The 55,772-nt window shown below is 73.8% G+C and carries 51 protein-coding genes, 3 tRNA genes and 1 riboswitch (1 of these 55 cut by a window edge); of the genes, 21 read left to right on the forward strand and 33 right to left on the reverse strand.

The features are described 5' to 3' along the window. The 3 genes in view from ABLM29_RS07495 to ABLM29_RS07505 are tightly spaced (at most 27 nt apart) and all read right to left on the reverse strand, a layout consistent with a single transcriptional unit that may run on beyond the window. Positions 1-1,154, reverse strand: partial view of an ABC transporter substrate-binding protein gene (locus tag ABLM29_RS07495; protein ID WP_349713425.1) — the 5' portion only. 430 nt of this gene lie to the left of the window's left edge; the window shows 1,154 of its 1,584 coding nt (coding positions 1-1,154); the start codon lies at positions 1,152-1,154; its stop codon lies beyond the left edge, outside the window. A 27-nt stretch (positions 1,155-1,181) separates the two neighbouring features. After that, positions 1,182-2,801, reverse strand: a complete 1,620-nt coding sequence (locus tag ABLM29_RS07500) for a hydantoinase/oxoprolinase N-terminal domain-containing protein (protein WP_349713427.1) — start codon at positions 2,799-2,801, stop codon at positions 1,182-1,184. Beyond that, positions 2,794-3,903 (reverse strand): S-methyl thiohydantoin desulfurase family protein, encoded by a 1,110-nt coding sequence (locus ABLM29_RS07505; RefSeq protein ID WP_349713428.1) that lies wholly within the window; start codon positions 3,901-3,903, stop codon positions 2,794-2,796. The genes ABLM29_RS07500 and ABLM29_RS07505 overlap by 8 nt, the downstream gene beginning before the upstream one ends. A gap of 90 nt (positions 3,904-3,993) precedes the next feature. Between ABLM29_RS07505 and ABLM29_RS07510 the strand changes: the two genes are divergently transcribed. The 4 genes from ABLM29_RS07510 to ABLM29_RS07525 all read left to right on the forward strand — a co-directional run bounded on the left by ABLM29_RS07510 (position 3,994) and on the right by ABLM29_RS07525 (position 9,793). Then, a complete protein-coding gene (locus tag ABLM29_RS07510; protein WP_349713429.1) occupies positions 3,994-5,556 on the forward strand; it encodes a helix-turn-helix domain-containing protein in 1,563 nt (520 codons plus the stop codon). 277 nt (positions 5,557-5,833) lie between these two features. Beyond that, positions 5,834-7,489, forward strand: coding sequence for a hypothetical protein (locus ABLM29_RS07515; RefSeq protein ID WP_349713431.1), 1,656 nt, complete (start codon positions 5,834-5,836; stop codon positions 7,487-7,489). A 121-nt stretch (positions 7,490-7,610) separates the two neighbouring features. Further along, the gene (locus ABLM29_RS07520; RefSeq protein WP_349713432.1) at positions 7,611-8,636 is read left to right on the forward strand and encodes a WxL protein peptidoglycan domain-containing protein; all 1,026 of its coding nucleotides are present in this window, start codon (positions 7,611-7,613) and stop codon (positions 8,634-8,636) included. An 8-nt stretch (positions 8,637-8,644) separates the two neighbouring features. Next, a complete protein-coding gene (locus ABLM29_RS07525) occupies positions 8,645-9,793 on the forward strand; it encodes a hypothetical protein (protein WP_349713433.1) in 1,149 nt (382 codons plus the stop codon). Between the two features lie 41 nt (positions 9,794-9,834). On the opposite strand, the gene ABLM29_RS07530 is transcribed toward ABLM29_RS07525, so the two are convergent. From ABLM29_RS07530 to ABLM29_RS07550, 5 genes are read right to left on the reverse strand one after another with little or no spacing between them, the layout of a single operon-like run. Beyond that, entirely contained in the window at positions 9,835-10,395 is a 561-nt protein-coding gene (locus ABLM29_RS07530) for a hypothetical protein (protein WP_349713435.1), read from the reverse strand. A 4-nt stretch (positions 10,396-10,399) separates the two neighbouring features. Further along, a complete protein-coding gene (locus ABLM29_RS07535) occupies positions 10,400-12,070 on the reverse strand; it encodes a sulfatase family protein (protein ID WP_349713436.1) in 1,671 nt (556 codons plus the stop codon). A 47-nt stretch (positions 12,071-12,117) separates the two neighbouring features. Next, the gene (locus tag ABLM29_RS07540; protein ID WP_349713486.1) at positions 12,118-12,996 is read right to left on the reverse strand and encodes an SDR family NAD(P)-dependent oxidoreductase; all 879 of its coding nucleotides are present in this window, start codon (positions 12,994-12,996) and stop codon (positions 12,118-12,120) included. Between the two features lie 23 nt (positions 12,997-13,019). Next, positions 13,020-13,757, reverse strand: coding sequence for a glucose 1-dehydrogenase (locus ABLM29_RS07545; RefSeq protein WP_349713437.1), 738 nt, complete (start codon positions 13,755-13,757; stop codon positions 13,020-13,022). Positions 13,758-13,776: 19 nt separating this feature from the next. Continuing rightward, positions 13,777-14,862 carry an NAD(P)H-dependent amine dehydrogenase family protein gene (locus ABLM29_RS07550; RefSeq protein WP_349713438.1) on the reverse strand — a complete coding sequence of 362 codons (1,086 nt, stop codon included), beginning with the start codon at positions 14,860-14,862 and terminating at the stop codon, positions 13,777-13,779. Between the two features lie 172 nt (positions 14,863-15,034). Here ABLM29_RS07550 and ABLM29_RS07555 point away from each other — a divergent pair, with 172 nt between their 5' ends. Continuing rightward, the gene (locus ABLM29_RS07555; protein WP_349713439.1) at positions 15,035-16,039 is read left to right on the forward strand and encodes a DUF1214 domain-containing protein; all 1,005 of its coding nucleotides are present in this window, start codon (positions 15,035-15,037) and stop codon (positions 16,037-16,039) included. Positions 16,040-16,220: 181 nt separating this feature from the next. Continuing rightward, positions 16,221-17,063 carry a hypothetical protein gene (locus ABLM29_RS07560; protein WP_349713440.1) on the forward strand — a complete coding sequence of 281 codons (843 nt, stop codon included), beginning with the start codon at positions 16,221-16,223 and terminating at the stop codon, positions 17,061-17,063. Between the two features lie 75 nt (positions 17,064-17,138). Here the strand turns inward: ABLM29_RS07560 and ABLM29_RS07565 are convergent, their stop codons facing one another. The 3 genes from ABLM29_RS07565 to ABLM29_RS07575 all read right to left on the reverse strand — a co-directional run bounded on the left by ABLM29_RS07565 (position 17,139) and on the right by ABLM29_RS07575 (position 19,936). Continuing rightward, positions 17,139-18,377, reverse strand: coding sequence for an acyl-CoA dehydrogenase family protein (locus ABLM29_RS07565; RefSeq protein WP_349713441.1), 1,239 nt, complete (start codon positions 18,375-18,377; stop codon positions 17,139-17,141). A 61-nt stretch (positions 18,378-18,438) separates the two neighbouring features. Next, positions 18,439-19,212, reverse strand: a complete 774-nt coding sequence (locus ABLM29_RS07570; RefSeq protein ID WP_349713442.1) for an SDR family oxidoreductase — start codon at positions 19,210-19,212, stop codon at positions 18,439-18,441. An 88-nt stretch (positions 19,213-19,300) separates the two neighbouring features. Next, the gene (locus tag ABLM29_RS07575) at positions 19,301-19,936 is read right to left on the reverse strand and encodes a TetR/AcrR family transcriptional regulator (RefSeq protein ID WP_349713443.1); all 636 of its coding nucleotides are present in this window, start codon (positions 19,934-19,936) and stop codon (positions 19,301-19,303) included. Positions 19,937-20,098: 162 nt separating this feature from the next. Between ABLM29_RS07575 and ABLM29_RS07580 the strand changes: the two genes are divergently transcribed. From ABLM29_RS07580 to ABLM29_RS07590, 3 genes are all read left to right on the forward strand, one after another. After that, entirely contained in the window at positions 20,099-21,301 is a 1,203-nt protein-coding gene (locus ABLM29_RS07580) for an NAD(P)/FAD-dependent oxidoreductase (RefSeq protein ID WP_349713445.1), read from the forward strand. Positions 21,302-21,463: 162 nt separating this feature from the next. After that, positions 21,464-22,126 (forward strand): hypothetical protein, encoded by a 663-nt coding sequence (locus ABLM29_RS07585; protein ID WP_349713446.1) that lies wholly within the window; start codon positions 21,464-21,466, stop codon positions 22,124-22,126. A gap of 221 nt (positions 22,127-22,347) precedes the next feature. Beyond that, positions 22,348-23,541: an HNH endonuclease signature motif containing protein gene (locus ABLM29_RS07590; RefSeq protein WP_349713447.1), complete on the forward strand. Its 1,194-nt coding sequence runs from the start codon at positions 22,348-22,350 to the stop codon at positions 23,539-23,541. An 18-nt stretch (positions 23,542-23,559) separates the two neighbouring features. Here ABLM29_RS07590 and ABLM29_RS07595 read toward each other — a convergent pair whose 3' ends face one another. From ABLM29_RS07595 to ABLM29_RS07640, 10 genes are all read right to left on the reverse strand, one after another. Then, a complete protein-coding gene (locus tag ABLM29_RS07595; protein ID WP_349713448.1) occupies positions 23,560-24,135 on the reverse strand; it encodes a hypothetical protein in 576 nt (191 codons plus the stop codon). Between the two features lie 69 nt (positions 24,136-24,204). Further along, positions 24,205-25,296 (reverse strand): MSMEG_0565 family glycosyltransferase, encoded by a 1,092-nt coding sequence (locus ABLM29_RS07600; RefSeq protein ID WP_349713449.1) that lies wholly within the window; start codon positions 25,294-25,296, stop codon positions 24,205-24,207. Continuing rightward, the gene (locus ABLM29_RS07605) at positions 25,293-26,216 is read right to left on the reverse strand and encodes a carbon-nitrogen hydrolase family protein (RefSeq protein ID WP_349713451.1); all 924 of its coding nucleotides are present in this window, start codon (positions 26,214-26,216) and stop codon (positions 25,293-25,295) included. Before ABLM29_RS07605 ends, ABLM29_RS07600 begins: the two co-directional genes overlap by 4 nt. Positions 26,217-26,231: 15 nt before the next feature. After that, positions 26,232-27,590, reverse strand: coding sequence for an MSMEG_0569 family flavin-dependent oxidoreductase (locus ABLM29_RS07610; RefSeq protein ID WP_349713453.1), 1,359 nt, complete (start codon positions 27,588-27,590; stop codon positions 26,232-26,234). Position 27,591: 1 nt separating this feature from the next. Then, complete coding sequence (locus ABLM29_RS07615; RefSeq protein WP_349713487.1) at positions 27,592-27,885, reverse strand: MSMEG_0570 family nitrogen starvation response protein; 294 nt, start codon at positions 27,883-27,885, stop codon at positions 27,592-27,594. A 1-nt stretch (position 27,886) separates the two neighbouring features. Continuing rightward, positions 27,887-28,828: a carbon-nitrogen hydrolase family protein gene (locus ABLM29_RS07620; protein ID WP_349713454.1), complete on the reverse strand. Its 942-nt coding sequence runs from the start codon at positions 28,826-28,828 to the stop codon at positions 27,887-27,889. After that, complete coding sequence (locus tag ABLM29_RS07625; RefSeq protein WP_349713455.1) at positions 28,825-30,273, reverse strand: MSMEG_0567/sll0787 family protein; 1,449 nt, start codon at positions 30,271-30,273, stop codon at positions 28,825-28,827. Before ABLM29_RS07625 ends, ABLM29_RS07620 begins: the two co-directional genes overlap by 4 nt. Further along, positions 30,270-31,424, reverse strand: a complete 1,155-nt coding sequence (locus tag ABLM29_RS07630; RefSeq protein ID WP_349713457.1) for an MSMEG_0568 family radical SAM protein — start codon at positions 31,422-31,424, stop codon at positions 30,270-30,272. The genes ABLM29_RS07625 and ABLM29_RS07630 overlap by 4 nt, the downstream gene beginning before the upstream one ends. 10 nt (positions 31,425-31,434) lie before the next feature. Then, a complete protein-coding gene (locus tag ABLM29_RS07635; RefSeq protein ID WP_349713459.1) occupies positions 31,435-31,959 on the reverse strand; it encodes an MSMEG_0572/Sll0783 family nitrogen starvation response protein in 525 nt (174 codons plus the stop codon). Positions 31,960-32,048: 89 nt separating this feature from the next. Beyond that, on the reverse strand, positions 32,049-32,876 hold the full coding sequence (locus ABLM29_RS07640; RefSeq protein WP_349713460.1) for an amidohydrolase family protein: 828 nt from the start codon (positions 32,874-32,876) through the stop codon (positions 32,049-32,051). 225 nt (positions 32,877-33,101) lie between these two features. On the opposite strand from ABLM29_RS07640, the gene ABLM29_RS07645 reads away from it, so the two are divergent. Beyond that, the gene (locus tag ABLM29_RS07645) at positions 33,102-33,449 is read left to right on the forward strand and encodes a hypothetical protein (protein ID WP_349713461.1); all 348 of its coding nucleotides are present in this window, start codon (positions 33,102-33,104) and stop codon (positions 33,447-33,449) included. Positions 33,450-33,526: 77 nt separating this feature from the next. Here the strand turns inward: ABLM29_RS07645 and ABLM29_RS07650 are convergent, their stop codons facing one another. From ABLM29_RS07650 to ABLM29_RS07670, 5 genes are all read right to left on the reverse strand, one after another. After that, positions 33,527-34,531 (reverse strand): ribonucleotide-diphosphate reductase subunit beta, encoded by a 1,005-nt coding sequence (locus ABLM29_RS07650; RefSeq protein ID WP_349713462.1) that lies wholly within the window; start codon positions 34,529-34,531, stop codon positions 33,527-33,529. Then, positions 34,528-36,975, reverse strand: coding sequence for a ribonucleoside-diphosphate reductase subunit alpha (locus ABLM29_RS07655; RefSeq protein WP_349713463.1), 2,448 nt, complete (start codon positions 36,973-36,975; stop codon positions 34,528-34,530). The genes ABLM29_RS07650 and ABLM29_RS07655 overlap by 4 nt, the downstream gene beginning before the upstream one ends. 120 nt (positions 36,976-37,095) lie before the next feature. Further along, positions 37,096-37,324, reverse strand: a riboswitch (cobalamin riboswitch). 86 nt (positions 37,325-37,410) lie between these two features. Continuing rightward, positions 37,411-37,920 carry a hypothetical protein gene (locus ABLM29_RS07660; RefSeq protein ID WP_349713464.1) on the reverse strand — a complete coding sequence of 170 codons (510 nt, stop codon included), beginning with the start codon at positions 37,918-37,920 and terminating at the stop codon, positions 37,411-37,413. A gap of 2 nt (positions 37,921-37,922) precedes the next feature. After that, positions 37,923-39,914, reverse strand: a complete 1,992-nt coding sequence (locus tag ABLM29_RS07665) for a primary-amine oxidase (protein WP_349713465.1) — start codon at positions 39,912-39,914, stop codon at positions 37,923-37,925. Between the two features lie 157 nt (positions 39,915-40,071). Next, positions 40,072-41,163 carry a hypothetical protein gene (locus ABLM29_RS07670; RefSeq protein WP_349713466.1) on the reverse strand — a complete coding sequence of 364 codons (1,092 nt, stop codon included), beginning with the start codon at positions 41,161-41,163 and terminating at the stop codon, positions 40,072-40,074. Positions 41,164-41,303: 140 nt separating this feature from the next. Here ABLM29_RS07670 and ABLM29_RS07675 point away from each other — a divergent pair, with 140 nt between their 5' ends. The 3 genes from ABLM29_RS07675 (at position 41,304) to ABLM29_RS07685 (ending at position 45,562) form a co-directional block, all read left to right on the forward strand. Beyond that, positions 41,304-42,587 (forward strand): chloride channel protein, encoded by a 1,284-nt coding sequence (locus ABLM29_RS07675; protein WP_349713467.1) that lies wholly within the window; start codon positions 41,304-41,306, stop codon positions 42,585-42,587. After that, a complete protein-coding gene (locus tag ABLM29_RS07680; protein WP_349713468.1) occupies positions 42,584-43,951 on the forward strand; it encodes an FAD-binding oxidoreductase in 1,368 nt (455 codons plus the stop codon). Before ABLM29_RS07675 ends, ABLM29_RS07680 begins: the two co-directional genes overlap by 4 nt. Positions 43,952-44,065: 114 nt before the next feature. Further along, positions 44,066-45,562, forward strand: coding sequence for a hypothetical protein (locus ABLM29_RS07685; RefSeq protein ID WP_349713469.1), 1,497 nt, complete (start codon positions 44,066-44,068; stop codon positions 45,560-45,562). A gap of 10 nt (positions 45,563-45,572) precedes the next feature. Here ABLM29_RS07685 and ABLM29_RS07690 read toward each other — a convergent pair whose 3' ends face one another. Then, positions 45,573-47,189, reverse strand: coding sequence for a phospholipase D-like domain-containing protein (locus ABLM29_RS07690; protein WP_349713470.1), 1,617 nt, complete (start codon positions 47,187-47,189; stop codon positions 45,573-45,575). Between the two features lie 70 nt (positions 47,190-47,259). On the opposite strand from ABLM29_RS07690, the gene ABLM29_RS07695 reads away from it, so the two are divergent. Both ABLM29_RS07695 and ABLM29_RS07700 read left to right on the forward strand, forming a co-directional pair. After that, entirely contained in the window at positions 47,260-47,706 is a 447-nt protein-coding gene (locus tag ABLM29_RS07695) for a hypothetical protein (protein WP_349713472.1), read from the forward strand. Between the two features lie 48 nt (positions 47,707-47,754). Further along, on the forward strand, positions 47,755-48,159 hold the full coding sequence (locus ABLM29_RS07700; RefSeq protein WP_349713474.1) for a pyridoxamine 5'-phosphate oxidase family protein: 405 nt from the start codon (positions 47,755-47,757) through the stop codon (positions 48,157-48,159). 229 nt (positions 48,160-48,388) lie between these two features. Here ABLM29_RS07700 and ABLM29_RS07705 read toward each other — a convergent pair. Beyond that, a tRNA-Arg gene (locus tag ABLM29_RS07705) sits at positions 48,389-48,461 on the reverse strand. Between the two features lie 136 nt (positions 48,462-48,597). On the opposite strand from ABLM29_RS07705, the gene ABLM29_RS07710 reads away from it, so the two are divergent. Then, positions 48,598-49,632 (forward strand): LuxR family transcriptional regulator, encoded by a 1,035-nt coding sequence (locus ABLM29_RS07710; RefSeq protein WP_349713476.1) that lies wholly within the window; start codon positions 48,598-48,600, stop codon positions 49,630-49,632. 32 nt (positions 49,633-49,664) lie between these two features. Here the strand turns inward: ABLM29_RS07710 and ABLM29_RS07715 are convergent, their stop codons facing one another. From ABLM29_RS07715 to ABLM29_RS07725, 3 genes are all read right to left on the reverse strand, one after another. Further along, positions 49,665-49,802, reverse strand: coding sequence for a hypothetical protein (locus tag ABLM29_RS07715; protein ID WP_349713477.1), 138 nt, complete (start codon positions 49,800-49,802; stop codon positions 49,665-49,667). A gap of 267 nt (positions 49,803-50,069) precedes the next feature. Then, positions 50,070-50,159: transfer RNA gene (locus ABLM29_RS07720), tRNA-Ser, on the reverse strand. A 115-nt stretch (positions 50,160-50,274) separates the two neighbouring features. Further along, a complete protein-coding gene (locus tag ABLM29_RS07725) occupies positions 50,275-50,730 on the reverse strand; it encodes a hypothetical protein (RefSeq protein ID WP_349713478.1) in 456 nt (151 codons plus the stop codon). 198 nt (positions 50,731-50,928) lie between these two features. Between ABLM29_RS07725 and ABLM29_RS07730 the strand changes: the two genes are divergently transcribed. After that, positions 50,929-51,016 (forward strand) — tRNA-Ser (locus ABLM29_RS07730). Positions 51,017-51,079: 63 nt separating this feature from the next. Next, positions 51,080-51,508 carry a YccF domain-containing protein gene (locus ABLM29_RS07735; protein WP_349713479.1) on the forward strand — a complete coding sequence of 143 codons (429 nt, stop codon included), beginning with the start codon at positions 51,080-51,082 and terminating at the stop codon, positions 51,506-51,508. A gap of 48 nt (positions 51,509-51,556) precedes the next feature. Here ABLM29_RS07735 and ABLM29_RS07740 read toward each other — a convergent pair whose 3' ends face one another. Then, the gene (locus ABLM29_RS07740; protein ID WP_349713480.1) at positions 51,557-52,603 is read right to left on the reverse strand and encodes a hypothetical protein; all 1,047 of its coding nucleotides are present in this window, start codon (positions 52,601-52,603) and stop codon (positions 51,557-51,559) included. A gap of 11 nt (positions 52,604-52,614) precedes the next feature. Further along, positions 52,615-53,415 carry a carbon-nitrogen hydrolase family protein gene (locus ABLM29_RS07745; RefSeq protein WP_349713481.1) on the reverse strand — a complete coding sequence of 267 codons (801 nt, stop codon included), beginning with the start codon at positions 53,413-53,415 and terminating at the stop codon, positions 52,615-52,617. A 143-nt stretch (positions 53,416-53,558) separates the two neighbouring features. On the opposite strand from ABLM29_RS07745, the gene mobA reads away from it, so the two are divergent. From mobA to ABLM29_RS07760, 3 genes are all read left to right on the forward strand, one after another. Next, positions 53,559-54,131 (forward strand): molybdenum cofactor guanylyltransferase, encoded by a 573-nt coding sequence (gene mobA / locus ABLM29_RS07750; protein WP_349713483.1) that lies wholly within the window; start codon positions 53,559-53,561, stop codon positions 54,129-54,131. Positions 54,132-54,211: 80 nt separating this feature from the next. Beyond that, the gene (locus ABLM29_RS07755; RefSeq protein ID WP_349713484.1) at positions 54,212-54,550 is read left to right on the forward strand and encodes a DUF6457 domain-containing protein; all 339 of its coding nucleotides are present in this window, start codon (positions 54,212-54,214) and stop codon (positions 54,548-54,550) included. Between the two features lie 45 nt (positions 54,551-54,595). Then, positions 54,596-55,570 (forward strand): NAD(P)H-quinone oxidoreductase, encoded by a 975-nt coding sequence (locus tag ABLM29_RS07760; protein WP_349713485.1) that lies wholly within the window; start codon positions 54,596-54,598, stop codon positions 55,568-55,570. Positions 55,571-55,772 lie beyond the last annotated feature (202 nt).

Consider the following 55,772-nt stretch of genomic DNA (forward strand, 5'->3'; position numbering starts at 1 on the left):
GCCGAGCCGAGCAGCGTCACGAAGACCTGCTGGTCGTCGTCGCCCTGGGCGTAGGTGAGGCTGAGCTCGAGCGGGTTGCCCTCGTCGTACCCGGCCTCGGCGAGGAGGTCGCGGGCCGCGTCGACGTCGGCCTCGGAGACGTAGCCGGAGCCGGCGCCGAGCAGGCCCGCCGGCACGACGCCGTCGGCCTCGACCACGGCGCCGTCGAGCGCGGCGGTCAGGCCGGGGACGTCGGTGAGCAGCCGGACGGCCTGGCGCACCTTGACGTCGGCCAGCGGCCCGTCGGCGGTGTTGAACAGGGCGAGCAGGTTCTGGAACGACGGGGTCTCGGTGGTCTGGATCCCGTCGGTGGAGCCGGCCTGCTCGAACAGCTGCGGGCTGAGGCGCTCGACGTAGTCGACGTCGCCGGCCTGGAGCAGCTGCCAGGAGGTGGTCACCTCGGGGCTGACGCGGAACTCGACGGCCTCGTACTGGTCGTCCTCCCAGCCGCCCCAGTAGTCCTCGGCGGCCTCGAGCCGGAGCTCGTTCTCGGTGCCGGGGGCCCAGCTGTCGACGGTGTAGGGGCCGGTGCCCGCGTCGTTGCCCTCGTTGAACCACTCGCCGAGGTCGCCCTCGCCGGCCGCGTCCACGTCGTAGATGTAGGCGGCGTAGGCCGAGGAGGCGACCAGGTCCAGCGGCGTCGCGTAGTCGAGCGTGAAGACCAGCGTCCGCGCGTCGGTCGCCTCGATCTTCTTCACCGCGTCCCAGATGTACGCCGGCCCGCCGGCGAGCTCCATGGTGCGCTCGATGGCCTGCTTGGCGGCCTCGGCGTCCAGCGCCCGGCCGGTGTGGAAGGTGACGTCGTCGCGCAGCGTGAAGGTCCAGGTCAGGCCGTCCTCGCTGGTGGACCACTCGGTGGCCAGGCGGGGCTCGACCTCCTCGGTCTCCGCGTTGTAGAACGTCAGCGACTCGTAGAGGTTCTCCATCGCGATGATCTCGTTGGAGTACGACACGGCCGGGTCCCACTCGGTGACCACGTTGAGGTTGAAGGCGTAGACGAAGGTGCTGTCGGCACCCGCGCCACCCCCACCGCCGCCGCGGACCTCACCACCGCCGCAGGCGGTGACCAGGCTGAGCGACGTCAACGCGGCGGTGACGGCAAGGACTCTCTTCACGGTTGCTCCATTCTCGTTGGGCATGCTTCACACCCGACCCAGGGGGCCGGCAGCCTTGACGTGCACCCGGATCGCAGGTTCAGGGAGGTAGGACAGCGGGACCTCGGTCAGCTCGACGACGTCGACCTGGCTGGGCTCCGCGCCGGCCTGGATGGCGCGCTGGCAGGCGATCCGCTTGGCCTCCTCCAGCGCCTCGGCGCGGGCGGGGCCGGCGGGGACGATGGTCTCCCAGCGGCCGCTGGCCATCGCGATCGCGGCGCCGACGGCGTTGGCGACCTGGCCGTAGCGCGGGCGCAGCACGGTGCTCACGCCGGGCACGTCGTCGGGGACCAGGAACGACCCGCCGCCGACCGCGACCAGCGGCTGCGAGCTGCGGCCCAGGCTGACCTGGTCCACGGCCTCGGCGACCGACTCGTCGGTCTGGGCCAGCGCGTCCGACAGCAGCTTCCGTACGCCGTCGGCGCGGGACGCGTCGGTCCCCTCGATGCTCACGCGGCCCTCGACCAGGGCGGCGTCGGTGAGCGTGGCCACCTCGCCGCCGAACGAGAGGCCCTCGGTGCCCAGCGCGTAGCCGACCGAGTCCGGGCCGACGGTGACGTCGCCGGCCTCGCCGCGCACGCGGGTGCCGCCGCCGATGGCCAGGCCCAGGATGTCGGGCATCCGGAAGTTGGTGCGCACCCCGCCGATGTCGACGGCGAGCGCGGACTCCCGCGGGAAGCCGCCGACCAGGACGCCGAGGTCGCTGGACGTGCCGCCGACGTCGACCACGATCGCGTCGCTGACGCCGGAGAGGAACGCGGCGCCGCGCAGCGAGTTCGCGGGGCCCGAGCCGATGGTCAGCACCGGGTAGCGCGCGGCGTAGTCGGGCGCCATCAGGGTGCCGTCGTTCTGCGCGAAGTAGCTGGTGACCTCGAGCCCGTGGCCCTCCAGCACGGCGGCCAGGGCCTCGGTGACGCCCCGCGCGACGCCGTACAGGGCCGCGTTGAGGACGGCGGCGTTCTCGCGCTCGACGAGGCCGAGGCTGCCGATCTCGTGGCTGAGGGAGACCGGGACGTCGGCGCCGAGCCGGTCGGCGACCATCGTGGCCACCTCGAGCTCCTGCTCGCGGAAGGCGGGGCTGAAGACGCCGGTGACGGCGACCGCCTCGGCGCGGCCCTCGACCGAGTCGAGGAAGGCGGCGATGGCGTCGGTGTCCAGCGGGGCGATCGGGTAGCCGTCCACCAGGTGGCCGCCGCCGACGATGACCGAGTCCAGCAGCACGGCCTCGCGCAGGTCCGCGGGCCACGCCAGGAGCGGCGGCACGGCGGTGGTGGCCGGGGCGCCGAGGCGGACCACGGCGACCCGGCCGAGCGCGCGGCGCTCCAGGATCGCGTTGGTGGCGTGGGTGGTGCCGAGCATCACCCGGCCGACGCGGTCGCGCCGCGGGCCGAGCTCCTCGAGGACGGCGGCGACGGCGTTGCCGAGGCCGGTGGTCACGTCCGCGGTGGTCGCCTGCTTGGTCCAGGCGAGCACGGTGTTGGTCTCGTCGAGGACGACGGCGTCGGTGTGGGTGCCGCCGACGTCGATGCCGATCCGCAGGTCCCGCCCGTCCAGGCCCGCGGTGCCCACCGGGCTCGCGGGGTTGGGGGTCGCGTCGAGGTCAGGCACGGGGGGCTCCGATCGTGGTGCTGCCGATCTCCTCGACCGGGACGAAGTCGAGGTCGTAGCCGAAGGCGCGGGGGCCCGCGATCTCCAGGCCGCGGGGGGTGCGCCACAGCGGGTCGCAGGCCCAGGCCAGCACGCTGACCCGCTGGCCGTAGCGCAGTGACTCGGTGGAGATCGCCTGGGCGCTGGCGGTGTCGACGAGGGTGATCAGGTCCGGCACGCTGGCCAGCACCTCGCCCTCGTCGAGGACGACCAGGTTCTCGTTCTGGATCTCGACGCGGACCAGGCGGCCGCGGTCGGCGCCGGTGCCCTCGATGACGACCGAGCCGCGCACGAAGCCGCCGCCGGTGCGGCGCTCGATGTCGATGATCTTGCCGCTGACCAGCGAGCGCGCGTCGAGCGTCTCGACCAGCGCGGCCAGCGGGTCGCCGGCGCCGACGGTGGCCGAGCCGAGGGCGACGGCCTGGCTGACGGTGGCGTCGATGACGGCGCCGCGGCACTCGGCCGCGGTCAGCACGTAGTCGGCCATCAGCGAGTGCGCGCCGCTGGCGACGGCCGCGGCGCGGGCCAGCCGCTCGGACCACTCGCCGTCGACCGGGCGGATCACGCTGACGTTGCCGATCACGTCGGCGAGCACGATGAAGTTCACGGGCAGGCCGGCCACGTTCATGGAGACCATCTGCACCTCGGGGAAGGCGCGGCCCATGCCGTCGCAGTCGACCAGCGGCACGCCGAGCTGGGAGGCCCAGGCGACCGGGTGGACGCCGTTGGAGCCGCCGATCTCCGAGGACATCACCGCGTCGATGGGACGGCCCATGATCCGCTGGATCTCGGCGGCGAGGGCCACCACGTCCTGCTCGCTGGGGAGCATCTCGAGGGAGACGGTCGGGGCGCCGACGCCGGAGAGCGGCACCACGACGGCGTCGTCGGCGAGCTCGTCGAGCGTCACGACGGGCACGGGGCCGGACTTCTCGATCGCGCTGCGCGAGGTCAGGAGCCCGGTGTCGACGCTCCCGCCACCGCCGGTGCCGAGGATGGCGCACCCGCGGGCCAGGGCGTCGAGGTTGTCCGCGTTGATCTCGCGAACACGGGGATATGCGTGCATGTCAGCCATGCTCAGGGGCATTCCGGGGAACCTCAATGTCGTCTCATCACAATGATCGGGGCGCCCTTGTGGCCATGACACAATGCACCGGTGACAACGGTCGCAGACCTCCTGCACAGCGGCGCCCACCGGGGCCTGGTGTCCCTGTCCGGCCGGGACCTGGGTCACAGCCAGGACTCCCCCGAGGTGCGGGACGTCGCCGCGATCGGCGACCTCGCCGACGTCGCGGCGCCCGGCGCCGGCGCGCTGCTCGTGGTGCTGCCCAGCGCGCTGCGCGCCGCCGAGCCCTACGAGCTGGACGTGGCGGTGCGGCACTGCATCGAGCGCGACCACGCGGCCGTCGTCCTCGTCGGCCTGCACCAGCTGCCGGTGACCAGCGCCCGGCTGGCCGCGCGGGGCGGGCTCGCGGTGCTGTCGGTGCCGGCGGAGACCAACGTGGCCGAGCTGATCCTGTGGCTCAACCGGATGGTGCGCGGCGGCGCCGCCGACACCGTGGCGCGCGCCGAGGCCGCGCTGGCCGTGCTGGCGCGGTACGCCGACGCCGACACGGACCCCGACGCCGACCCGGCGGCGGGCAGCGCCGACGAGCTGGTCGCGGATCTCACCGCCGCGCTCGGGCAGGCGTTGGAGCTGCGCACGCCCGCGACCGACCGGGCGTGGGTGCCGCCGGCGCCCGGGTCACCCGGCGCGGTGCTGATCGGCGACCGGGTGGTCGGCGAGCTGGTCTGCCCGCCCGGCGACCACGCCGCGCGCCTGGTGCTGCCCGCGGCCGTGGCGGCGATCGGGACGCGGAAGCGGCGCGAGCTGGAGCGGGCGTTCGCACCGTCCCAGACCCGCGCGGAGCTGCTGGCGCAGATCGTGATGGCGGAGTCGACCCAGCTGACGGCGCTCGACGAGCAGGCGCGGCGGGTCGACTTCCCGGTCGACCTCAACCACGTCGCCGCGGCGCTGCGGTTCCGCCCCGACGGCGACCTCTCGGCCGAGGCGAGCCTGGCCGCGCAGCGGCGGCTGGTCGACCACGCGGAGATGCTCTGCCTGGAGCGGTTCCTGCCCCAGGAGACCTGGTGGCACGTCGCCCGGACCGGCGGCGGCCTGCTGATCGTGGCCAGCGACGACCTCGACGGCCCGTCGCTGACCCGGGTCGCCCGGGCCGGGCTGGAGGAGCTGCTGGCCGACCTCCGGCGCGAGGACGCGGAGGTGTACGTCGGCCTGGGCAGCGACCAGCGCGGCCTCGGCGGCCTGCGCCAGTCCGCGGCGGAGGCGCGCTCCGCGCTCGACCTGGCCCAGCAGACCGGCCGGGAGGGCGCCGTCACCACCCTCGACGTGACCGGGGTGCGCCGGGTGCTGGCGGACCTGTGGTCCTCGCCGCTGAGCCGCCGGATCGTCCGGGACATGCTGGCGCCGCTGGACGCGCTGGGGCCGGAGCGGTCGGCGCGCGCGATCGAGACGCTGTCGGCGTACCTGGACCACCAGTCGTCGCCGAAGCACGCCGCCGCGGCGCTGCACCTGCACCCGAACGCGGTCTCCTACCGGATGCAGAGGATCGAGGCGACGCTCGGCGTCGACCTCACCGACCCGGACGTGCGGTTCGGCCTGCACCTGGCCTGCCGGATGCGCGGCACGGAGCTGCTGGCGCCGGGCGGCGCGGGATGAGCGGCACCGCCGTGGAACGCTTGTAACACGCTGTCGCAGGCAAATAGAGCCGTCAGTCGAGCCGTACCCAATCGTGAGGATATAGAGAATATATGATTGACGATATATCTCCCGCCTCGCGACGGTGATCCGGCTGCGCCACCCGATGGGCGCGGTGCAGAGACAGGTTCTGCGACTCACCTCGCCCCGCTGTCCCCGGGGCGTGATCCCGACAAGGAGATACGGGTAGATGAGAGCAAGGAACAAGGTAGCCGCCGCACTCAGCGGCTCTGTCCTGATGGCGGGCGCCGCCGTCGTCACCACAGCCGTACCGGCCATGGCCGTCACGCCCACCGGTGGTTGCTGGGTGTACTCCGCCGTCGGCGGCTCGGCGGTGGACTCCACCGACACCAGCGCCGGTGAGCTCAGCAGCTCGCTCGCCTCCTGGGGCGCCGGCGCCGACTACGTCCTGACCACCAGCGGTGGCAGCACCGTGGGCGACACCCGCGACATGTCGCTGACGTTCAACACCGGTCCCAACAACGGTGGTCCGGCGGCCAGCGGTACCGCGTACTACTACTTCTCCGTCAACGGCACCAACCTCCCCCCGGTGACCAAGGCGTTCAACGCGCCCGGCTTCGCGGCGATCCCCGGCGACACCATCAACGGATCGTTCACGATCCCGGCCGGTGGCAACAACGACGTGGTCTTCCGCAAGGTCATCTACGACATCCCGTCGTTCACGCTGCGCGTCCAGTGCAACGGCCAGTCCAGCGGCACGACCGGCGCCACCGGCATCAACCCCGCCACGACCCCGATCGACACCAACGTGACCTCGAGCTTCAGCGCGTTCGCGGTGGCCACGGCGACCGTGGACGGCATCACCAACCAGAACGTCACCAACGCCGCCCGCGCCGGTGACGTGATCTCGTTCACCGGCTCGGACTTCACCTCGGACGGCACGGCCTCCGCGGAGCTGTGCGACGTCGGCGGCGGCGCCTGCGACGCGGCGAGCGCCACCACGTTCGCCGTGAGCGGCGGCACCGGCAGCGGTTCGGTCACCGTGCCGGCCGGTCTCACCGGCGCCAAGGTCCTCAAGCTGTCCCTCGGCGGCGAGGCGGGCACCCAGGCGATCACCCTCCTGGGCTCGCCCACCGTCCAGCTGAGCATCGCCGGTGGCGGCGCGGGCACCACGGTCCAGGTCACCGGCAGCAACTGGGACCCGAGCAAGTCGATCACCGTCGGCGGCTACCAGGCACTCGTGGGCGCACCGCCGCCGCCGGCCACCGCCGACACGCCCGTGCTGGCGACCACCTCGGCCACCGGCACGCTCTCCGCGTCCTTCACGGTCCAGGACTCCACCACCGCCTTCATCGGCGCGAGCCAGCGACCCGGCCCCGGAGCGATCTTCTCGGTCGCGGCGTTCACCTTCTCGGGCGACGCCTGCACCGCCAAGGAGGGCCTCGCCACCACCGGGGAGTGCTCGCTGCTCGAGGTGGTCACCCTGACCGTGACCGCGGGCGACCTGAAGATGTCCAAGAACGCCGGTGACGTCGCGATGAGCGGGATCACCCTCGACGGCACCGACCAGGTCTCCACCGGCTCGCTGCAGGACGTCAACGTGATGGACTACCGCGGTGGCGACCTCGGCTGGGCGCTGACGGCGAAGTTCTCCGGCCTCTCCGGCCCGGCGGACATCGCCCCGGACAAGCTGACCATCACCCCGGCCTGCGCCGCTGCCGCCAACAGCGACGACACGGTCACCACCGGGTCGCAGGCGGCGTTCGCGGACGACGCGACCGCGGTCGGCCTCTGCTCGGTGCTGGTGGGCGACCTCGGCGCCGACAACGTCAGCGGCGGCGACGTCGCCGCCGACGCCGACCTGCTGCTCGACCTGCTCATCAACCAGGCCGCCGGCGACTACACCGGCACGCTCACGCTCACGCTGTCGTGACCGTGACGACCCGGTGAGCGAGCAGTGATCACCGGTTGAGGTACCGGCCCGGGTGGGTGCCCACCGCACCCACCCGGGTCACCACCCCCACTTCCCCCACCGCACGAGGAGGACCGAGCAGATGACCGCCCCGCTCCGCACGTTCCGCGTCCTGGCTGCCGCGGTCCTGGCCGCCACCACCCTCCTCGGCACCACCCTCCTCGCGCCGCCCGCCGGCGCCACCGACAACGGAGCCTGGTCCGTCACCCCGACGCCACCGGCCGAGGGCGCGGCCGCGCCTCGCACGTACTTCGTGCTCGAGGGCGACCCGGGCTCGAAGATCAAGGACAAGGTCCGGATCCAGAACTGGACCAAGAAGCCGCTCACCTTCAAGCTCTACGGCGCCGACGGCTACAACACCGAGCGCGACGGCTTCTTCGCCCTCCGTGGCTACGAGGAGGAGATGGTCGACCTCGGCTCCTGGATCAAGCCGCTGACCAGCCAGGTCACCGTCTACGGCAAGACCCAGGTCGACGTGCCGATCACCATCAGGATCCCCCGCAACGCCTCCCCGGGCGACCACGTGGGTGGCGTCGTCGCGATGGACGTGGCGATCTCCTCCTCGGGCGACGAGGGCATCGACGTCGGCATCCAGCGCGCGGTCGGCTCCCGGATGTACGTGCGCGTCAGCGGCCCCGCCGCGCCCTCCCTGGAGGTGAGCGACGTCCGGCTCGACCACGACCGCGGCGCCTGGCCGTGGTCCGGCGAAGGCAGCGGCACCGTCACCTACACCGTGGAGAACACCGGCAACCTGCGGCTCTCCCCGACCGCCCTGATCACCCTCACCGGGCTCGCGGGCGTGGCCGACGAGGTCACCGTCGACCAGCTCGTGGACCTGCTCCCGGGCCAGCGGGCGACCCTCTCCCAGCCGGTCGCGCACGTCCCGTCCGCGGGCCGGGTCACCGCCGAGGTCGCGCTGACCACCGACGAGGGCGCCGGCGCCCGCGCCGACGCCTCCGCCTGGCTGGTCCCCTGGATCCCGCTCGCGCTCCTCGCCGCGATCCTGCTCGGCGCGCTCGGCTGGTGGCTGCACCGCCGCCGCACGGCGCCCGACCCGCTCGCGGGCGCCGAGGGCGCGCCGGTCATCACCGTCTCGGCCGGCCGGTGAGGGATGCCGTGCCCCGAGGACCCCTCCCACCCCGACGACGACCCGGCCGGCGACCCCTCGCCGCGGCGCTGGTCGCGCTCGCCGTGGTCGCGGCGCTCACCGCCCTCGGCGCCCCCGCCTCGGCCGACGACGCGACCCCGGACGGCGACGAGGCCGCCGCGCTGACCGGATCGGTGCTGCCCAACAACGCCGGCATCGGTGACCGGGTCGCGGTCTACAGCGCCGGCTGGGCCCCGGACACCCAGGTCCAGGCGGTGCTCTGCGGCGACCTGGCGATCGGCGGCTCCCAGGCCTGCGACCTGCCCCGCGCCGCCCTCGGCAGCGCGGACGACGAGGGCGTGGTGAGGCTCCAGCTGGCGCTCCAGCGCCCGCCGCGCCCGTGCCCGTGCGTGGTCCACCTGAGCCCCTTCTCCGGCGGGACCGAGGTCGTCGACGTGCCGATCAACGTCGCCGGCGTCCGGATGGGCACGCCGCCGGTGCGCGAGACGCCCGAGCCGGCCGACCTCACCATCGAGGGTGCCGTGGTCGACGGCGGCGGATCGGTGCTGCGCCGCCTGCTCGGCCTCGGCGGCGACGCGCGGGTCGTGATCACGATCAGCAACGACGGCGGGGTGGCCGGAGCGGTACCCGAGCTGCGCTACGGGTTCGGCTCCGGCGCCGTGGAGACCTCGGAGACCATGCTGCCGGGGGTCGTCGTCCCCGCCGGCGAGAGCCGCGAGGTGATGCTCGACGTCGACGTTCCGGTCGCCGCCGTCGGCACCCAGATGGCCGTCGTCGGCTGGGCCGACCGCACCGGGCTGCTGGTCGACGCCGAGTGGTCCACCGTCCCGTGGCTGGCGATCGTCCTGCTCCTGATCCCGCTCCCGGTCGGCCTGCTCTGGCACCGCGCCCGGCGCCGGCCGGCCGACGACGAGGGCCTGCCGCCCGCGCCGCCGGAGCCGACGTACCCGCTGCCCGACGTGGTGTACGTCGACGGCGTCGGCGGGCTGCTGGTCCGGCCCGGGGCGCTGCGCCGCTCGCAGCTGCGGCGGGTGGGCGGCCGGCTCAGCGCCGAGGACCTCGCGCTGCTCGCGGCCGGCGGCCGGGTCGACCCCCAGCCGGTCGGCCGCGGCGCTCCCGGCCCCGTCCCCCATGTCGTGACCGACCTGTCCCCCTGACGGTCGGCACCCCCAGAGCGGCGAGCCTCCCGCGTTACCTGTCAGCGCGGGAGGCTCGCTTCTGCCCCGGCCCGGCCGCCCGGGCCCACCGGGCACAGCACGTCCCCGCGCAGGCGGGTGAGCAGCGCCCAGCCGAGCAGGCCGACCGCCGCGACCTGCAGCAGCGGCTGGAGCGGCTCGAACCAGGTCAGCGCCCCCGACGTGCCGAGCAGCACCAGGACCAGCTTGTTGCAGACCGGGCAGCCCACGGCGAAGAAGGTGAGCGTGCCGCCGATCCAGCCGCGGGTGGCCGAGCGGTCGGGGCCGTCGCCCTCCGCACCGTCCGCGGCGACCGGCTCCCCGGGCACGCGGACGTAGGTGGCCACGACCAGCCCGGCGAGCACCGAGGAGGCCAGCAGCGCCGGCCAGGCCCACCACGTCGGCGGGATCTCGCGGGAGAAGACCGCGGTGTCGATGAGGTCGGTGGGCACCGCGACGGCGAGGGTGAAGCCCGCCGCGACGGCGGCCGCGGTCAGCCAGCGGCGCGCGGGCCAGCCGCGCATCCCCGCCAGCGCCACGCCGACGCCCACCCGCTCGTTCCCAGCACGCGCTCGCTCGTCCACGCCATCACCCTACGGAACCCCCGGTGGGGATCGGGAAGTCGGAGCGCTCGCAGGCGGCCACCCCGGCGCATCCGGCGAGCGCCTCGGCGCGGCCGCGCAGATCGGCGAGCACGTCGGCGACGGCCGGGTCCCCGGCCAGGTTCTGCAGCTCGAACGGGTCGGCGTCGCGGTCGTAGAGCTCCTCGAAGCCCTTCTGGCGCCGCAGGTAGGTGTAGCGCTCGGTGCGCACGCCCCGCCACTCCCACTGCCGGGACTCGCTCAGCCCGGTCTGGATCCGGCCGGCCTGGATCAACGACGTGGAGGAGAGCCGCCCGGTGCCGGCGATCGCCGGGCGCAGGCTCTCGCCGTCGGTGCGACCGAGCGCCCGGACGCCGTCCAGCAGCCCGGCGTAGTCGAGGATCGTCGGCGCGACGTCGACCAGCGTGGCCGGCTCCGTGGAGGCGCTGCCCGGGGCGATGCCCGGCCCGCGCATCAGCAGCGGGATCTGCAACGACTCCTGGTAGGGCTCGTTCTTGCCCTGCATGCGGTGCTCGCCGAGCAGGTAGCCGTTGTCGGAGAGGTAGATGACCACGGTGTTCTCCAGCTGGCCGGTGCGCGCGAGCGCGCGGATCACGCGGGCGTTCGCCTCGTCGACCGCCTGCAGCGTGCGCGCCCGGGCCCGGATCAGCGACCGCAGCTTCCCGGCCGACTGGACCGGTCGGCGCGCGATCACCCGCGGGTTCTTGTCCGACACGTCGCTCTCCCGGTACGACGCCTTGCCGGCCGTCCAGATGCCCAGGTCGCGGTAGCGCTTGCGGTGCCGGTCGGCGGGGCGCGGCGGCAGCCAGCCGGCGCCGTCCTCGGCGGCACCGCTGGCGTGCTTGCCCTTCCGGGTGTGCGGCGCGACGTGCGAGGCCCAGACGAAGAACGGTCGCCCGGCCGCGGAGAACCGCTCGATCCGGTCCACGGCCTGGTCGGCGACCACGTCGACGACGTACCGCTTCCGGTAGCGGCGCGGGTGCCCGTTGTTGAGGAACCGCGAGCCGTAGTAGGCGTAGGTGCCGCCGATGGTGGGCGACCAGTAGTCCCAGCCGTCCATCGCCGGAGCCTTGGCCGAGTAGCCGTTGAGGGTCTTGCCGATGAAGGCGGTGCGGTAGCCGCCCGCCTGCAGCCAGGCCGCCAGGTTGCTGTGCAGGTTCTTCCGGATGAAGGCGCTGTAGCCGCCGTAGGCGCCGGCGTTGGAGAGCACCCCGTTGTTGTGGCCGTACTCGCCGGTGACCAGCTCGGCCCGCGCCGGGCAGCACAGCGGGTGCGGGTTGATGGCGTCGGTGAAGTCGACGCCGGCGCGGCCGAGGAGCCGGCGCGTCCGCGGCATGAACCGCATCTCGGTGTCGGTCTGGTCGTCGGCGGTGATCAGTACGACGTTGGGCTGCTGGGTGGTCCGGCGCCCCGAGACGTCGAGCTCGATCGTGGTCCGCGGGCTGGGTCCGGTGGCGGTGGCGTCGTCACGCTCGGGCTGGCCGGCGGCCAGCGCGACCCCCGCACCGGCGGGTCCGTGGGCCAACGAGCCGATGAGGCCGAGGGCGACGAGGGGCACGAGTGCCCGGCGGGCGCGGCTGGCGATGAGGTGCTCCTGTGCGTGCTGCCGGGCGGGGCCACCGGCGTTCCGAGAAACCGACTCCCCCAGCGTCAGCACGGAGCAATCTACCGGCCCCGGCCCCGGCGGGGTCCGCCGCCTCGCGGTCAGCCGGTGGCGGCGGGGCGGAGCGCCGCGGCCAGCTCCCCCAGCGACCAGGGCGGGTGCCGGGCGTCGTCCCGGTAGGTCAGCATGGTCTCCTCGGGGCGGGAGAACCTGCCGACGTAACCGCCGGCGCCGACCAGCACCTCCCCGCTGATCCCCGCGGCCACGTCGCTGGCCAGGAAGGCGTACAGCTCGGCGACGTGCTCCGGGCCGGGCGGGTGCAGGGCGCCGTGCAGCATCAGGTCGTCCAGCAGCCCGCGCTCGTGGAGCCGTCGCACGCCGGCCTCGTAGTCGGGCCCCTCGGAGAGGCGGGTCCGGGCGCCGGGGCAGACCGCGTTGACCCGGACCCCGTGCTCGGCGAGCTCGGCGGCGAGCGCGTAGGTCAGGCTGTTCACCCCGCCCTTGCCGGCCGCGTAGCCGGTGCCGCCGAAGACGCCGGTGAACGCGTGCGAGCTGGTGGTGACGATCGCGCCGCGGCCGCGCTCGACCATCAGCGGCGCCACGGCCCGGCAGGCGACGAAGGTCGCTGTGAGGTGGCTGTCGACCAGCGCCTGCCAGTCCGCGAGGTCGAGGTCGAGGATCGAGGAGCCGGCCGGCTCGGCGATGCCCGCGCAGGTGACCAGCACGTCGGGCCCGCCGAAGCCGGCCGCGGCCTCGACCATCGCCTCCAGCACCGCGGGGTCGGCCGCGGAGCCCGCGACGCCGGACACGTCCGCGCCGGCCTCGGCCAGGTCCGCGAGCGCCGCGTCCAGGCGAGCCGGGTCGCGGCCGTTGATCACGACCCGGGCGCCGTGGCCCGCGAGCGAGCGCGCCACGGCCAGCCCGACGCCGCTGGTCGACCCCGTCACCAGCGCGACGCGGTCCTCGAGGGCGCGCGGCATCACCGGCGTACCCGCCCGGTCTCTCAGGCCTTGTGCGGGATCTGGTTGACCGTCCCGCCGTCCATCACGAACTCCGAGCCGGTGGCGTACGACGACTCGTCGCTGGCCAGGAAGAGCACGAACGCGGCGACCTCCTCCGGCTGGCCGGGGCGGCCGAGCGGGATCGGGATCATGTCGTCCGGGATGCCCTCGGTGATCGGGGTCTTGATCAGGCCGGGGTGCAGCGAGTTGACCCGGACGCCCTGGGATGCGAGCTCCATCGCGACCGACTTGGTCAGGCCGCGCAGGCCCCACTTGGAGGCGACGTAGCCGTGCGCCCAGGGGGTGCCGCGGAGTCCCTCGATCGAGGAGACGTTGACGATCGAGCCGCCGCCGTCGGCGATCAGCGCGTCGGCGCAGGCGCGCATGCCCAGGAACGGACCGGTCAGGTTCACGTCCAGGATGTGCTGCCACTTCTCTATCTTGAACCGCTGGAGCTGGCTGCCGTTGGCGATGCCGGCGTTGTTGACCAGGACGTCGAGGCGGCCGAACTCACCCGTCGCGACGGCGAGGGCCGCGGCCCAGTCCTCCTCGCTGGTGACGTCGAGGTGCACGTAGCGCGCGGCCTCGCCGAGCTCGTCGGCCAGCGCCTTGCCCTCGGCGTCGAGGATGTCGCCGATCACCACGCTCGCGCCCTCGGCGACCAGCGCCCGCGCGCTCGCGGCGCCGATCCCGCCGGAGCCGCCGGTCACCAGCGCCACCTTCCCTGCGACACGTCCCATGAAGTCTTCTCCTCGTGCTCTAGTTGGTGAGGGTGGTCGCGAAGATGCCCTTCGCGGTGTTGAACGGCAGGTCGAGCACCGTCCGGATGCCGGGCTCGGCGGCGACCACGTCGGGGATCGCGTTGACCACGCGGCCGGCGCCGGCCGCGATCGCCGCGTAGTTGTGGTCGCCCTTCGCGCTGGTCGGGCAGACCTCGACCCGGTACGACGGCTCCCCGGTGATCTCCACCCGGTAGGAGCCGCCCTCCTGGGCCGCCTGCGGCCAGTCGGGCCGCAGGTCAGGCCGCAGCCGCGTGGTGTGGTCGACGACGAGCACCTCGCGGCCGTCCACCACCCCGGCGATGACGAACCGCACCGCGGCCACGCCGCCCTTCGGGATGTGGCCGGCGGCGACGTCGAACGCCTCGGGCGCCGGCTCCTGCTCGAACCACTCGGTGATCCCGTCCAGCTCCAGGCCGAAGCCGGCGGCGAGCTGGCGCAGCGTGACGCCCCAGGCCGAGGAGAGCATGCCGGGCTGGAAGAGCATCGGCAGGTCGCCGGGCTCGCGACCGAAGCCCATCACGTCGAACATCACCGGCCCGCCGTCGTACGTGGCGTAGTCGGCGATCTCGGAGCAGCGGACCTGCTCGACCGACTGGCAGGTGGAGGCGATCGCGAACGGGAGCAGGTCGTTGGCCCAGCCCGGGTCGACGCCGCTGACGAAGAGGCTGACGCCGTGGTCCTGGCAGGCCTGCTCGATCGGCTCGATCATCGAGTCGGGCAGCAGGCCCCAGGGGTGGATCAGCGGCACGGGCGAGGTGGCGACGACGTTCGCCCCGGCCGCGAGGCACTTCTGCAGGTCGCCGAGCGCGTCGAAGAACCGGGTCTCGGCGAGCGCGCAGTAGACGACGCAGCCGGGCTCGAGCGCGAGCGCCGCGTCGAGGTCGTCGGTGGCCAGCACGCCGGTGACGACGTCCTCGCCGGCGAGCTCGCCGGCGTCCCGGCCGACCTTGGCCGGGTCGGAGACGACCAGCCCGACCAGCTCGAAGCGCGGGTCGGCGATCACCTGCCCGAGCGCGATCCGACCGACGTTCCCCGTCGCCACGTGCACGACCCGTACAGCCACCCGATCCTCCTCGACCCGTGGACGCGCGCCACCGGGCGCCGAACTAGACAGGTGTCCAGATTAGAACGTGTTCTATGCCGGATGCAAGGGGTCCCCGGCACGGCCCTTCGACCCTGGCCCCGCGCCGGCGGCCCGCCTAGCGTCGAGGAGACCGACCAACCAGGAGGCGACGATGGAGTCGACCACGGCCACGAGCACCACCGAGACCACCGCCACGACACCGACGGTGACCGTGCACAACTACGTGCGCGCCGAGTCGGACCACCAGATGCGCACCTACGTGGAGAAGTTCTCCTGCTTCGGGAGGCTCGCGCACGCCCGCGCCGCGTACGACGTGCACCACCAGGTGACGGTCCGCGCGCAGCGCGACACCCTCTACTCCTTCGGGGTCTTCGACCTGACCTCCCCGCCGACCGTGACGCTGCCCGACCCCGGGGAGCGCTACCAGTCGCTGATGGTGCTCAGCCAGGAGCACTCGATCACCGTCGAGCACGGCCCCGCGGAGGTCACGCTGACCGCCGAGGAGGTCGGCACCCGCTACGCGCTGCTGCTGGTGCGCACCTTCGTCGACCCGGGCGACCCCGACGACCTGGCCGCCGCCCACCGGCTCCAGGACGCCGTCGTGGTGGCGCAGGACGACCCCGGCCGCCTCGACCTGCCGGACTGGCCGCCCGAGGAGGTGGCGGCGGTCCGCAACACCGTCATGCAGGTCGCCTCGACCGTCGCCGACTCCACCCGCTGCTTCGGCCGCAAGGAGGAGCTCGACCCCGTCTACTGGCTGCTCGGCGCCGCGCTCGGCTGGGGCGGCCTGCCGGCGACCGAGGCGATCTACGAGAACGTCGTGCCCGAGCGCAACGACGGCGTCACGCCGCACACCCTCACGGTCGGCGACGTCCCGGTCGACGGCTTCTGGTCGGTCACCCTGTACGACGGCGAGGGCTGGATGCCGGTCAACGACCGCGACGCCTACTCGTTCAACAACCTCACCGCCCGGCGCGACGATGACGGCACGGTGACGATCCACTTCGGCGGCGACCCGGCTCAGCCCAACCACCTGCCGATCGTCCCCGGGTGGAACTACGTGGTCCGTCTCTACCGGCCGCGCGAGGAGGTCCGCTCCGGTGGCTGGCGGTTCCCGCCTCCGGTGCCCGTCGACGCCGACGCCGAGGCTCTCTAGGGCGCACCACCGGCGCGAGTCGGCAGAAACTTTCTGCCGACTCGCGAGGGTTCGGCGCCGAGTCGGCAGAAACTTTCTGCCGACTCGGCGCCCGACGGGTCGCCCGACCGGACTCCTCCACTCATCCCACCGCCCGCCGATAGGTGAGGCACGACAGGCATGAGGCGGAGGGGGTGCACCGATGGTGATGCACGACGAGCGGCCCGCGACGGACGACACCGCCGGCGCCGGCACGACCCGCGAGGCGGGCGGGCGCCGCTGGCCCGCGCGCATCGGCTGGACAGCGGCCGCGATCGCCACCGGATCGGCGCTCGGGCTCTCGGTGGTGCTCGGCGTCCGGCTCGACGAGCTCGCGGGCCTGCCCGAGTCCGCGCCCGTCGCCCCGGCGCCCGCCCCCGCACCGGCCCCCGTCGCCGCCGATCCCGCGGACTGGGCCGAGCCGGCCGGCGAGGAGCTGGCGCTGGCCGACACCGGGTCGATGGCCATCCCGGCCGACTTCCCGCTCAACCTGGGCCAGACCGCCGTCGACCCGGAGAGCGGCGAGGAGTTCGTCCCCACCCCGGGGCGCGACCTCGACGTGGTGCGCCCGGACCTGCTCTGCGGCATGCCGATCGGCGCGCCCGCGCCCGCCGACCACCTGGTCTCGGTCGGGCGCGACTTCGAGTGGGTCGACGCCCGCGAGCTGGTGCTCTTCGCGGACGCGGCCGAGGCGTCGGCGTACCTGGACGGGTTGCGGTCCGCGGTCGCCGACTGCCGCGTGGACCGGCGCCCCGGCGGCGCCGTCCGGCTGACGGAGCACCAGTACTCGACCGGCTACGACGACCTGTACTTCAGCGAGACCGCCACCGCCGGGGTCGGCGGTGGCGCCTACCAGCTCCTGCGCGTCGGCGCCGCCGTCCTCGTCCGCTACACCGGCGGCGACATGGGGGCGCCCGCGGAGGAGGAGTACCTCGCGTACCTCGCCGAGCAGAACCGGCCCATCGCCCTGCGCATGTGCCTGTTCACCGCGGCGGGGTGCAACTGAACCTGGTTCCGTCCAGGGAGGGAGCCTGGCGGCCGCCCCGTCGGAGGCGGGGCGGCCGCAAGGTCCGCTGAGTCCTCAGGCGTCGCGGCGGGCGGCCTGACGGGCCAGCTCGGTGCGGGCCAGCGCGTTCTTGTGCACCTCGTCGGGGCCGTCGGCGAACCGGAGCGTGCGGACGCCGGCGTACGCCGCCGCCAGGTCGAAGTCCTGGGAGAGCCCGCCGGCGCCGTGGGTCTGGATCGCCTTGTCCAGGATCCACTGCACGGTGGTCGGGGTGGCGATCTTGATCGCCTGGATCTCCGTGTGGGCGCCCTTGTTGCCGACGGTGTCCATCAGCCACGCGGTCTTGAGCACCAGCAGCCGCAGCTGCTCCAGCCGCACGCGCGACTCCGCGATCCAGTCCCGGACCACACCCTGGCGGGCCAGCGGCCTGCCGAACGCGACGCGGGACTCGGCGCGCTCGCACATCGCCTCGATCGCGCGCTCGGCGATGCCGATGGAGCGCATGCAGTGGTGGATCCGGCCCGGGCCGAGGCGCGCCTGGGCGATGGCGAAGCCGGCACCCTCCTCGCCGATCAGGTTGCTGACCGGGACGCGCACGTCGGTGAAGGTCATCTCGGCGTGGCCGCCGTGCTCGTGGTCGTCGTAGCCGAAGACCTCCATGCCGCGGTTGACCTCCAGGCCGGGGGTGTCGCGCGGGACGAGCACCATCGACTGCTGGCGGTGCCGGTCGGCGGTCGGGTCGGTCTTGCCCATCACGATGAAGATCCGGCAGTTCGGGTTCATCGCGCCGGTGATCCACCACTTGCGGCCGTTGATCACGTACTCGTCGCCGTCGCGGACGATCGAGGTGCCGATGTTGGTGGCGTCGGAGGAGGCGACGTCCGGCTCGGTCATCGCGAAGGCCGAGCGGATGGTGCCGTCGAGCAGCGGCTCGAGCCACTGCTCCTGCTGCTCGGCGTTGCCGAACATCTCCAGCACCTCCATGTTGCCCGTGTCGGGCGCCGCGCAGTTGAGCGCGGCGGGGGCCAGGTGCATGGAGCGGCCGGTCATCTCGGCGAGCGGGGCGTACTGGAGGTTGGTCAGGCCGCCGCCGTGGGGGTTGTCGGCGCCGGGCAGGAAGAGGTTCCACAGCCCGCGGCTGCGGGCCTCGGCGCGCAGGTCGCCCATCACCGGCGCGGAGTCCCAGGCCCACGGGTCGTCGAGCTTCCCGAGCTGCTCGTGGAAGACCGGCTCGGCCGGGTAGACGTGGGTGTCCATGAAGTCGCGGAGGGCGTCCTGCATCTCGAGGGTGCGGGCGTCGTGGGCGAAGTCCATCGGTTTCTCCTTCGTTGGAGGTGGTGCTGGGGGATGCCGGGGTCTGCTGGCGGCGCGCCGCTCAGGCGCCGCCGCCGAGCAGGACGCCGCCGTCGACGACGAGGGTCTGGCCGGTCATCCAGGCCGCGTCCTCGCTGAGCAGGAACGCCACGACGCTGCCGATGTCCTCGGGCACGCCGAGGCGCTTGAGCGGGTACGCCGCGGCGACCTGCTCCTCGCGGCCCTCGTAGAGCGCGGTGGCGAACTTGGTCTTGACCACGGCCGGGGCCACGGCGTTGACCCGGATGTCGGGGGCCAGCTCGACCGCCAGCTCCTCGGTCAGGTGGATCAGCATGGCCTTGCTGGCGCCGTACATCGCGATCCCGGGGGCGGGGCGCAGGCCGCCGATCGAGGCGACGTTGACCACCGAGCCGCCGTGCTCGGCCATCCACGCGCGGTGGGCCTGCTGGACCCACGCGAGCGCGGCGATGCAGTTGACCTCGACGATCTTGCGGGCGGCGCCGGCGTCGAGCTCCATGAGCGGGCCGTACGTCGGGTTGATGCCGGTGTTGTTGACCAGCAGGTCGAGGCTGCCGAAGGTCTCGATCGCGCGGGCGACGGTCTCGGCCTGGTGGTCGGTGTCGTCCGCGTGCCCGGCGACACCGAGCGCCACGTCGGGCCCGCCGAGGGTGGCGACCGCCTCGTCGAGCGCCTCCTGCTTGCGGCCGGTGACCACCACGCGGGCGCCCTCGGCCACCAACCGCTCCGCGATGCCCAGCCCGATCCCCCGACTGGCGCCGGTCACGATCGCGGTCCGCTTCTCGAACCGGGGGGCGGCGGGGGGCTGTGCGGTCATGCGGGAGCTCCTTTTCATACCATCTGGTCGGTATGTAGCATCGGGGGCGGCGCGGCGGCTGTCAAGGGCCGTCCGGCACCTGCGCGCGTCAGCGCGGCAGCAGGCTGGCGAGCAGCAGGTCGGCGTACTCCCGACCCAGCTCCTCGGCGCTCAGCGCGCCGTCGGGTCGCCACCACGCCGAGATGTGGTGGACGGCGCCGAAGTAGTAGTCGACGACCAGGTCAGGATCGACGTCGGCGCGGAACTCCCCGGCGGCCAGCCCGTCGGCGACCATCGCCCGGAACGTCTCGTGGTAGCGCCGGCGGGCGCGCCGCACCTCCGCCTGGCGGTCCGCGCCGAGCTGGTGCAGCGACCGGAAGAAGATCACCACGTCGGGCAGGTTCTCGATCACCGTGACCACCACGTCGGCCGCCGCGAGGCGGACCCGCTCGGCCACCGGCGCGTCCAGCGCCGCGAACCGCTCCAGGTTCTCCTGCTGGAGCCGGAGCACGCGGGCGTAGATCTCGTGCAGCAGGTCGTCCTTGGAGGAGAAGTAGTGGTACATCGCCCCCTTGGTCACCCCCGCCGCGGAGACCACGTCCTGCACCGAGGTCCGCTCGAACCCCTTCTCGGAGAAGAGCCGCACGGCGGTCTCGACCAGCCGCTCCGGCACGCTGAGGCCGTCGACGGTGGTCGGCGGGCGGCCGCGTCGGGGTGCGGTGGCGTCTGCCTCGACCTCGGACATACGGGGATCATACCGACTGGTCGGGATGTCGCCCGGTGGCGTAGTGCGGCGGTCACGGCCCGCGTCGGCCACGGCCGACGTCGGCCCTTGTCTGTGTGACCGACGCCACGTACCGTCTAAATGTCCGGACATCCGGACAGATCGGACGAACAGGAGAGACAGATGGCCACCGCCCAGCACTTCAACGTCCTCGTGATCGGCGCGGGCAGCGCCGGCGTCAGCGTCGCCGCCCGGCTGCGCCGCAAGGGGGTCGACCGGATCGGCCTCCTGGATCCGTCCGACACGCACTACTACCAGCCGCTGTTCACGCTGGTCGGCGCCGGCCGCGCCTCGGCGTCGGAGACGACCCGGCCGATGGCGAGCGTGATCCCCAAGGGCGTCGCCTGGGTGCAGGACGGCGCGGAGTCCGTGGATCCCGACGCCCACACGGTCACCACGACCAAGGGCGCGATCCTCGGGTACGACCAGCTCGTCGTCGCCCCCGGCATCCAGCTCGACTGGGACACCGTGCCCGGCATGTCGGAGGCGCTCACCACGGTCCCGGTCACGAGCAACTACCGCCTCGACCTGGCGCCGCGGACCTGGGCCAACATCCAGGCGATGACCTCCGGAACCGCGGTCTTCACCATGCCCTCGGCCCCGATCAAGTGCGCGGGTGCCCCGCAGAAGATCGCCTACCTGGCCTCGGACTACTGGCGCCAGCAGGGCGTGAACGACCGGATCCGGAAGGTGCTCGTGCTGCCGACGCCGGGGATGTTCGGCGTCCCGGTCTTCGCGAAGGAGCTCGAGCGCGTCGCCGCCCACTACGGGATCGAGGTGCGCTTCAACAGCGAGGCGGTCGAGATCGACGCCGACGGCCGCGGCGTCGTCGTGGCCGACAATGCCGCGGGGACCAAGGAGACCATCGACTACGACCTGCTGCACGTCGTACCGCCCCAGTCCGCGCCGGACTGGATCAAGGCGGGTCCGCTGGCGGCGGCCGACAACCCCGGCGGGTACGTCGAGGTCGACCAGTACACGCTCCAGCACACCCGCTACCCCGACGTGTTCTCGCTCGGCGACGCCGGCTCGACGCCCAACTCCAAGACCGGGGCGGCCGTGCGCCACCAGGCGCCGGTGCTGGTGGAGAACCTCCTCGCGCACCGCGCAGGTCGCCCGCTGGAGGCCCGGTACGACGGCTACGCCTCCTGCCCCCTGACCACCTCGCGCAACAAGGTGCTGCTGGCCGAGTTCGACTACACGATGGAGCCCCACCCCAGCTTCCCGCTGATCGACACCACCAAGGAGCGGCGGGACATGTGGTGGCTCAAGCGGACAGGCCTGCCGGCGATGTACTGGAACCTGATGTTGAAGGGCCTGGCCTGACGGGGTTCGTCGGAGCGGACGGGAGGGTCCCGGGTCGGGCCCGGCGGGTCGGGCCCGGGTCGTGTGCCTGTGACATCGGAATCCCGATGCCTGGGCCACACGACCCTGCCGAGGGCGACGCAGCGGCGGCAGGATGAGCCCGGGCACCCCGAGGAGGACGCCATGGCCGCTGACCCGCCGGGCACCGGAGTCCCGGCCGCTCTCGAGGGCGCCGCGCTGATCGCGTGGCACCTGGTCGCGACGCCGGTCATCGGCCGTCGGCGCCGGCGCTGGGGCACGGCCGGCACCGAGGCGACCGACGCGCTGGCGGGCGACGACCAGGTGCCCGATCCGCGCTGGTCCTACACGCTCGGCGTGGGCGTCGATGCCCCGCCGGAGTCGGTGTGGCCGTGGGTCGCCCAGGTCGGCCAGGGTCGGGGCGGCTTCTACACCTACGAGGCGCTGGAGAACCTGGTCGGCTGCCGGATCGAGAACACCGCGGAGGTCCTGCCCGAGCACCAGCACCCCGCCGTCGGCGACGAGATCCGCCTGCACCCCTCGACGCCGGCGCTGCGGGTGGCGGTCGCGGACCCTCCGTATGCCCTCGTGCTCGTCGGGTCGCCGGCCGAGGTCGGCGACGGGCGGAGCTGGGGGAGGTCCACCTGGCAGTTCGTGATCACCCCGGCCCCCGGCGGCGGGAGCCGACTGCTCACCCGGGGGCGCTACGACTACGGGCCGGACTGGCGGAGCCGCCTCGCCTTCGGGCGCTTCCCGATCGAGCCGATCTCCTTCGTGATGAGCCGCCGGATGATGCTGGAGATCAAGCGGCTCGCCGAGCGCAGGTGAGGCCGACTCCGTGGGTCGGCCTGTCCGCCGCGCAACGCACCACACGCCTGTGACCTGCTGTTTCATCGATTCTGACGATCGAACTCCAGTTCGTTTCCCGCGTACAATCGAGGTACGCCGCCACCGCTCCCGAAGGCCGCACGATGACCCTCCTTCCCGGTCCCACCACGCACCGCCTCACGCGTGCCGTAGCCGAGGCACGCGAAGCACTGGGGGCGGTGGTGGGCGCGCAGGCCAACTACCTGGGCACCCGGGAGAAGGAGGACCTGCTCACCGAGCTGGTCGCACTGGAGGCCCAGGTCGCCGAGCTCCGGCTGCGGACGATCGCCGGCGACGTCGCGGACGCGCACGGGGCCCGCGACGTGGCCGGGTGGCTCGCGCACCGCGCCAACGTGGAGATCGCCCGGCTGCGCCCCGAGGGCCGGCTGGCCGAGGCAATCGACCAGCGCTGGCCACACGTCGGGGCCGCGATGGCCACCGGACGCCTGTCACTGGACCAGGCCAAAACCATCGTGCATGCCCTCGACGCTCTGCCCGGGAGGGTCGGGGACGAGGTGCGGGCCGATGCCGAGGCGCGGCTGGTCGCACTCGGGACCGGCGAGGCCGCCGAGTGCGGCGGGCTCGGGATGCTGCCCCAGCACCTGCGCGTCCTGGGCCGGCGGGTGCTGGACGTGGTCGCCCCCGAGGTCGCCGAGGACGAGGAAGCCCGCCGCCTCCACGCCGAGGAGACCCACGCCCAGGCCGCCTTGTCGGTGCGGATGAGGCCGCTCGGCGACGGCGCCACCCGGGTCACCATGACCCTCCCCGACGCGACCGCCACCCGGCTGGCCACCTACCTTGACGCCCTCACGTCGCCCCGGACCACCGCGCCGGAGGTGGACCGGCTGCCCCGGCACCGGGTGCTCGGGCACGGGTTCTGCGCGCTGCTCGACCGCCTCGACCCCGCTACTCTGCCCGAGCACGGCGGCGACGCCACCACGGTCATGGTCACCGTCGGCCTGGAGGACCTGCAGAAGCGCCTCGGTGCCGCCGGCCTCCTCGACAGCGTGACCGCGGACGGGATCGGTCGGATCACCGCTGCCCACGCCCGCCGCCTGGCGTGCACCGCCAAGATCGTCCCCGCGGTCCTCGGCGGCACGTCGGAGGTCCTCGACCTCGGGCGCGGGCAACGGCTCTTCAACGCAGCCCAGCGCAAGGCGCTGAGGCTGCGTGACACCACCTGCCGCGCGGAAGGGTGCACGGTCCCGGCGACCTGGTGCGACGCCCACCACGAGACCGCGTGGTCACGCGGCGGCGGCACGGACCTGGCCAACGCCGTCCTGCTGTGTGGGTTCCACCACCACCGGGCCCACGACACGGCGTTCGAGGCCGACCGGCTGCCCAACGGCGACCACCGCTACCACCGACGGCGGTGAGCCGAAGCCACCGCCCGCTCAGGCGACGCCAGGAACGGAGACAGCACGGACGGCATCCGCCAGCCCCTCGTACGGAACAGCCTCCGCGTAGGCCTGTACCGCTCGCAGGCCGAGCGACCGCTGGTCGATCCGCTGGACAACGTCGACCGGGAGAACATAGAAGTCCCACTGGCGGACGTCCAGCGGGTCGTAGGACGCGTGCACCTGGGCCGTCTGCACGCAGAACACGTAGACGTCTGCGTTGAAGGAAGGCTCACCCTCGCCGGTGAGTGGGTCCCAGGCGCGCGCCTTCAGCCCACCGAACCGGATGGTCGAGTGCCGAGCCTGACCCCAGGACTGGAGATAGGCGCTCGACTTCACCTCGATCCTGATGCCATCGGGCGACCGGACGTCGAACTCCTTCCACTCGGGCTGCACCTCCGTAGCCCCCACAGCGCGCGCCACAAGCCACTCCGCTAGCAGGCCGCGCGTCGTATTGGTCCGTAGGTCGCGCATGGCGTACCCCCAGAACTCCACGACGGTCGCATCCAGACCCCTGAACGTCTCGGTACCAGTCAAGGGGATGCCCTCGCCGGGCTCGATCCACGTGGTCACACGGGCGACCCTAGGGAGCGACCGGTCCAGCCACCGTCGTTTCGGTCGGATCACCCGCGACGGACAGGCTCATCGGGCGATGTCGCCGTACAGCTCCCGGTGCGCCTCGGCCGCGGCGGCCCAGGTGTAGCCGGCGGCCAGGAGCCGGCCCGCCTCCGGGTCGGGCGGCCGCCGCAGGGCGACCGACAACGCGGCCGCGAAGGAGGCAGGGTCGGTGCCGTAGCCGACGGCGTCGCCGAGCACCTCGCGCAGGACCGGCAGGTCGCGCGCCACCACCGGTACGCCGGCGGCCAGCGCCTCCAGCGCGGCCAGCCCGAAGCCCTCCTTGGTCGAGAGGAACGGCAGGGCCGCGGCCTCGGCGACCAGCGCCGGCAGCCTGTCGTCCTCGACCGGGCCGAGCACCTCCGGCTCGATGCCGAGCGCCTCGGCCCGCTCCTCGAACCGGGCCCGGTACTCGCGGTAGTCGAAGAGCGTCTCCCCACCGGCGAAGACCAGCCTCAGCCCCGGCGACTCGACACGCAGCAGGGCGAACGCCTCCAGCAGGTCCATGCTGCCCTTGCGGGGCTCGATGCCGCCGACGGCGAGCACGTACCGGCCGAGCCGCTCACGCCACTCGGCCCGGCCGGCCAGGTCCCCGGCCGCGGCGGCGAACCGGTCGGCGGCGACGCCGTTGGGGATCACCTCGGCGACCCGCCCGTAGCCGATCCGCACCTCCGCGGCCACGGCCTCCGAGACGCAGACCAGCCGGGCCGGCTCCCGCACGGCGCGCTCGTGGCAGGCCACCAGCTCCGGGGTGCGGAACGCGTCCAGGTGGTGCACGGTGCGCAGCAGCGGGCCCTCGGTGCGCAGCGCCGCGTTGGCGCTGATGCAGTCCTGCGCGTGCACGACGTCGTACGCCGACCGGACCGGCGCCAGCGCGTCGGCGAGGACCTCGATGGAGCGCAGGATGCGGCGGCCCACGTCCGCGTCGGGGTCGTCGAACGGGACGGCGTGCACGGTCACCGCCGGGTCGACCGGACGGAAGAAGGCGCGGTCCCCGCCGCGGCCGAGCGTCCAGACGTCGACCTCGACGCCCTGCGCGGCCAGCGCCTCGGCCAGGTGCAGGGTGTGCACGACGCCGCCGCGGGGGCGCGTCGAGTAGGTGAGCAGGGCGACCCTCACGGCAGGCCTCCCGGGTCGCCCGGTCGACGTGGGCGGGGTGGTTTCGAGGCTCGCTGCGCTCGCACCTCAACCACCGGTGGGCACCGGTAGGCCGCCGGGGTGAGCTCGGCCAGGTGGTGCAGCAGCCGCCGGGACCGGGCGATCTCGGCGCCCACGTCGAGCTCGGCGACGGCGAGGCCGCCCTTGGAGCCGGTCCGGGCCAGGATCTCGCCGCCGGGGCCGACCACCTTGGCCTGGCCGAGGAACCGCAGGCCGCCCATCACCCCGGTCTGGTTCGAGGAGACCCAGACGACCTGGTTCTCGGCGGCGCGGGCCTGGTCGTAGAGGTCGAAGAGCCGCGACTGCCGGTCCTGCGGCAGCCGCGAGGCGCGGTCGGTGACCGACGCCGGCCACGCGGAGAGGCAGGCGAGGACGTCGGCGCCGCCGAGGGCGAGGGTCCGGGCCGCCTCGGGGAAGGTCTTGTCGTAGTCGATCAGCATCCCCAGCCGCCCGACCGGGGTGTCGAAGGGCGCGAAGGTGTCGCCGGCGGCGTACACGAGGGACTCGCCGGCGGGCTGGTGCACCTTGCGGTGCCGCCCGAGCACGCCGTCGCCGGAGACGCAGACCGCGGCGTTGTAGAGCCGCTCCCCGCCGTCCGGCGCGACGGCCTCCTCGGAGTAGCCGAGGCAGACGACCATGTCACCGGCCATCGCCGCCACCCGCCGGATCTCGAACGAGTCCTCGGCGAGCCCGGGCGGCAGCGCGGCCGGGTCGGGGTGCCGCAGGTCGGAGAGGTACCCGCCGAGGGTGGCGTCGGGCAGCACCAGCAGCCCCACGCCGGCGGCGCGGGCGTCGGCGAGGATGCCCTCCAGCTTGGCCAGCGCCCGGTCGAGGTCGCGCCCGAAGTGGGCGGCGACCGCGCCGATCCGGACCGGCCCCACCGACCCCGCTCCCACTCAGCCCGCCACGGCCACGTCGAGCACCGACATGGCGTCGCGCCCCGAGCCGCCGCGCAGCAGCCGCACGATCTCGCCGGCGACGTGCTCGGCATCCCGCTCGATGCCGAGGAAGCGCCCCGACCCCCACGTGTGCAGCCACGGCAGCCCGAGGAAGTAGAGCCCCGGCGTCGCCGTGACGCCGCGGGTATGGGTGGGCCGACCGGAGCCGTCGAAGACGCCGACCCCGACCCAGCGGTAGTCGGGCCGGTAGCCGATCGCCCACACGATGCTGGTCACGCCGGCCTCGGCCAGGTCGAGCACGGCCGGCTCGACGTCGGGCTCCCACACCGGCGTGTACGACGACGCCGGCGGCGCCGCGATGCCCTCGGCCTCGATGTGGCGGTCGATGTCGCGGCAGATCGAGTTGTAGACCGCGTCGGCCCGGTCGAGGGCCTCGCGCACGGTCGGGGCGAAGGTCAGCCGGCCGCCGCCCGGCGCCTCCAGCCCGTCGAGCAGGCCGTAGAGCGCCATCCCCTCGGCCGCGAACTGGCGCAGGTCGATGTCGCGGCCGCCGTCGCGGCCGGTCACGTAGTGGTTGGTCTTCTCCCGCGCGGCCAGGCCGCCGGGGTACTGGGCGACCGCCGTGTCGTAGAGCCCCATGTCGGCCAGCCAGGTCATGCAGTCCCGGCCGCGGTAGAACCGCGCCACCCGCGGGGCGTCGCCGAGCGCGAGGTGCACCCGCCGGCCCGCCAGGTGCAGGTCCTCGGCGATCTGGGCGCCGGACTGCCCGGAGCCGACGACCAGCACCTCCCCGTCGGGGAGCCCGTCGGGGTTCCTGTACTCCGCCGAGTGCAGCTGCCGCACGCCCGGATCGATCGCGGCGGCCCACGGCGGCACGATCGGCTGGTGGTAGCCGCCGGTGGCGACCACCACCTGGTCGGCGTGCCACGTGGTCTCGCCGTCGGGGCCGCGGGTGGTCAGCGTGAACCCGCCACCGGCGTCGCCGGGTGCCGGCGCCCGCTCGGTCAGCGAGGTGACGGTCGTGTGCTCGACGAGCGGCGGGTCGAACGTGGCGGCGTACCCGCCGATCCACTCCACGACCTCGTCGCGGGTCATGAACCCGTCGGGCTCGGGGCCGTCGTACGCGTAGCCGGGCAGCCGGCAGTGCCAGTTCGGGGTGACCAGGGTGAAGGCGTCCCAGCGGGTGTCCCGCCACTCGTGGGCGGCGGTGGCCGCCTCGAGCACGACGTGGTCGATGCCGTCGCGGGTCAGGTACCAGCTGGTGGCCAGGCCCGCCTGGCCGCCGCCGACCACGGCCACGGCCACGCGGCGGACGGGGGTCTCCTCGGCGGGGTTCATCGCTGCTGCTCCGGCCATGTCATCGCTGCTCCTCGGGCAGTGGGGGCCACATCCGGGTCACCTCGACGAGGTCCCCGGCGGGGTAGGCGCGGGCCGAGCGGCGGATCTGCTCGGTCGTGGCGGCGGCGGAGCTGCACGCGAAGCCGAACTTCGCCCGCACCCGGTCGGACGCGATCCCGAGCGCCCGGACCGAGCGGTCCGTGAACTCGGCGACCGTGTAGGTCGAGCCCGCCTCCAGGTGGTCGTGCATCACCAGGGAGGGCGAGTAGCAGTCCTCGGTGCGGCCGTCGGGCCAGCGCACGGTGAAGGTCATCTCAGGCACGGGCGCCCACCGCCTTCGGCAGACCGCGACCGCGACCCGGCTGCTGCTGCGGGTAGAGGTCGGGACGCCGGTCGCCGACGTGGAACATGGCGCGGCGCGCGGTCCGCAGCGCCTCCGGTACGTCGACCTGCGCGACCGCGAGGCCCGGGGCGGTCCCGGTGGAGGCCAGCACCTCGCCGCCGGGTCCGACCACCTTGGCGCTGGCCACGAACCGCAGCGACCCGAAGGTGCCGGCCTGGTTCGAGGCCAGCCATACCACCTGGTTCTCCAGCGCGCGGGCGGCGTCGAAGATGTCGAACCGGTGCGTCCACCGGTCCTCGGCGAGGTCGCCGGCGGTGGCGGTCCGCGAGGCCGGCCAGGCCGAGATGCAGACGATCGTGTCGGCCTGGTCGAGGGTCAGCGCGCGGGCCGCCTCGGGGAACGCCTTGTCGTAGCAGATCAGCAGCCCGATCCGACCGGCCGGAGTGTCCGTGGCGGCGAGCGTCTCCCCGGCCTCGTAGTAGAGCGACTCCCCCAGCGGCTGGTGGATCTTGCGGTAGACGCCGTGGACGCCGTCGCCGGAGACGGCGGCTGCGGAGTTGTACCGCTTGCCGTCGTCGCCCTCGCAGAACCCGACGACGACGGTCATCTCGCGGGCGATCTCGGCGATCCGGCGCAGCTCGGGGCCGTCGACGTCCATCACCGGCGGCATCGAGTCGGGGCGCTCGTCGTGGCTGCCGTCGCGGCCGGCGCCGAGCACGGAGAGGTAGCCGCCGAGGCAGGCCTCGGGGAGCGCGAGCAGTCCGACGCCGCGGGCGCGGGCCTCCTCGACGAGCTCGGCGATGCGGGCCAGATTGGCCCCGACGTCGCGGCCGAAGCTCTCGGCGACGGCCGCCATCGCGGTTCCGGGTGAGCCGGGTGTGGTGCCGGGGAGGCCGGTGGGGGTGCCGGTCATGCTGCTCCCATCCCGGTCACGGGGCCCGCGACCGCTTCGGTGACGACGCCGTCGGGCCAGCGCAGCCCGACGCCACGGCCCGCGACCAGCTCGCCGCAGGGCGCGGAGGTGAGGAACTCCGGCAGGAGTGTGGTGGGGCGGGGCGCCTCCTCGGCCGTCACCAGCGCGAAGCCGGGGAAGCAGGTCAGCCAGTCGCCACGGGTCGCGCCGACCGGCGTCGGTACGGCGGCGACGTCGATGACCGCGCCGCAGCCGCTGGCCTCGGCGAGCATGCCGGTGGTGCCGACCAGGCCCGCCATGCTGACGTCCTTCGCGGCGGTCGGCGCGAGCGCCGGCACGACGCCGCTCAGCGCCCGCAGCTCCGCCGGCGCGCGGTGGCTGGAGGAGTCCCACTGCCGGCCGGTGTAGCCGAGCCGCCAGCCGCCGCCGAGGTCGGCGGTGACCCGCAGCCGGTGTCCCGGCCGCCCGCCACCACCCGGGACGGCGGCGGACAGGCCGGGCGCACGACGGCCGAGAGCGGTGACCGAGAGCGCGGCCGGGACCCCGAGCTGGGTGTGGCCGCCGAGGACCGGCACGCCCCAGGCGCGCGCGGCGTCGTTGAGCCCCCGCAGCACGCGGCGGGCGAAGGAGGCGTCGCGGGCGCCGAGGGCGTCGAGGATCCCGACCGGCTCGGCGCCCATCGCCAGCAGGTCGTTGACGTTGACCAGCACCGCGCACCAGCCGGCCCACTCGGGGTCGCGCTCGACCATCGCGGGCAGGATCGCGTCGCACGCGGCGACCAGGTCGGAGCCGGGGACGGGGGCGCCGTCGTCGCCGACGTAGCCGGGCCCGGCACCGGGCAGGTCCGCGAGGAGCCCGCCGAGCGGCGCCTTGGTGGCCTCGACCAGGCGCTGCACCCGCCCGATCGGCCACTCCACCCGGACGTGCGGCCGGCCGTGCAGGGTGGCCGGGTCGCCGACGGTCCAGCCGAGCCGCCGGAAGAGCACCTCGTTCTGGGCCTGGACGACGGCGTCGAAGCGCAGCGCCCCGGCCTCCTCGGCGCTGGCGCAGGCCGCGCGGACCAGCGCCGCGCCGACGCCCAGGTGGGTGCGGGCGTCGCGGGCGACGACCAGGCGGGACCCCGACCACCAGCCGAGGTCCCGGCCACCCGCGGCGGCGCGGGCGGCGGGGTGCGCGGAGGGGTGCAGCCGGACGCCGCCGAGGACCTCGCCGTCCGGCGCCCGCGCGACCAGCACGCGGGTGCGCGGGTCCTCGTCGACCTCGTCGGCGTCGGAGGCGTCGAACATCGACTGCTCGTCCACGAAGACGTCGCGGCGCAGGCGCCGGTACGCCGCCAGGTCGGCCGGCGTCTCGGCCGGCACCACCACGTAGGCCTCGGCGTCGACGTGGGCGGTGAACCGCGGTCCGCCCGCCAGCACCACCTCGTGGGCGAGCAGCCCGCTCATGCCGACCTCCCGCACGCCTCGGCGCATCCGGCCCCATGACCGGACGCGTCGAGCTCGGCCTGCGCCGCCCCGAGCGCCGAGCAGGCCCCGCAGGCCGCGCAGCCGGCGGCCTGGCCGGCGCCGGTCATCCCGGCCCGGTCGAGCGCCGCGGCGACCCGGCGGGTGATGTCGTAGGTGACCTCGCGCGGCGGCGGCACCGTGCCGTCGACCTCGACCGCCAGGGTGCCGGCGATGGGCCGGAACGGGACCACGAACGGGTAGACGCCCATCGCGATCAGCTCCTCGGCGCCGGCGACGAGCTCGTCGGGGTCCTCGCCGAGGCCGATGATCAGGTAGGTCGAGACCTGGTTCCAGCCGAAGACCCGGACCGCCTCGGCCCAGGCCGCGCGGTACTCGGCGAGCGGCACCGAGCCCTTGCCGGGCATCACCCGCCGGCGTACCCCGTCGTCGAGGGACTCGACGTGGATGCCGATGGAGCGGGCGCCGGCGTCGTACAGCTCCTGGAGGGTGGCCAGGTCGCCGGGCGGCTCGCACTGCACCTGGATCGGCAGGTCCGGCAGCACCGCGCGAACGGCCCGGACGCAGCGTGCCAGGTGGGTCGCGCCGCGGTCGCGGCCGTTGGAGGTGCCGGTCGTCATCACCATCTGGGTGATGCCGTCGAGCTCGTACGCCGCCCGCGCCACCTCGGCGATCTGGGCCGGCGTCTTCACCGCGACCGTCGCCCCCTGGCGCAGCGACTCCTCGATGGCGCAGAAGCGGCAGCGCTCGGCCTCGTCGTACCGGACGCAGGTCTGCACGACCGTCGTGGCGAGCACCCGGTCGGAGTGCAGCCGGGCGATCTGCTCGTAGGGGACGCCGTCGGCGGTGGTCAGGTCGTAGAAGCGGGGCCGCGCCACGGCCTCCACGCCGACGCCGGTGTCGGCGCCGTCGAGGAGGAGGCGGCCGCCGCGCACGGTGTAGGGGCTGCGGGGGCTGAGCGGGATGGCCGCACCGACGCCGTCGATCAGCACGTGCCCGTCGTCGCTGGGCCCGGCGCCGGCGCGCCGCGAGACCGGCGCGTCGAGGAGCCGGATGCCCTGGATCGCGACGTCCACCCGAGTGGTCGCGGCGCCGCCGGGAGCCGTGCTGGGGTCGGGGGTCGGTGCGGTCATCGTCGCCCGCTCAGAGGTTGTAGGTGCTGTTGATGATCGCGCCCTTGCGCGCGAAGTGGATGACCGCGTCCTGCACGTCCAGCGGGTGCGCCGGGATGATGCCCTCGATCAGGTCCTCCTCGCGGCAGCCGTGCAGCGCCATGCCGAACCGGCAGCAGAAGACGGTGCCGCCCTCGGCGATGAAGGTCTTGATGGAGTCGTTGAGGTTCTGGTTGCCCGGGAAGGCGACGTCGCCGGTGGTCGGGAAGCCGCGGGTGTCCATGCAGGCCAGGGCGCCGGGGCCGTAGAAGTAGATGGCCGACTCGAACCCCTTGCGCAGGGCCCGGGTGGCCTGCAGGACGGCCACGAAGCTGACCGACGACTCGTGCGGGATGCCGTGCACGAGCGTCAGGTAGGACTCGCCGTCCTCGGCCTGGTAGTCGGGGAAGATCTTCGTCGATCCGTAGAGGTTGGTGCCCTTGGCCTGGGAGGGGTGGGGGACCTCGGCCACGGACTTCTCCATGTTGGCCAGGATCTCGTCGTCGAACATCGGCATCGCTTACTGCTCCTCGGGTGGAGTTTCTGGTGGGTGGTGGGACAAGCGGTGCTGCTCCCCGCCGGCTCTCGGTCGTCGAGCGTCAGCTCTCAGTCGTAGAGCGCCGCGAAGTTCTGGTGGAAGAAGGCGTCGGCGAGCTCGCCGTCGCCGACGGCCGCCCGCAGGCGGTGGTACTCGCCCTCGACGTCGCCCCAGGGCATGTCGGTGGCGAAGAGGATCCGGTCGTGGCCGACGCCGCGGCGCTCGACCTCCCGGACCAGCCAGGAGGGCGCGAACCCGATCGACCAGGAGGTGTCGGTGTAGACCCGCTTGCCGGCCTCGATCCAGTCGAAGAGCCGGCCGCCGATCAGCTTGAGGTGGCCGCTCATCCCGCCGCCGAGGTGGACCAGGTGGATCTTGGTGGCGTCGCCGTACTTCTCGACGAGGGTGCCGACCTGGTCGACGTCGCTGGCCGCGCCCGGGCTGGTGTGCACGTGGACGACCAGGTCGTGCTCGGCGGCGGTGGTGAAGATCCGGTCCAGCTGCTCCGCGCAGTCGGGGTCGGTGGGGCTGCCGCCGAGCAGGAAGCTGGTCTTGAGGGCGCGGACGCCGGGCTCGCCGACCAGCGCGAGCGCCGCGTCGTTGCGCGCCGCGTCCCCGGCCTTCGGGCTCACCCAGAGCCCGCAGCGGACCCGCTCGTCGGCCTGCGCCGCCTCCAGCGCCAACGGGTTGAGGTCGAAGGCGACGTCCGGCACCGGCACGCCGTAGTTCGGCAGCACCAGCGTCCGGTCGATCCCCTCCTCGTCCAGCCCCTTGAGGAACTCCGCGACGGTCGCCCGCGCGGTGGTGTCGGGGCGGATCGGAGGCCCGCCGTAGAAGCCGTACGCCGGCAGCGCACCGATGTGCCGGTGGGCGTCCAGGAGCGGCGTGCGGGCCATGGCTCCAGCGTCGGAGCGGGGCGTTTCGAAGTGGTTTCTGCCGGAATACGTTGCTGGAGCGAGCGCGTCGCGGCGGCGTTACCGGTCGAGCGCGGGCGCGCACCGGCGGGTAACACGGCCGCGGGGAGCGGTCCCCGGGCCCTCCGGCATTCGCCGGCGGCGATGCCGCTCGGCCGGATAGTGTCGGGCGAACTCGCCGGTCCGCGCCACGTCACGGCGCGCTTGATGACTCACAACGACTCTCCCGGCGACCCTTCCCGCCCTCGCCCGACCGACCACCGCCGGCTGTCCGATCGGTGGCCCGTCCTGGCCGGCGAGCTCCGCGACGCACTCACAGCGGCGCGGGAGCCCGCGCTGGCCAGCCAGGTCGACGACCTCGTCGTCGTCCAGTCCTGCGGGTGCGGCGACGACTTCTGCCAGAGCTTCTACACCGCGCCGAGGCCGCGCGGCCCTTGGGGCCCCGGCCATCGGAACCTGGAGCTCGCCGCGCCGTGGCGCGGGCTGCTGATCCTCGACGTGCTGGACGACAGGATCGTGTACGTCGAGGTGCTGGACCGCCATCCCGTGACCTGATCCCGGTCGGGTCGTGTGCCCCAGACACCGCCATAGCGGGTGCTGGGGCACACGACCCTGCCCAGTCGGCGCCGGACTCAGAACTCCTCGTCGAAGCCCACGGTCCCGCTCACCCCCACCTGGTAGGCCGAGACCCGCCGCTCGAAGAAGTTCGACAGCTCCTGGACGTCCTGCAGCTCCATGAACGCCAGCGGGTTGGCCGACCCGTAGATCGGCTCCAGCCCGAGGCGCTGCATCCGGCGGTCGGCGACGTGCTCGAGGTAGCTGCGCATGTCGGCGACCGACAGGCCGGCCACGCCCATGCCGAGCAGGTCCTCCGCGAACTGGGCCTCGGCGTCGACGCCCTCGATCAGCATCTGCCGGATCTGGGCGGCCATCTCCTCGTCGAAGAGGTCGGGCTCCTCCTCGCGGACCGTGTCGACGACGTCGAAGGCGAACGCCATGTGCATCGACTCGTCCCGGAACACCCAGTTGGTCCCCGACGCGAGCCCGTTGAGCAGCCCGCGCGAGCGGAGGAAGTAGACGTAGGCGAAGGCGCCGTAGAAGAAGAGGCCCTCGATCACCGCCGCGAAGCAGATCAGGTTGAGCAGGAACGCGCGCCGGTGCTCGCGGGTCTCCAGCCGGTCCAGCTCGAAGACCGAGTCGATCCACTTGAAGCAGAAGTCGGCCTTGTGCTTGATCGACGGGATGTTGTCGACCGCCGCGAACGCCTCGTGCCGCTCGCCCTCGTCGGGGACGTAGGTGTCGAGCAGCGTCAGGTAGAACTGCACGTGCACGGCCTCCTCGAAGAGCTGCCGGCTCAGGTAGAGCCGCCCCTCGGGGGAGTTGATGTGCTGGTACAGGTTGAGCACCAGGTTGTTGGCGACGATCGTGTCGCCCGTCGCGAAGAACGCGACCAGCCGCGAGACCAGGTGGCGCTCGGCCTCGGTCAGCCGACCCAGGTCCGCCAGGTCCGAGTGCAGGTCCACCTCCTCCACGGTCCAGTTGTTCTTGATGCCGTCGCGGTAGCGCTCGTAGAAGTGCGGGTAGCGCATCGGGCGCAGGGTCAGGTTCATGCCGGGGTCGAGCAGCATCTGGTTCATTCGCAGGCCTCGCAGGTCTCGGGGTTCTCCAGCGAGCAGGCGACGGCCGCGCTCGCGGTGACGGTCTCGGTGATGTCGGGGGCGGGGGCGGCGACCGCGACGGTCGCCTGCTGGATCCGGGTCGCGGGGCGCGAGCGCAGGTAGTACGTCGTCTTCAGGCCGCTGCGCCAGGCGTAGGCGTACATCGACGAGAGCTTCCCGATCGTCGGCGCGGCCAGGAAGAGGTTGAGCGACTGCGCCTGGTCGATGAAGCCCTGCCGCTCGGCGGCCATCTCGATCAGCGCCTTCTGCGGCAGCTCCCACGCGGTGCGGAAGAGCGCGCGCACGTCCTCGGGCAGCTCGGCGACGCCCTGGACCGACCCCTCGGCCCGCTTGATCGCCTCCCGCACCTGCGGCGTCCACAGCCCGCGCTCCTTCAGCTCGCGGACCAGCGCCGAGTTCACCTGGAGGAACTCCCCCGACAGCGTCTCCCGCTTGAACAGGTTGGAGACCTGCGGCTCGATGCACTCGTAGCAGCCGGCGATCGAGGCGATCGTCGCCGTCGGCGCGATCGCGACCAGCAGCGAGTTGCGCAGCCCGTGCGCGGCGACCCGCTCCTTCAGCGCCGCCCACCGCTCCGACTGGGTGACCGTGGCACCCCACAGGTCGGGGTGCAGGTCGCCGCGAGCGGCCCGCGTCTCGTCGTACGCCGGGTGCGGGCCGTGCTCCGCGGCCAGCTCGCACGAGGCCTCCAGCGCGGTCAGGTAGATCTCCTCCGAGATCCGGGTCGACAGGGCGCGGGCCTCGGCGGAGTCGAACGGCAGCCGCAGCGCGAAGAAGACGTCCTGCAGCCCCATCAGCCCGAGCCCGACCGGCCGCCAGCGCGGGTTGGACGCCGCCGACTCCGCGCTCGGGTAGTAGTTGATGTCGATCACCCGGTCCAGGAACGGCACCGCGGTGCGGACCGTCGCGCGCAGCTTCTCCCAGTCGACCCCGACCTCGGTGGTTGAGGTGCGAGCGGAGCGAGCCTCGAAGCCACCGACCAGGTGCTGCGCCAGGTTGACCGAGCCGAGGTTGCACACCGCCGTCTCGCCGTCGGAGGAGACCTCGACGATCTCCGTGCACAGGTTCGACAGGTGCACCACCGGCTGCCCGGGACCGGGGGTGTCGGTGGTCTGGTTGCAGTGCCGGTTGGCGGCGTCCTTGAACGTCATCCAGCCGTTGCCGGTCTGCGCGAGCGTCCGCATCATCTTCGCGTAGAGGTCGCGCGCCCTCACCCGGCGCACGTAGCGACCCTCGGCCTCGGCGGCCCGGTAGGCCTCGTCGAACGCGGTGCCCCACAGGTCGGGCAGCTCGGGGGCCTGGTCCGGGTCGATCAGCGACCACGTCTCGTCGGCCTCGACCCGGCGCATGAACTCGTCGGGGATCCAGTTGGCCAGGTTGAGGTTGTGGGTGCGCCGCGCGTCCTCGCCGGTGTTGTCCCGCAGCTCGAGGAACTCCTCGATGTCGGGGTGCCACGGCTCCAGGTAGACGCACGCCGCGCCCTTGCGCCGGCCGCCCTGGTTGACCGCGGCCACCGACGAGTCGAGCGTGCGCAGGAACGGCACGATGCCGTTGGACTGGCCGTTGGTGCCGCGGATCAGCGCGCCGCGGGAGCGGACCCGGGAGAAGCCGATGCCGATCCCGCCGGCGAACTTCGAGAGCCGGGCGACCTGGGTGTAGCGGGAGTAGATGGAGTCCAGCTCGTCGCGGGGGCTGTCGACGAGGTAGCAGGACGACATCTGGGTGTGCCGGGTGCCGGAGTTGAAGAGCGTGGGGCTGCTCGGCAGGTACGCCAGGCTCGCCATCAGCCGGTAGAAGTCGATCGCCTCGGCCGGCATACGGGAGAGGCCGCAGGCGACGCGGAGCAGGAAGTACTGCGGGGTCTCGATCACCAGCCGCGTCGTCGGGTGGCGCAGCAGGTAGCGGTCGTAGACGGTGCGCAGCCCGAAGTACTCGAACCGGCGGTCCGCGTCGTGGTCGATCGCGAAGTCGAGCTTGCGGGCGTTGTCCTTCACGAACGCCGCGGTCTCGTCGCCGATCACGCCCTCGGCGTGGCCGAGCGCGATCGACTGGCTGAACGAGGCGACGCCCTGGTTGCGGACCTCCTTCTCCACGTAGCCGGCCAGCAGCCGGGAGGCCAGCCGCGAGTACTGCGGCTCCTCGCCGATCATCTCGGCGGCGGTCTGGATCGAGAGCCGGTCCAGCTCGGCGGTGGTGGCGCCGTCGTACAGGCCGCTAATGGTGCGGGTGGCGACGCGCATCGGATCCACGTCGGGCAGGTCGCCGCTGACCCGGTCGACGGCGCGGACGATCTTGGTGACATCGACGGGCTCGTGCTCGCCGTTGCGCTTGCGCACCTGCATCCCGGTGCGGCTCGGTGCCCCTGACGCCTGGATCGGGGTGGGGGCTTCGGTGACCGTCATAACTCTCTCCTCGCGAGGTCGGTCCCTGGGGTCCGGGTTCGCGGGAGAGGACGGCGCGGTCGCCGAGGTCGTCGACTGCCAGCCGTCGGCCGTCCCACGAGGCCTCGGACCACCGCACCCGGCGGGTGCGGTGCGCTGGCAGGTCTTCGGACTCGCGGGCACGCCGCACGACCCGGCTCACGCCGGTCGCTCGACCCCTACTGGCCGTCGCTTCCCGAGCTCGCGCTCAGTGCTGATGACGGCGGTCGTTCCCACTCACCGCTGCGGGGCAGTCCCGGACTCACACCGGGTTCCCTCTTGCCTCGACGTCCCTGGCTGGGGCGCCGAACCAGCTGCGTCGACCACCATATGTGGGCGCCCACCGCATTCGTGGGACCACATCTTGGGGCGGCGTGTCCCCGGCGTGTCGCCGGCGTGTCGATCGGCGTGTCGCGCTCAGACGAGGGCGACCGGCACGATCGCGGCCGCCATCAGGCCCGCCGAGCCGACCGCCGCGGCCCGCTCGCCCAGCAGCCAGCCACGGCTGTCCACGACGCGGCGCCACATCGCGACGGCGTACCCGGCTGCCACGACGACCGCGACGCCGGCGACCGGCCACAACACCGTCGTCGCCACCGCGGTCGGCCCATGCTGGTGACCCACACCGGGGACCGCCATCAGCGCGGTGAGCACCGCCATCAGCGCCAGGCAGCCGAACCGCTCCGCGGTCATCGGGTCGCCGCGGCCGGCGAGCAGCGTCGCCGCTGCCGCCACCACCATCACCGCGGCCCAGCCCAGCGCCGGCAGCAGCAGCCCGCCGAGCATCATCGTGTCGACCATGCCGACCCCCATCACCAGCATGGCGACCGGCGTGAGCCGGTCGCCGTACTGGTGACGCAGGCAGCAGTAGGCGGAGACCACCGCGAGCGCGGCGGCCCCGACCATCAGGTCCTGGTGTCCGGGCACCCTCAGTGGCAGCAGGAGTCGCCGCCGGCGGGCTCGCCATCGGCAGGCGCGCAGTGACCCTTCGTCGAGGCCGGCACGTCCAGCACCGGGTTGCCGTCGAAGAACCCGTAGGGCTTGAGCATGAAGCCGCAGTAGTCGACCGGCATCACGGGCCAGTCCTCCGGCCGCGGGAAGTGCGTGAGCCCGAAGGTGTGCCACAGCACCAGGTCCGCGCCCTCCAGCGGGCGGTCGGCCGTCATCCAGCTGGTCAGCCCGTCCACGCCGGGGTTCTGGTTGACGAAGTCGCCGGCCGGGTACTTCTCGTGCGGGTCGTACGCCGTGAACCACACCGGCCGGGTCGTGTAGGTCGCCCGCGCGGTGATGCCTGCCTCCGGGTCGGCCAGCAGCATCGGCGTCTCCGGGGCGTGCAGCACGTAGCCGGTCGGCTCGTCGACGAAGTTCCTCTCGGTGGCGCTGTTGATGTGCCACACCCGGCTCAGCGCCGCGTTGTGGTCGCGCCCGCCCTCGGCCTCGCTGCGGATCGGCGTCGAGCGGTAGGTGAACGCGTTGCCGTACGGGTTCGAGTCGCTGATCGGCAGCCGCTGCGCCTCGACCTCGACCGCGGAGTTCGCGGGGCCGTCGACGGCGAGGTCGACCCGGGCGCAGAAGAGGTGCTGGTGGAACGGGGCGCCGACGCCCGGCGCCACCTCGGTGGCGTAGGGGAACCCCTTGCCCGGGTAGGCGCTGGGGAACAGGATGCCGGTCAGCTTGGCCTCGCACTCGATGGTGCCGTCGAGGTAGAGGTACCAGTAGAAGCCGTAGTCGTAGTTGCCGACCGTGGTGAAGAACGAGATCACCAGCCGGCGCTGGCGGCGCACGTCCGAGCCGCCGGTGAACAGGTCGGTGTGCTTCCAGAGGGTGCCGAAGTCCTCCTCGTGGATGCAGATCGCGTTCGAGATGGTGCGCGGCATCCCCGTCTCGTCGGCGAGCACGGCGTCGGCGTAGTAGATCTCGCCCAGGCAGTCGCAGCCGAGCTCGAGGGAGTTGGCGTAGCGGCCGAACAGGTACTCGCCGGTGTCGAAGTAGTTCTGCCAGTACCGGGTCGGCGACGGGTCGGCGTAGGGCACCACCATCTCGGCGACCGACGCGCGGTAGGCGACGTCGCGGTCGCGGCCCTGACGGCGGTCGAAGTACTGCAGGTTGCGCAGGACCAGGCCCTCGCGGGTGTCGAAGCCGAAGTCGAGCTGCCAGTTCGCCCAGGTGAGGTGGCCGTCCTCGACCGTGAAGGAGGGGCCCTCGGGCTGGGTGATCTCGATCGGCTTGAGGCCGGTCATCTCCGGGCCGCGGTCCTCGGGCTTGTGGAAGTTCTCCGACTTCTGCGGGACCGCCATCACCTCGTGGTCGACGACCTTGAGCACCGTGCGGGTGATCGGGTCGACGTAGGCGCACAGCCCGTCGACCGGGTGCGCCCACGGGTTGTCGGTCTCGTCGGTCCGGAAGAAGGCGAACGAGCGGAGCACCCGGTTCTCGGCCGGCAGGTCCGGGTAGCGCCCCGGCGAGAGCGGCACCGCGACGGTGTCCTTGACGTCGACGCCGCGGCGGGCCAGGGCGGCCGCCCACTCCTCGCTCTCGGCGAGGATCTTGTCGACCTCCTCGAACTCGGTGTCGAGGACCGGCACCCGGCCGGCGCTGCCGTCGATCACGGCGTCGGAGACGACCTCGCCGGCGTCGAGGTCGACCAGCAGGTCGCGCTCCGCGCCGCTGCGCAGGTCGAGGGTGAGGACGCGGGCGGCCCGGGTCGGGCGGGGCGCCTCGCCGTCGGCGTACGCGAGGACGTCGCGCTTGTCGGGCTCGGCCAGGCCGACGTAGACGAAGCGCGTGTCCGGCCCCACGCCCGGGAGGGCCGTCACGAGGTCGCGGACGGCGAGGTACTCCTCCGCCGTCAGCGGAACGAGGGTGGCGGCGGCGGCGCCGGTGGCGATGCCTCGGGAGACGCGGATCTGCATGTCGGTCATGGCGCCATCACACCCGCCGCGAGGGGGTGCTGTCAGCAGCGCGGGCCGCCCGATACGACCTCTTCACACGACCCTCGCATCCGCGAAACACGAAGCCGCCCCGGACGCTCTCCGGGGCGGCTTCGGGGTGCCTGTCGGCGCTGCTGCGTGGTGGCGATCAGGCGTCGCAGCGCACCTGGCCGATGCGCGCACGGGCGCCGACCTTGTCGGCCCTGAAGGTGACCCGGACCGAGCAGGTGCGACTGCGCTCCCAGACGCGGAACCGCAGCGGGCCGCTGCGGGTGAGCCGGTAGCCGGGGTCCATCGTCCGCCGGACCGCGTCGATCTCCGCGGGGCCGAGGCGCGAGATCTTGGTGCTGGTGTTGCGCGAGAGGTTGCGGATGCTGTCGACCACGTCGTACGCCCCGAAGGCGAGCTCGCCCGCGCGACCCAGCCAGGCGCTGCTGCGCGGCCTGAGGTCGGCGCAGGGCTTCGCGGCCAGCCGAGCGGACTCGCCCTTGGTCAGCGGGGCCTGGAGGCAGTAGGTCGCGCCGTTGCGGGTCAACTCGAACCGCCCGTCGTCGTCGATGCCGTCCTCGTTGCGATCGGTGACGCTGCCCGGCACGAACGCGATGCTGGCGTCGGCGCCGCCCAGGAGGCGCGGCAGGGACATGTGCTCGAAGTAGGCGCCGAGCACCCAGCCGCGCAACGCGGGCGCCAGCGCCGCGTCGACGAGGCCGACCAGGTCCTTCAGCGGCGAGGTGGACGTCGCCACGTCGTCGCCGTCGCACGGCCCGCGCCGCACCGTGATCTCGGTGGTCTCCGGGTCCTCGCTGACGCACGCCTGGTCGGTGAGGACCGTGAAGGTGAAGTGTCCATCGACGACCGCGGTGGCCCGGATGTACGCGCGGAGCCGCGCCGTCCGGGCGTAGCTGAGGACCAGGACCTCGCGGAAGTCCTCGAAGGTGAACTCCTCGTCGTCGAGGATCACGATGAAGTCCGTCGTCCCGGCCGCGATCGCGTACGCGGCGTTCCCCCGGAGCTGCCTGCGCAGGTACGCGGCCGACCGGGGGCTGCGGGCCTGATCGCGCCGGAGCTCGGTGGCGAGCCGGCCGACGTCGGAGCGGTCGGCCGGAGCATCGGCGCCGGTGCCGGTCTGCTCGGAAGCGGTCGCGACGGGTGCGGTCGCGACGACGCCGGCGGCGAGGCCGAGCGAGAGGAGGGCGGCGCTGACGGCAGCGGCGAGGCGCCTGCGCGGGGTGCGGTGCATGGGCGGGTGGACCTTCCGGAAGAGGCCGGCGCAGGTGCCGGGCGAGCAACTGTAAGGCCCCGCCCGGACCCGCCGCGGAACCGGGCCCGCGCGCCGCGAAACGCTGGCGTCCCACCGGCGTCCGGTCGTAGCGTGGCGGCATGCCCGAGCCGGAGGGCGACGTCGCCCCGGACGTCACCCAGGCCCGCGCGTTCTGGCGCCTGATCGGGTACGCCGCGCTGCTCGGCACGCTCGGCTCCGTCGCCGGCCTGGTCTTCCTGGCGGTCGTCGGCCTCGGCCCGCGGCTGTACGGCGACCAGCCGACCGGCTGGATGGACGGACCCTGGTGGTGGGTGCTCGTGGCGATGGCCGCGGGGCTGGCGGTCGGGCTGCTGCGCCGGGCGTTCCGGAGCCCCGAGGAGACGCCGGGGCTGATCGAGGACGTGCAGGCCCAGCACGTCGAGGCTCGGCCGGTGCCGTCGGTGGTCGCGATCTCGGCGGTCTCGCTGGTCGGCGGGGCGAGCCTCGGCCCCGAGGTGGCGCTGGGCCAGGTCGGCGGCGGCGCGGCCGACGTGATCAGCAGGCGCCGGGGCCTGGACGAGGAGACGGGCAAGGCCCTCACGCTGAGCGGGATCGCCGGCGCCTTCGGCGGGATGTTCTCCAGCCCGGTGCTCTCGGTGGTGCTGGTGCTCGAGCTGGCCCGGCCCGGGCGCCGGGTCTTCACCGAGGGGCTCTACGCGAGCATCGTCGCCGCCAGCATCTCCTTCGGCATCTACTTCACCGTGGCGGGGACCATCTTCCTCGGGATCTACGAGGTGCCGGCCTACCACTACGCCGACTGGCACCTCCTGGCCGCCGTGCCGCTCGGCCTCCTGGCCGTCGCCGTGGTGCTGGTGACGATGGCCGTCGGCGCGGCGACCAAGAGGGCGATCGCCGCGGTCAGGCTGCCGGCGGTGGCCACGCCGGTCCTCGGCGGCCTGCTGTTCGGCCTGATCGGCGTCGCGCTGCCGCTGACCAGCTTCACCGGCAGCGACCAGCTCGGGGTGGCCCTGGAGGACAGCGCCACGCTCGGCACGGGCCTGCTGCTGGCCGTGCTGGTGGGCAAGATGCTGGCCTTCGCCGTCAGCACGGCGACCGGGTTCGTCGGCGGACCGATCTTCCCGGTGCTCTTCCTGGGCGGGGTGAGCGGGATCCTCGTGCACCAGGTCGTCCCCGACGTGCCGCTGGCCCTGGCCTTCGCCTGCCTCCTGGCGGCGGTGCCCGGCGCCATCGTCGGCGCCCCGTTCACCCTGGTCCTGCTGGCCGCGCTGATGACCCAGGTCGGCGCCCTGGGCACCGCGCCGGTGCTGATCTCGGTGGCCACCGCCTCGCTGAGCGTCTCGGGGCTGAAGTACCTGCGGGCACGGCGCGCCGCCGCGGCCGACGCCGATCCGGAGGCGACGTGACCGCCGTGGACCTCGGGCCGCTGCTCGACGAGCTCGGCCCCGACGCGGTGCTCGTCGATCCCGACCGGATGGCGGGCTACCGCTGGGACCGGGCGCTCGACCCGGGCGCGGGAGTCCCGCTCGCCGTCGTACGGGCGGGCAGCACGGCGGACGTGCAGGCGGCCGTCCGCTTCGCGGCGGCCCGCGCGATCCCGGTCGTGACGCGGGGCGCCGGCACCGGGCTCTCCGGCGGATCCTCGGCGGTCGACGGCTGCCTGGTGCTGTCGACGGAGCGGATGCGGCGGATCGACGTCGACCCCGCCACCCGCACCTGCGTGGTCGAGCCGGGCCTGCTCAACGCCGAGGTGAAGGCGGCCGTGGCGGAGCACGGGCTCTGGTACCCACCCGACCCGTCCTCCTTCGAGATCTGCTCGATCGGCGGCAACGTCGCGACGAACGCCGGCGGGCTGTGCTGCGTGAAGTACGGCGTCACCACCGACTACGTCCTCGGCCTGACCGTCGTGCTCGCCGACGGCACCGCGGTCGAGCTCGGCGGCCCGCGGCTCAAGGACGTCGCCGGGCTGTCGCTCACCAAGCTGTTCGTCGGCAGCGAGGGGACGCTGGGGATCATCACCCGCGTCGTGCTGCGCCTGCTGCCCGCCCAGCGCCGGCCCGCCACGCTGGTGGCGACCTTCCCGGTGCTGGAGCACGCGACGCGCACCGTCCTGGACATCACCCGCGTGCTGCGCCCGTCGATGCTCGAGCTGATGGACCGCGCGTCGATCAACGCGGTGGAGGACGTCACCCGGATGGGCCTCGATCGCAAGGCTGAGGCCCTGCTGGTCGTGCAGTCGGACGAGGCGCCGGCGGCCGCCCGGGTCGAGCTCGAGCGCGTCGCCTCGATCTGCGCGGACAACTCCGCCGCGGAGGTGCTGGCCACCGACGACCCCGACGAGGGCGAGGCGTTCGTGGCCGCGCGCCGGATGGTCATCCCGGCCGTGGAGCGCCGCGGCTCGCTGCTGCTGGAGGACGTCGGCGTACCGGTGCCGCGGCTCGGCGACCTGGTCACCGGGATCGCGGCGATCGCGGAGCGCCGCGACATCGAGATCGCGGTCGTGGCGCACGCCGGTGACGGCAACACCCACCCGCTGATCGTCTTCGACCCGGCGGACGCCGACCAGGCGGCGCGGGCGCAGGCGGCGTACGGCGAGGTCATGCACCTGGCGATCGACCTCGGCGGCACGATCACCGGCGAGCACGGCGTCGGCCGCCTCAAGCGCCCCTGGCTCGGGGACTACCTCGGGCCGGACGCGATGGCGCTCAACCGGCGGATCAAGGCCGCCCTGGACCCCGAGGGCCTGCTCAACCCGGGTGCCGGGATCTGAGTGGTCGCCCGTTCCGCTGCACCGGTCGGCCTCAAGCCACCGCGTGAGTGACCGAAAAGAGAGGTAGGCGGCGTCGGCCGCCCCACTTCCGTCACTCCGCCTCGGGGAGAGCCCATGCCCGACCTTCGAGCCCCGTCCCGGGCGCGCGCCGCCCTGGTGGTCCTGCGCGTGCCCTCGCTGCTGCGGCGCGCCGCGATCCTCGCCATCGTCGGGCTCCTCGCCGCCACGGCCCACCTGGCGCCGTCGCTGCGCGGGGACGCTGCGGACCCCGGGCCCCTCGCCTCGGCCAGCGGTGCGTCCTGCTCCGGCGCCGACGAACCGGCGCGGGTGGTGGCGGCGCGGCGGCGGGTGCAGGACGCCCGCGCGTCGCTGCGGGTCACCAACCGCGCGGTGGCCGCACGGGTCCGCGGCGTGCGCTCGTTCTCCCGGTCCGAGGTGACCCGCAACAAGAGGCTGCTGCGCCAGCTGCTCGCGGACCTGAAGTCCACCCGCGAGGCCGAGTCCCAGGCCGCGCTGACCCAGCGGGTGCGCGCCGTGCGCGCGGACCTGGCGGCGGCGCGGCGGGGCGTGAAGGCGCCGCGCCGGCGGGTGGTCGCCGACCTCCGGTTCGCCCGCTGGGCGGCCCGGGCTGACCTGGCGTCCGCGCAGGCGACGCTCGACCGCGTCCTGGGCACGGTGGCCGACCCCTGCTCCGACAGCGGCACCGACAGCGGCACCGACCCGGCCGACGAGACCGGGGACAGTGGGGACACCGGGGACAGCACCGGGGGCACGGGGGACGCGGGCGGTGACGGCGGCTCCGGCGGGGAGGTCGGCGCCGGGGCCGAGACGAAGGTGCTCGGCATGTCCGCACCGGCGAGCCTCTGGGACCAGCGGCTCGGCGAGGTCGGCAGCTGCGGTGTCGGCGCCCGGCGGATCTTCGCGTCCCTGCAGGCCGACGGCCGGGCGCGGGCGAGCGAGATCGAGGCGACCCTGGCCGCGGGCATGATGCCGGTCGTCTCCTACAAGGTGCCGTCGGTCGACACCCTCATCGCCGGCGGGTACGACGCCTGGCTGGACGCGACCGGCGCCTACCTGGCGGGCCTCGGCGAGCAGGTCACCGCCACGTTCTGGCACGAGCCCCACGGCGACATGCCGGTGGCCGACTTCCGGGCCGGGTCCCGGCGCTTCCTGGACCGCGTCCAGTCGGCCACGACCGCGGTCGGCCCGATCCTCAACGGCTGGCTGCTGGACCGGCGGGTCGACGACTTCGCCGCCTACACGAGCCCCGGCCTGCTGCGGGACTGGGACTTCGTGGGCGTCGACTCCTACCACTCCGGCACGGCGTCCGCCCCGGGCCCGCTGCTGCCCGCCCGGGCGGTGCCGCTGCTCGCGGAGTGGCTGGACGAGCAGGGCTTCCCCGACAAGCCGATCGGCCTGGGCGAGTACAACGGCTACTCGGCCGACGCGCTGACCGAGGCCGGCGAGATGCTCCTGTCGACGCCCGAGCTCTGGTTCGGGCTGGTCTGGAACAGCACCGGCGACAAGTACGTCCCGCTCACCGGTGACCGGCTGACGGCGTTCCGCGAGACCAAGGACGACCCGCGGGTGGCGCGGACGGCGGCCTGCTGACGGCTCGCGGTCAGTAGCCGCCCTGCCGGCGCAGGTCGCGCGGGCGGCCGTCGGGGTCGTGCACCAGGTCCAGCAGCCGCCCGGCGACGGCCCGGCGTACCGGCGAGATCCGCGGCGACGGCAGGTGCCGCAGCCGGCCCGCCGGCCGGGGGCCGGTCCGGCCGGCGCGGTGCCAGGCCTCGAGCTCGTCCGCGACCTTGGCGTACACGTCGGCCATGTCGTGCGGATCCAGGCAGTCGGCCATCGCGTCGTGCCACCCGTCGCGCTCGACGGCGTCGAGCCGGTCGAGGTGCTCGGCGGCCAGCCGCAGCCGCAGACCGCGGGCGAAGTCGTCGTCGACGACGGCCGCCGACAGCTCGGCGTCGTGGGTCCACGAGCGCCGGTTGAAGTTGTCCGACCCGACGGCCGCCCAGCGGTCGTCGACGACCGTCACCTTGGCGTGCACGTAGACCGGGACGCTGCGGCGGTTCTCCAGGCCGTACGCCGTGACGCGGCCCGGCGCGGCGCGGGTGAGGGCCTCGACGGCGCGGCTGCGCGCGAGCACCTGGGCGTCGCGGTTCACCCCGCCGACGTCGGGGAGCAGCGGGACGACCACGACCAGCCGCAGCTCGGGGTGGGCGCGCAGGGCGTCCACCAGCGCCTGGGCGCCGTCGTGGTGCCAGCAGTACTGGTCCTCGACGTAGATCAGCCGCCGCGCGTTCCCCAGCGCCTTGAGGTAGCCGCGGGCGACGCTGCGCTCGCCGTCGGGCGCGTACGGCAGCGACCGGCCGCCGCCGAGCGCGGGATAGGTGCGCAGCAGCTGCACCGGACGGGCGCCGGCGGGCGGCGGCGCCGGCAGCTGCTCCGGCAGCCGGTCGGGGCGGCTGCGGACGTCGCTCAGCTTGTCCCGCAGCCGGCGCCAGGGCGCGCTGGACGGCGGCGACGGGTCGTCCCACCGCTCGCGGAAGACGGTCTCGACGTCGTGCACCACCGGCCCCCGCAGCCGCACCTGCACGTCGTGCCACGCCGCCCGCTCGCCGTACTCCGGCACCAGACCGCGGCCCTGCGGGTCCCCCTCGTGGAGGTGGTCGTCCCGCCGGTTGTGCGCCAGGTCGATGCCGCCGACGAACGCGACGTCCCGCTCGGGCTCGGCGCCGCGCCGGATCACCACGAACTTCTGGTGGTGCGACCCACCGGCGCGCACCCGCATGTCGAGCACCACGGGCACGCCGCGGCGGCGCAGCCGCTCGCCGAGGTGGCGGTTGGCCTCGTGGAAGAAGCCGGCGAGGTTCGTGTGGGAGCGCCAGACGAGGCCGCGCACCGTCGCGCCGCGGCTCTGGGCGTCCCCGAGCACGTCGAGGATCGTGGTGTCCTCCCCCTCCCCGAGCCGCTGGCCGGCGTCGCCCTGCCAGTCGGTGAAGAGCACGAGGTCGCCCTCGCCCACGGTGCGCAGCTCCTCGAGGAGGGCGGCGAAGTACGTCGCCCCGTCGACCAGCGGCTCGACCTCGTTGTCGGACGACCAGGCGACGTCGCCACCGAACCGCTCGTCGACCCGGGTGTGCGGGTTGCCCCGCTCGCTCGCGGACAGGAACCAACGGCTGGGGTCGGCGGGCACGCGCTCGTCGGGCGCTCCGGGCAGGGGGGACACGGGTGGATCCTCTCGCCCGGAGCGGCGATGCGCCACTGCCGGCCCGCCGACGGTGCCCGACAATCGGACGGTGACCACCGACCCGCGCCGCGGCGCGCGACTCGACCGCCCCGTTCTCGTCAGCAACCTGGTCTCCGGGGCGCTGTGGCTGGTGATCGCGGCGGGCTTCGGTGCGTGGCCGCTCTCGGTCCTCGGTGCGGTCTACGTCCTCCCCACGAGCGTCCTCATCGCGGCCGCCCATGCTCGCGGCTCCCGGTCCCCGGTCCGCCGCGTCGTCGTCTGGGCGCTCCCGTGGCTCGCCGCCACGGCGCTGTGGGGGCTGCTGATCTCGGCGACGGAACCCGTGCCCTCGCCGTCGACGTACGCCGTCGGGTTCGTCGCCGGGGCCGCCGTCGCGACGACCTGCCTCGTGGCGTGGCAGACGGTCGCCTTCGCCTTCCGCCACCACTTCCTGGCGGCAACCGCACGCGCTGCGACGGCGGGAGCCCCGGCGGAGCCGTCGGCGCAGCCACGCTAGGGCGCTCCCGCACCGCCTCACCCCGCCGTCCCGACGAAGGAGCACACCATGGCCGCAGACCACCCGCAGTCCGGGCCGGAGTCCGACTCGTTCTGGCAGGAGCGGCGGATCTGCTTCCTGGTGACCCACCGCCCGGACGGCACCCCGCACCTCGTCCCGGTGGGGGTCACCCTCGACCCGGAGGCCGGCATCGCGCGCGTCATCAGCAGCGCCGGCAGCGCGAAGGTCCGCAACATCCGGGCCGCCGGCCCCGGCGCCCGGGTGGCGGTCAGCCAGGTCGACGGGCGCCGGTGGTCCACCCTCGAGGGCACCGCGGTGGTCAAGGACGACGCGGCGTCCGTGGCCGAGGCCGTCCGGCGCTACGCCGAGCGGTACCGGCAGCCGCGCGCCAACCCCGACCGCGTGGTCATCGAGATCACCGTCACCCGGGTGATGGGCACCGAGCGCCCGTAGGCGAGCGGTCGACCCGGCGCCGGGCGGGCATGTAACACGCCGTCCACCGCACTTCTCGGCTGCCTGCGTTGGTTTCAGCCCGCCGTGACGGGCTCGAACCACCGTCAACGGCCGACCAGATCGGCGGACAGGGGCGGCGTCGACATCAACGCGTCCGAGTTCAGCCGGTTCCCCGAGGACGCAGAAAGCCCGCGCCGTTCGGCGCGGGCTTTCCAGGTTGAACTCGCTGCGCGCCCGTAGGGATTCGAACCCCAAACCTTCTGATCCGTAGTCAGATGCTCTATCCGTTGAGCTACGGGCGCCCGCCGCGTTACCGCGACCTGAAGAGAGTAGCGGAGCGCGACCCCGGATGCCGAATCAGCGACCACCGCCCGGTTCCGGGCGGGCCGGGTGAGTTGCGCCGACCCGCCGCACGGGGCCTGTGGGACGATGTGCCGCATGCCGGGATACCCACCCGAGGACCGGGAGATCTTCGAGTCCGAGGCGCTCGGGCTCTACGAGTCTGCCGTCAAGGAGCAGGGCATCCACGTCGACGACCCGCGGATCGCCGAGGACGGCTCCGGCCGCCGGGCGTTCGACCTGCTGGTCGAGATGGGCCTGCTGACGCGCGACCCCGAGGCCGGGCTGTGGCGGCCGAACGACCCGGCGGCGGCCCAGTCGCGGGTGGTCACCCCGCTGGGCACGGAGGGCGCGCGGCTGATCGAGGAGTCCGCACGCTGGTCGCGGGCGTTCGGGGCGCTCAGCCACACCTGGCGCCGCTCGCCGCAGCCGGAGTCGACCAGCGGGCCGATCACCTACCTGCGCGGCCAGGCGATCAGCCCCTACCTGAACGGTCTCGTCGCCGAGGCCGAGGAGGAGCTGCTCACCGCCCAGCCGCAGGCCGGCCGCGACGCTCACTCGCTCGCGGCGGCCGCGCTGCGGGACTTCGAGGCGCTCGAGCGCGGCGTCACGATGCGCACCCTCTACCAGCACAGCGCCCGCCGCCAGGCGATCACGCACAAGTACGTCGCCCAGGTGACCGCCCGCGGCGCCGAGGTGCGCACCCTGGACGAGTTCTTCAACCGCCTGATCGTGGTGGACCGCCGGGTCGCGGTGATCCCGAGCGCGGAGAGCCTCTCCACGGCGGTGATCGTCCGCGAGCCCGCGATGGTGGCCTACCTGGTCGACGTCTTCGAGCGCGCGTGGGCGCGCGCCCGGCCGTTCACCAGCTCGGAGTCCAAGGTGGTCAAGGAGATCGCCGCCGAGCAGCGCGCGATGACCATCCGGATGCTGATCGAGGGCCACGCCGACGCGGTCAGCGCGAAGCGTCTCGGCGTCAGCCCCCGCACCTACGCCGGCTACGTCTCCGACCTGAAGGAGGAGTACGAGGCCGAGACCAGGTTCCAGCTCGGCTTCACGATGGGACAGCTGGGCATCACCGGGAAGCACGACGACGGCTCGTCGCCGGGGAACGCAGACGGGCCCGGGGCCTGAGCCCCGAGCCCGTCAGCGTCTTGTCACATCGCTCAGTCGAGGACGCGGCAGCCCCCGCCGCAGCCCCACCCGGTGTCCTTCGCGTGCGACGGCGCGGGCGCCGCAACAAGGCCGATGGTGGCGGCCGTGGCCGCGAGAATCAGTGCCACACGACGTGCCGTCTTCTTCATATTCCACTCCTGGTCCCGTGGGCCTGAGCGCCCCGTTGTTGATAGCACCAGGGCACGGCCCTTCCCCGGACATGCCCTGCTGGACGCCAGCAGACCAGAAACCGCACGGGTTCACCAGTCCTGCACCGCGAAACCAGGGTAGGACTTTGTCCTGATTTTGAAGCGTATCGGCATGGCGCGGTGCGGGGAAGGCCCGCGGGTACGCGAAAGGGCCCGGATCCACGTCCTGGATCCGGGCCCCTTCGGACGTCTCGCGACATCCTTCGGCGGAGGCGGCGGGATTTGAACCCGCGAGAGGGGGTTACCCTCAACCCGCTTAGCAGGCGGGCGCCATAGACCGGACTAGGCGACGCCTCCCCACCGGACGGAATAACCGACCGGCGGGCCAAGGCTACAAGGCCCCGCGCCGAGGACCGAATCGGGCTCCCCTCCGCGCAGCCGCCGCGGTCCGCGACGGCTCCTCGGGAGACAGTCAGCGGCCGGCGGCCTGCAGGTGGGCGCGCACGTCCCGCGCGAAGTCGTCCTTGTCGGCGGCCAGCAGCTGCACCGGGATGGTCGTCGTACCGCCCTGCTTGAGCCGGAGCACGACGCAGTCGATGTCGCGCGGCGAGGCGGCCACGGCGTCCTCGACGTCGCTCCACCGCGCCTCGCGCACCCCGGCCCCGCGGACCAGGCGCACCCGGTAGCCCGACGCGGTGAGCCGGACGACGGCCAGCCGCGCGCGCAGCCACCAGGCCAGCGCCGCGAGGCCGACCAGGCCGAGCAGGAGCAGCACGACGATCACGTCGGGGTTGATGCCGAGGCCGGCGGCCACGACGGTGAAGGCGAGCACCACGACCGCGAAGACGACGAGGTAGGCACCGACGAACCGGGCCATCACCGGCGGGGCGAGGCGGTAGTCGGTCACGGACGGCGCGGCGTTGCTCATGGGCCGAATTGAACAAGAGCGCGCCCCGCGCGCCAAAGCCGCGCGCCCCGGACCCCACCCGCACCGGCCCGGGCGGCACCGGCCGCCCCGACCGCACACGGCACTCCCCTAGACTCCGACACCGTCGACGTGGTCGCGTCGTGTGCCCGACGGCCCGGTATTCCGATGCCTGGGGCACACGACCCGGCCCAGTCGCCAGGAGGAGTGCCGGAGTGGCCGATCGGAACCGCCTTGAAAGCGGTCGTAGGGAGACCTACCGCGGGTTCGAATCCCGCCTCCTCCGCCAACCGGGCCCACGCGGGTTACGGGCGGGCCCGCGCCGTGACTCCCCGTCTCCTAGGCTCGCGCCATGACCACCCTGCTCAACGTGATCTGGCTGGTGCTCTCGGGGTTCTGGATGTTCCTCGGCTACATGCTCGTCGGTGCCTTGTGGTGCATCACGATCATCGGCATCCCGTTCGGGATCGCCTCGTTCCGGATCGGCCTGTACGCGCTGTGGCCGTTCGGCCGCACGATCGTGCCGAAGCCGGGCGCCGGGGCCGGCAGCGCGATCGGCAACGTGCTCTGGTTCGTCCTGTCCGGCATCTGGCTGGCGATCGGGCACGCGATCTCCGGGGTGGCGCTGTGCCTGACCATCATCGGCATCCCGCTCGGGCTGGCCAGCTTCAAGCTGATCCCGATCAGCCTGTTCCCGCTGGGCAAGGACATCGTGCGGATCGACGACCTGCGGGCGGGGTACGCCGCCGGGCCGGTCGTGCCGCCGACGCAGGCCCGCTGAGCCCGGCCAGGCCGATCAGCCCGCTGGGCCCGCGAGCCGCTCCCGGAATCAGAGCAGCGCGGCGGTCCGCGGGGGCTCGGGCGGCGCCGTCTCCGACGCCGGGGTGACGCGCCGCCGGCCACCGCCGTTGCCGTTCCCGTTCCGGCCGCTGCCGGTGACCAGGCGGTCGACGCGGATCAGCACCCAGCCCAGCAGCACGCCGACCAGCAGGCCGTAGCCGATCGAGGTCAGCGCCTCGCTGACCGCGATCGCCGGGTTGCCCAGGGCCGTCGCGGTGGGGGCCGTCGCGGCCACGCCGAACGCGCAGACCCACCAGCCCTGGCGCCGCCGGCCCCGCAGGTAGCAGCCGTAGACGAGGGCCGGCACGCCCAGGATCGCGGAGATCGGGCGCGGGAAGGCGCCGAGGTTCTCCCGGCTCCAGCGCACCGCGCGCAGCAGGTCGTCGACCAGTCCGAGCGCGCCGTACCGGCGCAGCATCTCGGCGTAGAACAGCGTCACGACCAGCACCAGGGCGCCGATCCCGACCACGACGAGGCCACGGCGACCGAGCCCGTGGAAGCCCGCGCCCAGCCGGAACACGACGGTGAAGACTCCGATCAGCGCCAGCGCCAGCGCCACCCACTCGTAGCGCTCGACGCTGATCGCGGGCTCGAAGCCGATGCTGGCCAGCGCGCCGACCGCCGCCACGACCAGCGCGACCGTCGCCTCGCGGGCCGAGGCCCAGTACCCCTTGGTCGGCACCGTGATCATCACGCCGAGCACGGCGGCGACGGCGGCGGTCAGCACCGCCGCGCCGGTGCGCACCAGGTCGTGGTCCAGCCACACCGCCGTCACGCCGACGGCCAGCGCCAGGGTGCCGAAGACGACCGGGCGGCCGCCCTCGCGGGCGGCCAGCGCCCAGCTGTAGACGGTCGCGACCAGGATCGCGCCGGTGCTGCTCAGCCAGTCCGGCCCGACCGGGACCATCGCCGCGACGAGGCAGCCGAACCCGACCAGCACGCCGACCGCCGCCGCGCGGACGGGCCACGGCGAGGCGGCCACCTCCTGGACGCGGATGGTGACGCGGCGCGGGAGTTCGGTGACGGGAGCGGGCACGGCGGGCCAGCCTACAAGCGCCGGTTGAGCAGCGACGGGTTGGCGTCGCGGGTCCGGGCCAGCACGTCGGGGTCGGCGACGCCGACCGCGACCTCGGTGGCCTCGGGATCGGTCGTGCCGGCGACGACGCGGCCCGCGGGGTCGACGACCATGCTGGTGCCGCAGTACCGCGGCGCCGACTGGCCGACCGCGGCGACGTACACGGTGTTCTCGATCGCCCGCGCGGTCACCAGCGTGCGCCAGTGGTCGACCTTGCCCGGCCCGGCCACCCACGCCGCAGGCACCACCAGGAGGTCGGCGCCGGCGTCGACGAGCGCCCGCGCGAGCTCGGGGAACCGCAGGTCGTAGCAGGTCATCAGGCCGACCCTCCAGCCGCCGACCTCGACCACGACGGGCGCGAGCGGACCGGGGCTGAGGCGGTCCGACTCCCGGTAGCCGAAGGAGTCGTAGAGGTGGATCTTCCGGTACGACGCGCTCGCCCCGCCCCGCACCACCAGGGTGTTGTAGGGCCGGTCCGGGTCGGGCCCGGCCTCGAAAATGCCGGCCACCACGGTGGTGTCCCGCTCGTCCGCGACGCGGGCCACCTCGGTCGCGAAGGGACCGTCGATCGGCTCCGCGAAGGCGCCCACGTCCGAGCCCGGCGGGCCGAAGTCGCGGGCGTAGGCCTCGGGCAGCACCACCAGGTCGGCGCCGGAGGGCACCAGCTCGGCCAGCGCCGCGCGGTTGCCGGCGGGGTCCAGCCCGGAGGCGACCTGGACCAGCGCGATCCGCAGCGGGGCGGCGGGGGGCGGCAGATCGGTACGGCGTCTCACCCTCCCAGCCTGCCAGCACTCGTGGAACGTGGCGGAGCGTGCCCAGGCCCGAGTCGTGTGGCTCAGGCCCCGCTATCCCGATGCCACAGGCACACGACACCGCCCCCGCCCCGCCGCCGCGCCGGATGTGCCACCCTGCGGGCGTGACCGAGCCGGAGCTGACCAGTTTCTGCGCCGTCGTCCTCGCGGGCGGGCGCGCCGCCCGCCTGGGCGGGTCCGACAAGGCCTCGATCGAGGTGCACGGGCGGACGCTCCTGGAGCGCGGCCTGGACGCGGTCGTCGACGCCGCGGAGGTGGTCGTGGTCGGCGCCCCGGTCCCCACCGAGCGGCCGGTGACGTTCGTCCGGGAGGACCCTGCGTTCGGCGGGCCGGTCGCGGGGCTGCTGACCGGGCGCGACCGGTTGCTGCGGCGCACCCCGACGCTCGCGGTGCTGGCCGTCGACATGCCGTTCCTGACCCCGGCCACCTTCCGGCGCCTGCACGCCGCGGCGGTCGGCCACGACGGCGCCGTGCTGACCGACCCCGACGGGCGCCGCCAGCTGGCACTCGTGGTGGACACCGCACGGCTCGACCGGGTCCGGCCCGCACCCGAGGAGGAGCACGGAGCCTCGCTGCGGAGCCTGCTGGCGCCGCTGGACCTGGTCGACGTGGCGCCGGTCGGCGACGAGCACCGCGACGTGGACACCTGGGCGGACCTGCGCGACGTCGCGGAGTGACACCGGACGTTCGCCGACCGGCCCCGCGGAGATCCCCGGGGACACTTGTCTTCGCCGGTTCACGAGTTCACTCTGGTCGGGTGAACCTCCATGACTGGATCGACGAGGTCTGCGACCTCCTCGACATCGAGTCCGAGGCCGACGAGGGGCTCCTGTCGGACCTCGCGGAGCGTGCGGTGGCCAACGTGCATGCCGCCGCCGGTCCGGTCACCGCGTTCCTGGTCGGCGTGGCCGCCGGCGCCGCGGAGGCCGACCCCGAGCGGGTCGAGCGGATGGTGGAGCGGGTGCAGGCCCTCGCCGACGGCTGGGACCGCCCGGCCGGGGAGCCCGAGGCGGAGATCGATGACGTCGAGGTCGAGGAGCTGGCCGCGGTCGACCAGCCCGCCGAGGAGTACGACGACGAGGACTCCCTCGTCTGAGGGCCGTCGGGAGACCGGCAGCCGCGGACCCGGCAGACTGGCGCCATGCGCGCCGTCACCGTGACCGAGCCCGGCGGACCCGAGGTCCTAGCCATCGCCGACGTCCCCGACCCGGTCGCGGGCCCGGGCGAGGTGGTGGTCGCGGTCGCCGCGACCGCCGTCAACCGGGCCGACCTGCTCCAGCGGATGGGGTTCTACCCGCCGCCGCCCGGGGCCTCCGAGATCCTCGGCCTCGAGTGCAGCGGCACCGTCGCCGAGGTCGGCGAGGGCGTCACCGACTGGGAGGTCGGTGACCGGGTCTGCGCGCTGCTCGCCGGCGGCGGGTACGCCGAGCGGGTGGCCGTCCCGGCCGGCCAGCTGATGCCGGTGCCCGACGGCATCGACCTGGTCACCGCCGCGGCGCTGCCCGAGGTGGCCTGCACCGTCTGGTCGAACGTCTACATGGTCGCCGCGCTGCGCCCCGGCGAGGTGTTCCTGGTGCACGGCGGCGGGGGCGGCATCGGCACGTTCGCGATCCAGCTCGCCGCGGCCACCGGCGCCCGCGTCTTCACCACCGCCGGGTCGGAGGCCAAGCGCGAGCGCTGCCGCGAGCTGGGCGCGGAGGTGGCGATCGACTACCGCGCCGAGGACTTCGTCGAGGTGGTCCGCGAGCACACCGACGGCGCCGGGGCGGACGTGGTGCTCGACAACATGGGCGCCAAGTACCTGGGCCGGAACGTCGACGTGCTGGCGGACTCGGGCCGGCTGGTGATCATCGGCATGCAGGGCGGGGTCAAGGCCGAGCTCAACATCGCCCAGCTGCTCGGCAAGCGGGGCGCGGTGATCGCCACCGCGCTGCGCTCGCGGCCGGCCGAGGACAAGGCCCGCATCTGCGCCTCGGTGGTCGAGCACGTGTGGCCGCTGGTGGCCGACGGCTCCGTGGCGCCGGTGGTCGGCAGCGTGCTGCCGGTCGAGGAGGTCGCCGAGGCGCACCGCAGGCTCGACGGGGACAACGTCGGCAAGGTGCTGCTCACGTTCTGACCGGTGGTGGTGGTTTCGAGGCTCGGCCGCGGGCGGCCTCGCACCTCAACCACCGGCGCCCGGTGGTTGAGGTGCGAGCGCAGCGAGCCCGCCGGTGGTTGAGGTGCGAGCGCAGCGAGCCCGCCGGTGGTTGAGGTGCGAGCGCAGCGAGCCCGCCGGTGGTTGAGGTGCGAGCGCAGCGAGCCCGCCGGTGGTTGAGGTG

The organism is Nocardioides sp. YIM 152588, assembly GCF_040191335.1.
In the GTDB taxonomy this organism is placed as follows: domain Bacteria; phylum Actinomycetota; class Actinomycetes; order Propionibacteriales; family Nocardioidaceae; genus Nocardioides.

What these genes read in the sequence shown, in the direction of transcription:
- ABLM29_RS07630 (WP_349713457.1), bottom strand. Translation starts at nt 31,424, where the DNA reads ATGACCGCACCGACCCCCGACCCCAGCACGGCTCCCGGCGGCGCCGCG.
- ABLM29_RS07555 (WP_349713439.1), top strand. Translation starts at nt 15,035, where the DNA reads ATGGAGTCGACCACGGCCACGAGCACCACCGAGACCACCGCCACGACA.
- ABLM29_RS07540 (WP_349713486.1), bottom strand. Translation starts at nt 12,996, where the DNA reads ATGCCGCGCGCCCTCGAGGACCGCGTCGCGCTGGTGACGGGGTCGACC.
- ABLM29_RS07645 (WP_349713461.1), top strand. Translation starts at nt 33,102, where the DNA reads ATGACTCACAACGACTCTCCCGGCGACCCTTCCCGCCCTCGCCCGACC.
- ABLM29_RS07710 (WP_349713476.1), top strand. Translation starts at nt 48,598, where the DNA reads ATGCCGGGATACCCACCCGAGGACCGGGAGATCTTCGAGTCCGAGGCG.
- ABLM29_RS07655 (WP_349713463.1), bottom strand. Translation starts at nt 36,975, where the DNA reads ATGACGGTCACCGAAGCCCCCACCCCGATCCAGGCGTCAGGGGCACCG.
- ABLM29_RS07650 (WP_349713462.1), bottom strand. Translation starts at nt 34,531, where the DNA reads ATGAACCAGATGCTGCTCGACCCCGGCATGAACCTGACCCTGCGCCCG.
- ABLM29_RS07735 (WP_349713479.1), top strand. Translation starts at nt 51,080, where the DNA reads ATGACCACCCTGCTCAACGTGATCTGGCTGGTGCTCTCGGGGTTCTGG.
- ABLM29_RS07580 (WP_349713445.1), top strand. Translation starts at nt 20,099, where the DNA reads ATGGCCACCGCCCAGCACTTCAACGTCCTCGTGATCGGCGCGGGCAGC.
- ABLM29_RS07570 (WP_349713442.1), bottom strand. Translation starts at nt 19,212, where the DNA reads ATGACCGCACAGCCCCCCGCCGCCCCCCGGTTCGAGAAGCGGACCGCG.
- ABLM29_RS07515 (WP_349713431.1), top strand. Translation starts at nt 5,834, where the DNA reads ATGGCGGGCGCCGCCGTCGTCACCACAGCCGTACCGGCCATGGCCGTC.
- ABLM29_RS07610 (WP_349713453.1), bottom strand. Translation starts at nt 27,590, where the DNA reads ATGGCCGGAGCAGCAGCGATGAACCCCGCCGAGGAGACCCCCGTCCGC.
- ABLM29_RS07715 (WP_349713477.1), bottom strand. Translation starts at nt 49,802, where the DNA reads ATGAAGAAGACGGCACGTCGTGTGGCACTGATTCTCGCGGCCACGGCC.
- ABLM29_RS07615 (WP_349713487.1), bottom strand. Translation starts at nt 27,885, where the DNA reads ATGACCTTCACCGTGCGCTGGCCCGACGGCCGCACCGAGGACTGCTAC.
- ABLM29_RS07505 (WP_349713428.1), bottom strand. Translation starts at nt 3,903, where the DNA reads ATGCACGCATATCCCCGTGTTCGCGAGATCAACGCGGACAACCTCGAC.
- ABLM29_RS07685 (WP_349713469.1), top strand. Translation starts at nt 44,066, where the DNA reads ATGCCCGACCTTCGAGCCCCGTCCCGGGCGCGCGCCGCCCTGGTGGTC.
- ABLM29_RS07700 (WP_349713474.1), top strand. Translation starts at nt 47,755, where the DNA reads ATGGCCGCAGACCACCCGCAGTCCGGGCCGGAGTCCGACTCGTTCTGG.
- ABLM29_RS07760 (WP_349713485.1), top strand. Translation starts at nt 54,596, where the DNA reads ATGCGCGCCGTCACCGTGACCGAGCCCGGCGGACCCGAGGTCCTAGCC.
- ABLM29_RS07670 (WP_349713466.1), bottom strand. Translation starts at nt 41,163, where the DNA reads ATGCACCGCACCCCGCGCAGGCGCCTCGCCGCTGCCGTCAGCGCCGCC.
- ABLM29_RS07635 (WP_349713459.1), bottom strand. Translation starts at nt 31,959, where the DNA reads ATGCCGATGTTCGACGACGAGATCCTGGCCAACATGGAGAAGTCCGTG.
- ABLM29_RS07665 (WP_349713465.1), bottom strand. Translation starts at nt 39,914, where the DNA reads ATGACCGACATGCAGATCCGCGTCTCCCGAGGCATCGCCACCGGCGCC.
- ABLM29_RS07520 (WP_349713432.1), top strand. Translation starts at nt 7,611, where the DNA reads ATGACCGCCCCGCTCCGCACGTTCCGCGTCCTGGCTGCCGCGGTCCTG.
- ABLM29_RS07560 (WP_349713440.1), top strand. Translation starts at nt 16,221, where the DNA reads ATGGTGATGCACGACGAGCGGCCCGCGACGGACGACACCGCCGGCGCC.
- ABLM29_RS07565 (WP_349713441.1), bottom strand. Translation starts at nt 18,377, where the DNA reads ATGGACTTCGCCCACGACGCCCGCACCCTCGAGATGCAGGACGCCCTC.
- ABLM29_RS07725 (WP_349713478.1), bottom strand. Translation starts at nt 50,730, where the DNA reads ATGAGCAACGCCGCGCCGTCCGTGACCGACTACCGCCTCGCCCCGCCG.
- ABLM29_RS07640 (WP_349713460.1), bottom strand. Translation starts at nt 32,876, where the DNA reads ATGGCCCGCACGCCGCTCCTGGACGCCCACCGGCACATCGGTGCGCTG.
- ABLM29_RS07675 (WP_349713467.1), top strand. Translation starts at nt 41,304, where the DNA reads ATGCCCGAGCCGGAGGGCGACGTCGCCCCGGACGTCACCCAGGCCCGC.
- ABLM29_RS07625 (WP_349713455.1), bottom strand. Translation starts at nt 30,273, where the DNA reads ATGAGCGGGCTGCTCGCCCACGAGGTGGTGCTGGCGGGCGGACCGCGG.
- ABLM29_RS07585 (WP_349713446.1), top strand. Translation starts at nt 21,464, where the DNA reads ATGGCCGCTGACCCGCCGGGCACCGGAGTCCCGGCCGCTCTCGAGGGC.
- ABLM29_RS07575 (WP_349713443.1), bottom strand. Translation starts at nt 19,936, where the DNA reads ATGTCCGAGGTCGAGGCAGACGCCACCGCACCCCGACGCGGCCGCCCG.
- ABLM29_RS07620 (WP_349713454.1), bottom strand. Translation starts at nt 28,828, where the DNA reads ATGACCGGCACCCCCACCGGCCTCCCCGGCACCACACCCGGCTCACCC.
- ABLM29_RS07545 (WP_349713437.1), bottom strand. Translation starts at nt 13,757, where the DNA reads ATGGGACGTGTCGCAGGGAAGGTGGCGCTGGTGACCGGCGGCTCCGGC.